The organism is Agrobacterium sp. ES01 (assembly GCF_050320885.1).
GTDB lineage: Bacteria > Pseudomonadota > Alphaproteobacteria > Rhizobiales > Rhizobiaceae > Allorhizobium.
In genome coordinates this window covers 1,346,019-1,401,033 of record NZ_JBNQTH010000001.1, presented here as the reverse complement: position 1 = coordinate 1,401,033, position 55,015 = coordinate 1,346,019, and the positions used below count along the sequence as shown (strand labels likewise).

The 55,015-nt window shown below is 57.6% G+C and carries 56 protein-coding genes, 1 tRNA gene and 1 other RNA gene (2 of these 58 only partly in view); 19 read left to right on the top strand and 39 right to left on the bottom strand.

Annotation, left to right across the window (positions count from 1 at the left end; all coding sequences use genetic code 11):
* Both ACQQ2Q_RS06880 and ACQQ2Q_RS06875 read left to right on the top strand, forming a co-directional pair.
* On the top strand, positions 1-319 hold the final stretch of the coding sequence (locus tag ACQQ2Q_RS06880) for a type II secretion system F family protein (protein WP_428186266.1). It extends 695 nt beyond the left edge of the window; only the last 319 of its 1,014 coding nucleotides appear in the window; its start codon lies off the left edge, out of view; its stop codon occupies positions 317-319.
* Positions 320-331: 12 nt separating this feature from the next.
* Positions 332-1,315, top strand: coding sequence for a type II secretion system F family protein (locus ACQQ2Q_RS06875; protein ID WP_428186265.1), 984 nt, complete (start codon positions 332-334; stop codon positions 1,313-1,315).
* A 258-nt stretch (positions 1,316-1,573) separates the two neighbouring features.
* On the opposite strand, the gene ACQQ2Q_RS06870 is transcribed toward ACQQ2Q_RS06875, so the two are convergent.
* Positions 1,574-2,374: a tetratricopeptide repeat protein gene (locus ACQQ2Q_RS06870; protein ID WP_428186504.1), complete on the bottom strand. Its 801-nt coding sequence runs from the start codon at positions 2,372-2,374 to the stop codon at positions 1,574-1,576.
* 154 nt (positions 2,375-2,528) lie between these two features.
* On the opposite strand from ACQQ2Q_RS06870, the gene ACQQ2Q_RS06865 reads away from it, so the two are divergent.
* From ACQQ2Q_RS06865 to ACQQ2Q_RS06850, 4 genes are all read left to right on the top strand, one after another.
* Positions 2,529-3,914, top strand: a complete 1,386-nt coding sequence (locus ACQQ2Q_RS06865; RefSeq protein WP_428186264.1) for a leucyl aminopeptidase family protein — start codon at positions 2,529-2,531, stop codon at positions 3,912-3,914.
* A 90-nt stretch (positions 3,915-4,004) separates the two neighbouring features.
* Positions 4,005-4,355 (top strand): MarR family transcriptional regulator, encoded by a 351-nt coding sequence (locus ACQQ2Q_RS06860; protein WP_428186263.1) that lies wholly within the window; start codon positions 4,005-4,007, stop codon positions 4,353-4,355.
* 11 nt (positions 4,356-4,366) lie between these two features.
* On the top strand, positions 4,367-5,221 hold the full coding sequence (locus tag ACQQ2Q_RS06855; RefSeq protein ID WP_428186503.1) for an NlpC/P60 family protein: 855 nt from the start codon (positions 4,367-4,369) through the stop codon (positions 5,219-5,221).
* A 133-nt stretch (positions 5,222-5,354) separates the two neighbouring features.
* Entirely contained in the window at positions 5,355-5,627 is a 273-nt protein-coding gene (locus ACQQ2Q_RS06850) for a hypothetical protein (RefSeq protein ID WP_428186262.1), read from the top strand.
* 57 nt (positions 5,628-5,684) lie between these two features.
* Here ACQQ2Q_RS06850 and ACQQ2Q_RS06845 read toward each other — a convergent pair whose 3' ends face one another.
* From ACQQ2Q_RS06845 to ACQQ2Q_RS06795, 11 genes are all read right to left on the bottom strand, one after another.
* Entirely contained in the window at positions 5,685-6,398 is a 714-nt protein-coding gene (locus tag ACQQ2Q_RS06845; protein ID WP_428186261.1) for an ABC transporter ATP-binding protein, read from the bottom strand.
* Positions 6,395-7,138, bottom strand: coding sequence for an ABC transporter ATP-binding protein (locus ACQQ2Q_RS06840; RefSeq protein ID WP_428186260.1), 744 nt, complete (start codon positions 7,136-7,138; stop codon positions 6,395-6,397). Before ACQQ2Q_RS06840 ends, ACQQ2Q_RS06845 begins: the two co-directional genes overlap by 4 nt.
* Positions 7,135-8,169 carry a branched-chain amino acid ABC transporter permease gene (locus ACQQ2Q_RS06835; protein WP_428186502.1) on the bottom strand — a complete coding sequence of 345 codons (1,035 nt, stop codon included), beginning with the start codon at positions 8,167-8,169 and terminating at the stop codon, positions 7,135-7,137. Before ACQQ2Q_RS06835 ends, ACQQ2Q_RS06840 begins: the two co-directional genes overlap by 4 nt.
* 5 nt (positions 8,170-8,174) lie before the next feature.
* Positions 8,175-9,035 carry a branched-chain amino acid ABC transporter permease gene (locus tag ACQQ2Q_RS06830; protein WP_428186259.1) on the bottom strand — a complete coding sequence of 287 codons (861 nt, stop codon included), beginning with the start codon at positions 9,033-9,035 and terminating at the stop codon, positions 8,175-8,177.
* 52 nt (positions 9,036-9,087) lie between these two features.
* Complete coding sequence (locus tag ACQQ2Q_RS06825) at positions 9,088-10,257, bottom strand: ABC transporter substrate-binding protein (RefSeq protein WP_428186258.1); 1,170 nt, start codon at positions 10,255-10,257, stop codon at positions 9,088-9,090.
* Positions 10,258-10,851: 594 nt separating this feature from the next.
* Complete coding sequence (locus tag ACQQ2Q_RS06820; RefSeq protein ID WP_428186257.1) at positions 10,852-12,159, bottom strand: TRAP transporter large permease; 1,308 nt, start codon at positions 12,157-12,159, stop codon at positions 10,852-10,854.
* Positions 12,156-12,671 (bottom strand): TRAP transporter small permease, encoded by a 516-nt coding sequence (locus tag ACQQ2Q_RS06815; RefSeq protein WP_428186256.1) that lies wholly within the window; start codon positions 12,669-12,671, stop codon positions 12,156-12,158. Before ACQQ2Q_RS06815 ends, ACQQ2Q_RS06820 begins: the two co-directional genes overlap by 4 nt.
* 69 nt (positions 12,672-12,740) lie before the next feature.
* Positions 12,741-13,856: a C4-dicarboxylate TRAP transporter substrate-binding protein gene (locus tag ACQQ2Q_RS06810; protein ID WP_428186255.1), complete on the bottom strand. Its 1,116-nt coding sequence runs from the start codon at positions 13,854-13,856 to the stop codon at positions 12,741-12,743.
* A gap of 36 nt (positions 13,857-13,892) precedes the next feature.
* Complete coding sequence (locus ACQQ2Q_RS06805) at positions 13,893-14,768, bottom strand: amidohydrolase family protein (RefSeq protein WP_428186254.1); 876 nt, start codon at positions 14,766-14,768, stop codon at positions 13,893-13,895.
* On the bottom strand, positions 14,765-15,232 hold the full coding sequence (locus ACQQ2Q_RS06800) for a MarR family winged helix-turn-helix transcriptional regulator (RefSeq protein ID WP_428186253.1): 468 nt from the start codon (positions 15,230-15,232) through the stop codon (positions 14,765-14,767). The genes ACQQ2Q_RS06805 and ACQQ2Q_RS06800 overlap by 4 nt, the downstream gene beginning before the upstream one ends.
* 11 nt (positions 15,233-15,243) lie before the next feature.
* Positions 15,244-16,038, bottom strand: coding sequence for a crotonase/enoyl-CoA hydratase family protein (locus ACQQ2Q_RS06795; RefSeq protein WP_428186252.1), 795 nt, complete (start codon positions 16,036-16,038; stop codon positions 15,244-15,246).
* Between the two features lie 148 nt (positions 16,039-16,186).
* Here ACQQ2Q_RS06795 and ACQQ2Q_RS06790 point away from each other — a divergent pair, with 148 nt between their 5' ends.
* The 3 genes from ACQQ2Q_RS06790 to ACQQ2Q_RS06780 are packed head-to-tail and all read left to right on the top strand — an operon-like array spanning position 16,187 to position 20,443.
* Complete coding sequence (locus tag ACQQ2Q_RS06790; RefSeq protein WP_428186251.1) at positions 16,187-18,037, top strand: feruloyl-CoA synthase; 1,851 nt, start codon at positions 16,187-16,189, stop codon at positions 18,035-18,037.
* On the top strand, positions 18,037-18,798 hold the full coding sequence (locus ACQQ2Q_RS06785; protein WP_428186250.1) for an SDR family NAD(P)-dependent oxidoreductase: 762 nt from the start codon (positions 18,037-18,039) through the stop codon (positions 18,796-18,798). Before ACQQ2Q_RS06790 ends, ACQQ2Q_RS06785 begins: the two co-directional genes overlap by 1 nt.
* A 4-nt stretch (positions 18,799-18,802) precedes the next feature.
* Positions 18,803-20,443, top strand: coding sequence for an acyl-CoA dehydrogenase family protein (locus tag ACQQ2Q_RS06780; RefSeq protein ID WP_428186249.1), 1,641 nt, complete (start codon positions 18,803-18,805; stop codon positions 20,441-20,443).
* Here the strand turns inward: ACQQ2Q_RS06780 and ACQQ2Q_RS06775 are convergent.
* Complete coding sequence (locus ACQQ2Q_RS06775) at positions 20,440-21,189, bottom strand: copper homeostasis protein CutC (RefSeq protein ID WP_428186248.1); 750 nt, start codon at positions 21,187-21,189, stop codon at positions 20,440-20,442. The genes ACQQ2Q_RS06780 and ACQQ2Q_RS06775 overlap by 4 nt on opposite strands.
* Positions 21,190-21,211: 22 nt before the next feature.
* The gene (locus ACQQ2Q_RS06770) at positions 21,212-22,489 is read right to left on the bottom strand and encodes an MFS transporter (RefSeq protein WP_428186247.1); all 1,278 of its coding nucleotides are present in this window, start codon (positions 22,487-22,489) and stop codon (positions 21,212-21,214) included.
* 93 nt (positions 22,490-22,582) lie between these two features.
* On the opposite strand from ACQQ2Q_RS06770, the gene ACQQ2Q_RS06765 reads away from it, so the two are divergent.
* On the top strand, positions 22,583-23,500 hold the full coding sequence (locus ACQQ2Q_RS06765) for an ROK family protein (RefSeq protein WP_428186246.1): 918 nt from the start codon (positions 22,583-22,585) through the stop codon (positions 23,498-23,500).
* 101 nt (positions 23,501-23,601) lie between these two features.
* Here ACQQ2Q_RS06765 and ACQQ2Q_RS06760 read toward each other — a convergent pair.
* A tRNA-Leu gene (locus ACQQ2Q_RS06760) sits at positions 23,602-23,688 on the bottom strand.
* Between the two features lie 177 nt (positions 23,689-23,865).
* Positions 23,866-24,144 carry a SelT/SelW/SelH family protein gene (locus ACQQ2Q_RS06755; RefSeq protein WP_428186245.1) on the bottom strand — a complete coding sequence of 93 codons (279 nt, stop codon included), beginning with the start codon at positions 24,142-24,144 and terminating at the stop codon, positions 23,866-23,868.
* Between the two features lie 141 nt (positions 24,145-24,285).
* Between ACQQ2Q_RS06755 and ACQQ2Q_RS06750 the strand changes: the two genes are divergently transcribed.
* Positions 24,286-24,996 carry a type 1 glutamine amidotransferase gene (locus tag ACQQ2Q_RS06750; protein ID WP_428186244.1) on the top strand — a complete coding sequence of 237 codons (711 nt, stop codon included), beginning with the start codon at positions 24,286-24,288 and terminating at the stop codon, positions 24,994-24,996.
* 57 nt (positions 24,997-25,053) lie between these two features.
* Here the strand turns inward: ACQQ2Q_RS06750 and ACQQ2Q_RS06745 are convergent, their stop codons facing one another.
* The 9 genes from ACQQ2Q_RS06745 to rimP all read right to left on the bottom strand — a co-directional run bounded on the left by ACQQ2Q_RS06745 (position 25,054) and on the right by rimP (position 36,182).
* Positions 25,054-26,070, bottom strand: coding sequence for a class I SAM-dependent methyltransferase (locus ACQQ2Q_RS06745; protein ID WP_428186243.1), 1,017 nt, complete (start codon positions 26,068-26,070; stop codon positions 25,054-25,056).
* Positions 26,071-26,146: 76 nt separating this feature from the next.
* Positions 26,147-28,297 carry a polyribonucleotide nucleotidyltransferase gene (gene pnp / locus ACQQ2Q_RS06740; protein WP_428186242.1) on the bottom strand — a complete coding sequence of 717 codons (2,151 nt, stop codon included), beginning with the start codon at positions 28,295-28,297 and terminating at the stop codon, positions 26,147-26,149.
* 356 nt (positions 28,298-28,653) lie between these two features.
* Positions 28,654-28,923, bottom strand: a complete 270-nt coding sequence (rpsO, locus tag ACQQ2Q_RS06735; protein WP_428186241.1) for a 30S ribosomal protein S15 — start codon at positions 28,921-28,923, stop codon at positions 28,654-28,656.
* Positions 28,924-29,079: 156 nt separating this feature from the next.
* A complete protein-coding gene (gene truB / locus ACQQ2Q_RS06730; protein ID WP_428186240.1) occupies positions 29,080-30,012 on the bottom strand; it encodes a tRNA pseudouridine(55) synthase TruB in 933 nt (310 codons plus the stop codon).
* A 6-nt stretch (positions 30,013-30,018) separates the two neighbouring features.
* Positions 30,019-30,429 (bottom strand): 30S ribosome-binding factor RbfA, encoded by a 411-nt coding sequence (gene rbfA, locus ACQQ2Q_RS06725; protein ID WP_428186239.1) that lies wholly within the window; start codon positions 30,427-30,429, stop codon positions 30,019-30,021.
* Positions 30,430-30,500: 71 nt separating this feature from the next.
* Positions 30,501-33,128 carry a translation initiation factor IF-2 gene (gene infB / locus ACQQ2Q_RS06720; protein ID WP_428186238.1) on the bottom strand — a complete coding sequence of 876 codons (2,628 nt, stop codon included), beginning with the start codon at positions 33,126-33,128 and terminating at the stop codon, positions 30,501-30,503.
* A gap of 100 nt (positions 33,129-33,228) precedes the next feature.
* Positions 33,229-33,915 (bottom strand): RNA-binding protein, encoded by a 687-nt coding sequence (locus ACQQ2Q_RS06715; RefSeq protein ID WP_428186237.1) that lies wholly within the window; start codon positions 33,913-33,915, stop codon positions 33,229-33,231.
* Positions 33,915-35,528, bottom strand: coding sequence for a transcription termination factor NusA (gene nusA, locus ACQQ2Q_RS06710; protein ID WP_428186236.1), 1,614 nt, complete (start codon positions 35,526-35,528; stop codon positions 33,915-33,917). Before nusA ends, ACQQ2Q_RS06715 begins: the two co-directional genes overlap by 1 nt.
* Positions 35,529-35,582: 54 nt before the next feature.
* A complete protein-coding gene (gene rimP / locus ACQQ2Q_RS06705) occupies positions 35,583-36,182 on the bottom strand; it encodes a ribosome maturation factor RimP (protein WP_428186235.1) in 600 nt (199 codons plus the stop codon).
* A gap of 288 nt (positions 36,183-36,470) precedes the next feature.
* Here rimP and ACQQ2Q_RS06700 point away from each other — a divergent pair, with 288 nt between their 5' ends.
* Complete coding sequence (locus tag ACQQ2Q_RS06700; RefSeq protein ID WP_428186234.1) at positions 36,471-38,099, top strand: MFS transporter; 1,629 nt, start codon at positions 36,471-36,473, stop codon at positions 38,097-38,099.
* A 9-nt stretch (positions 38,100-38,108) separates the two neighbouring features.
* On the opposite strand, the gene ACQQ2Q_RS06695 is transcribed toward ACQQ2Q_RS06700, so the two are convergent.
* From ACQQ2Q_RS06695 to recR, 3 genes are read right to left on the bottom strand one after another with little or no spacing between them, the layout of a single operon-like run.
* The gene (locus ACQQ2Q_RS06695) at positions 38,109-39,320 is read right to left on the bottom strand and encodes a lytic murein transglycosylase (RefSeq protein ID WP_428186501.1); all 1,212 of its coding nucleotides are present in this window, start codon (positions 39,318-39,320) and stop codon (positions 38,109-38,111) included.
* A 37-nt stretch (positions 39,321-39,357) separates the two neighbouring features.
* Positions 39,358-39,912, bottom strand: coding sequence for a hypothetical protein (locus ACQQ2Q_RS06690; RefSeq protein WP_428186233.1), 555 nt, complete (start codon positions 39,910-39,912; stop codon positions 39,358-39,360).
* Between the two features lie 17 nt (positions 39,913-39,929).
* On the bottom strand, positions 39,930-40,535 hold the full coding sequence (gene recR, locus ACQQ2Q_RS06685; protein WP_428186232.1) for a recombination mediator RecR: 606 nt from the start codon (positions 40,533-40,535) through the stop codon (positions 39,930-39,932).
* Positions 40,536-40,592: 57 nt separating this feature from the next.
* Between recR and ACQQ2Q_RS06680 the strand changes: the two genes are divergently transcribed.
* Positions 40,593-41,201, top strand: a complete 609-nt coding sequence (locus tag ACQQ2Q_RS06680; RefSeq protein WP_428186231.1) for an MOSC domain-containing protein — start codon at positions 40,593-40,595, stop codon at positions 41,199-41,201.
* 18 nt (positions 41,202-41,219) lie between these two features.
* Here ACQQ2Q_RS06680 and ACQQ2Q_RS06675 read toward each other — a convergent pair whose 3' ends face one another.
* The 4 genes from ACQQ2Q_RS06675 to ffs all read right to left on the bottom strand — a co-directional run bounded on the left by ACQQ2Q_RS06675 (position 41,220) and on the right by ffs (position 44,267).
* Positions 41,220-41,834 (bottom strand): LysE family translocator, encoded by a 615-nt coding sequence (locus tag ACQQ2Q_RS06675; RefSeq protein ID WP_428186230.1) that lies wholly within the window; start codon positions 41,832-41,834, stop codon positions 41,220-41,222.
* Between the two features lie 24 nt (positions 41,835-41,858).
* A complete protein-coding gene (locus tag ACQQ2Q_RS06670; protein WP_428186229.1) occupies positions 41,859-42,182 on the bottom strand; it encodes a YbaB/EbfC family nucleoid-associated protein in 324 nt (107 codons plus the stop codon).
* Positions 42,183-42,219: 37 nt separating this feature from the next.
* The gene (locus ACQQ2Q_RS06665; protein WP_428186228.1) at positions 42,220-44,091 is read right to left on the bottom strand and encodes a DNA polymerase III subunit gamma/tau; all 1,872 of its coding nucleotides are present in this window, start codon (positions 44,089-44,091) and stop codon (positions 42,220-42,222) included.
* A 79-nt stretch (positions 44,092-44,170) separates the two neighbouring features.
* Positions 44,171-44,267, bottom strand: an RNA gene (gene ffs / locus ACQQ2Q_RS06660) — signal recognition particle sRNA small type.
* 59 nt (positions 44,268-44,326) lie between these two features.
* On the opposite strand from ffs, the gene ACQQ2Q_RS06655 reads away from it, so the two are divergent.
* Both ACQQ2Q_RS06655 and nudC read left to right on the top strand, forming a co-directional pair.
* Positions 44,327-44,776 (top strand): HIT domain-containing protein, encoded by a 450-nt coding sequence (locus ACQQ2Q_RS06655; protein WP_428186227.1) that lies wholly within the window; start codon positions 44,327-44,329, stop codon positions 44,774-44,776.
* A complete protein-coding gene (nudC, locus tag ACQQ2Q_RS06650) occupies positions 44,773-45,735 on the top strand; it encodes an NAD(+) diphosphatase (RefSeq protein ID WP_428186226.1) in 963 nt (320 codons plus the stop codon). Before ACQQ2Q_RS06655 ends, nudC begins: the two co-directional genes overlap by 4 nt.
* Here nudC and ACQQ2Q_RS06645 read toward each other — a convergent pair.
* Both ACQQ2Q_RS06645 and ACQQ2Q_RS06640 read right to left on the bottom strand, forming a co-directional pair.
* The gene (locus ACQQ2Q_RS06645; RefSeq protein WP_428186225.1) at positions 45,732-46,586 is read right to left on the bottom strand and encodes a prephenate dehydratase; all 855 of its coding nucleotides are present in this window, start codon (positions 46,584-46,586) and stop codon (positions 45,732-45,734) included. The two genes, nudC and ACQQ2Q_RS06645, sit on opposite strands and share 4 nt — an antisense overlap.
* 13 nt (positions 46,587-46,599) lie before the next feature.
* Entirely contained in the window at positions 46,600-47,355 is a 756-nt protein-coding gene (locus ACQQ2Q_RS06640) for a 3-deoxy-manno-octulosonate cytidylyltransferase (protein ID WP_428186224.1), read from the bottom strand.
* Between the two features lie 154 nt (positions 47,356-47,509).
* Between ACQQ2Q_RS06640 and ACQQ2Q_RS06635 the strand changes: the two genes are divergently transcribed.
* On the top strand, positions 47,510-48,070 hold the full coding sequence (locus ACQQ2Q_RS06635; RefSeq protein WP_428186223.1) for a c-type cytochrome: 561 nt from the start codon (positions 47,510-47,512) through the stop codon (positions 48,068-48,070).
* Positions 48,071-48,136: 66 nt separating this feature from the next.
* On the opposite strand, the gene ACQQ2Q_RS06630 is transcribed toward ACQQ2Q_RS06635, so the two are convergent.
* The gene (locus tag ACQQ2Q_RS06630; RefSeq protein WP_428186222.1) at positions 48,137-49,081 is read right to left on the bottom strand and encodes an AEC family transporter; all 945 of its coding nucleotides are present in this window, start codon (positions 49,079-49,081) and stop codon (positions 48,137-48,139) included.
* A gap of 352 nt (positions 49,082-49,433) precedes the next feature.
* On the opposite strand from ACQQ2Q_RS06630, the gene ACQQ2Q_RS06625 reads away from it, so the two are divergent.
* Complete coding sequence (locus tag ACQQ2Q_RS06625; RefSeq protein WP_428186221.1) at positions 49,434-50,426, top strand: adenosine kinase; 993 nt, start codon at positions 49,434-49,436, stop codon at positions 50,424-50,426.
* Here the strand turns inward: ACQQ2Q_RS06625 and ACQQ2Q_RS06620 are convergent.
* Positions 50,419-50,961 carry an SH3 domain-containing protein gene (locus tag ACQQ2Q_RS06620; protein ID WP_428186220.1) on the bottom strand — a complete coding sequence of 181 codons (543 nt, stop codon included), beginning with the start codon at positions 50,959-50,961 and terminating at the stop codon, positions 50,419-50,421. The two genes, ACQQ2Q_RS06625 and ACQQ2Q_RS06620, sit on opposite strands and share 8 nt — an antisense overlap.
* Before the next feature lie 190 nt (positions 50,962-51,151).
* On the opposite strand from ACQQ2Q_RS06620, the gene ACQQ2Q_RS06615 reads away from it, so the two are divergent.
* Positions 51,152-52,156 carry a 2-hydroxyacid dehydrogenase gene (locus ACQQ2Q_RS06615; protein ID WP_428186219.1) on the top strand — a complete coding sequence of 335 codons (1,005 nt, stop codon included), beginning with the start codon at positions 51,152-51,154 and terminating at the stop codon, positions 52,154-52,156.
* A 3-nt stretch (positions 52,157-52,159) separates the two neighbouring features.
* Here ACQQ2Q_RS06615 and ACQQ2Q_RS06610 read toward each other — a convergent pair whose 3' ends face one another.
* The 3 genes from ACQQ2Q_RS06610 to recF are packed head-to-tail and all read right to left on the bottom strand — an operon-like array spanning position 52,160 to position 54,563.
* Positions 52,160-52,633, bottom strand: a complete 474-nt coding sequence (locus ACQQ2Q_RS06610) for a GNAT family N-acetyltransferase (protein ID WP_428186500.1) — start codon at positions 52,631-52,633, stop codon at positions 52,160-52,162.
* On the bottom strand, positions 52,633-53,391 hold the full coding sequence (locus tag ACQQ2Q_RS06605) for a molybdopterin-synthase adenylyltransferase MoeB (RefSeq protein WP_428186499.1): 759 nt from the start codon (positions 53,389-53,391) through the stop codon (positions 52,633-52,635). Before ACQQ2Q_RS06605 ends, ACQQ2Q_RS06610 begins: the two co-directional genes overlap by 1 nt.
* 44 nt (positions 53,392-53,435) lie before the next feature.
* Positions 53,436-54,563, bottom strand: coding sequence for a DNA replication/repair protein RecF (recF, locus tag ACQQ2Q_RS06600; protein WP_428186218.1), 1,128 nt, complete (start codon positions 54,561-54,563; stop codon positions 53,436-53,438).
* Positions 54,564-54,744: 181 nt separating this feature from the next.
* On the opposite strand from recF, the gene ACQQ2Q_RS06595 reads away from it, so the two are divergent.
* A protein-coding gene (locus ACQQ2Q_RS06595) for a hypothetical protein (RefSeq protein ID WP_428186217.1) crosses the window boundary here: on the top strand, positions 54,745-55,015 show its 5' portion. The gene runs 20 nt beyond the window's last position; the window shows 271 of its 291 coding nt (coding positions 1-271); the start codon lies at positions 54,745-54,747; its stop codon lies beyond the right edge, outside the window.

Here is a 55,015-nt window from a genome sequence, read left to right as displayed (position 1 = left end):
TTTCTTCGCCATTGTTATCGCAATACAAAATCAGGCGGGCGGTAACCTTTCCGAGGCACTGGGCAATCTTTCTCGCGTGTTGCGTGATCGAAAGAAGATGAGAGCCAAGGTGTCGGCGATGTCTATGGAAGCAAAGGCGTCGGCCGCGATTATCGGCATACTGCCATTCGTCGTTGCCCTGCTCGTTTACCTGACCTCACCGCAATACATCATGATTCTATTTACCGATCCGCGTGGACATCTGATCCTGGGATGCTCGGCGGTCTGGATGAGTATCGGCATTCTGGTCATGCGGAACATGATCCAATTCGACATCTGAGGAACGACCGTCATGCTGGAGCTTTCGACGAAACTGACCGATCCGGCACTTCTTGTGGCAGTGCTTGTCGCGCTTGGTGTTTTCGGCACCCTTTACTCCGTTGTGATCCCTTACATGGAGCGTGGCGACCTCAATAAGCGCATGCGAGCAGTATCGACCGAACGTGACCAGATACGTGCACGCGAGCGAGCACGTATGAACTCCGAGAGCTCACACGGTAAGGCGAGCTTGAGAGCTGGCAATAACCAGTCGGTGCGCCAGATTGTCGAGAGGTTCAACCTCCGCAAGGCGCTGGTCGATGATGCGACTGTTTCCAAACTTCGCGCCGCTGGATATCGCTCACAGAACGCGCTCAACATGTTTCTGTTTGCGCGATTCGTTTTGCCATTCATCTTTCTGGCGCTTGGTGCATTCTGGATTTTTGTACTTGGAAATTTGGCAGAAAAAGCATTCCTTGTTCGTTTTCTGGCGATGATTGTGGCCGGCTACATCGGATTTTATCTGCCGAATATCTACATCTCCAACAAGGTGAAGAAGCGGCAGCTCTCCATCAGACGCGCTTGGCCGGATGCGCTTGATCTGATGTTGATCTGTGTGGAGTCCGGTATATCGATTGAAGCTGCGATGCGTCGTGTTGCTGAAGAAGTTGCGCCGCAATCTGCTGAATTGGCGGAGGAAATGGTTTTGACCACTGCCGAGCTCTCCTTTTTGCAGGACCGACGCACAGCGCTGGAAAACCTGGGTGAACGTACTCAGCTGGACGGTGTGAAGAATGTCACCCAGGCACTGATACAGGCGGAGCGCTACGGTACGCCGATCGGTCAGGCGTTGCGTGTTCTGGCTCAGGAAGGTCGTGATGAACGCATGAACGAAGCGGAGAAAAAGGCCGCCGCTCTGCCGCCGAAGCTAACAGTGCCGATGATTCTTTTCTTCCTGCCGGTCCTGGTGGCGGTCATTCTTGGCCCCGCAGGAATTCAGGTCGCCGACAAGTTCTAATTGATGGTTCGAGTGCGATTGAAGGCTATCGAACGAACATTCACGTCCGTTGAATGTGTCGCAGCGACCGCTGTCCAATAGCGAACAATGAAATAGTCGATGAGCCGAGAGATAGTGTCAGCCCGTGCTGCCTGAACTGCCCCATTGCATTGTCCGGTGCGGGATTTTTCGGGCTCGCTGTAATTTGGAGGCTAATGCCAAGCAGCGCGGCGACGCCCGATTAATCAGGCTGCGCCTTCGTCACGGGAGAATAGAGAACTAGCTTTTCGTGGACTTGTCCTTGGAAGCCAGTTTCTTCCACGAATCTTGCTGTGCCAGCATCGAGCGTAGGTAGGCCACATTGGCGTCGGCCTGTTGGGTGGAGAGTTCCTGTCGCGCAATGCGCTCAGCCTCGTCGAAACGCCCTTGAAGACCGACGACCAATGCCAGATTCTGCCGCACGCGGCTGTCGGCACCAGGCTGCTGGGACGCATTCTTCATGTAGGTTTCCGCGGTCTTGAGATCGCCGGAAAGAAGATAGGACATACCGAGATTGGAAAGCACTGTGGGTTCGTTTGGCTGCATATCGAGCGCCATACGATAGTTCGTGCGCGCTTCGCCGGAACGTCCCAATTGGTCGAGAACCGCGCCTGCCGCTGAATAGAGTTTCCAGTCAGGGCGATCGGGCGTCTGTGCACGGTTGATGGTGGCCAGCGCCTGTTCCAGCTGACCTGCGGCGGCCTGGGCCTTGCCATAGGCCGCAAGGACGCTGCGGTCACTCGGGTGAGCAATGGCCACCTGCTGCATGACGGCCAGTGCCTGAGGATCCCGACCTGTCATATGGAGGATATTGGCATAGGCGAGACCTGTATCGCGATCTTTCGGATTGGCGTCGTAGGCTTTGCCAATGCGTTCTGAAGCAGTCTGCAGCTCTGTTTCGTTCATCGTTTCCACAGGCTTGGTCAGCTTGGGAATGGAGCCGGTGGTCATTTTACTTGGCGCCGTCGCGCAGCCAGATACGGCGAGGATGGCGAGGCCCGTACAGGCGCCACTCAGCAATCGTGATCTGATTTTCGACATGAATCCCGTGACGAACATGGGTGCGTCCTTGAGCTGTGGTGTCAACTGCCGCTCGACTCAGGGAAGAAACGGCGCAATCTACGCTCAAGCAATAATCTGTTAACCCTAACGTAGTGTTAATAAGACGATTCCCGGACGTTGCAGAAAGCAGAAAATGGCCCCCTTCCAGTACATCGAACGATCGAGCCCCTTCAGCACGAAGAAAGGCAAAACCCTACCCGTATTTGCGGTGACACCGGCTTATATCGAGACAGGGATGATCGACCCGCTCGCGCTCAGCTGGGCCGAGAAAGCGGGGTTCAAGGCAGAGCCTGGCGCGTTCAGTCTCATTCCCAATGATGAGGGACATGTCGGCGGCGCTTTGTTTGGCCTTGGCACTGATCCTTCCGAAAGTCCTTTTTTGACAGGGAAATTGGCCCGGAGTCTGCCAGCCGGTGATTGGCATATCGAAACTGCACCATTGACGGCGAGCCGCCTTCTGCTCGGCTACGGTTTGGGAAGTTACAGTTTCCGCCGATATCTGAAGGAACAACCCGCAGGTCCCAAACTGCTCATTCCGCAGGATGCAGATGGTGCTGAAATCAAGCGCATTCTAGCCGGCGTCTTTCTGGCGCGTGACCTGATCAACACGCCGACGAACGATATGGGACCCGCCGATCTCGAAGACGCCTTCCGAAAGCTTGGCAGTCATTACGACGCTGAAGTGTCTGTCATTGAAGGTGACGCTCTTCTCGAGCAAAATTTCCCACTGGTTCATACGGTTGGCCGGGCCAGCAGCCAGGCACCTCGACTGCTGGAAATGCGGTGGGGCAAGAAGGGACATCGTCGCATCACGTTGGTCGGGAAAGGCGTGTGCTTTGATACCGGTGGGCTGGACATAAAGTCGGCAGCCGGCATGCTGTTGATGAAGAAGGATATGGGGGGTGCTGCCAACGTCATGGGCCTGGCCCTGATGATCATGGATGCCAAACTCAAGGTGGACCTGCGCGTCATCATTCCAGCGGTCGAAAACTCCATTGCCGGAAATGCGTTTCGCCCGGGTGACGTCTATCGGAGCCGAAAGGGCCTCTCGGTACAAATCGACAATACCGATGCCGAAGGGCGGTTGGTTCTCGCCGATGCGCTCGCCTATGCAGACGAAGACGCGCCTGATCTTCTCATCGATATGGCAACCTTGACTGGCGCTGCCCGCGTTGCCCTCGGTCCCGATCTTCCACCATTCTTCACGGATGATGGAGACTTGGCCCAGGATATTTTCGAAGCCGGCATGGCAACAGATGATCCGCTTTGGCGCATGCCACTCCACAAAGGTTATGAGCGGTTGCTCAAGACACAGATCGCGGATCTGACCAATGCGCCAGCGGGGGGAATGGCGGGTGCCATCACGGCAGCGCTGTTCCTCAAGCGCTTCGTCACCAACACGGGCAGTTGGGCCCATTTCGACATTTATGGCTGGAATCCGAGCGAGCGCCCGCATTCTCCAGCAGGCGGCGAGGCACAGGGCATTCGCGCGCTCTACCGCCATATCAAGTCGAGTTGATCCGAAGACGGCAAACGCCTCGCACTCTTGCATTACCGCGCTGATTGCCGGAAAACAGGAGGCGAGGCGACCGATAGTCTGGAGTAGGCGATGAGCGTAGATTTGACTGCCTCGGAGGCACTTGGCCTCTGGCACCATGTGAGTCTGCGCCAGGTGCAGGGCGACAAACGCGACCTGACGCTGCGCCAGATGGCCATCCTGTTGCAGATCTATCTGGTTCCGCCACCGCACACCGTGCGCGGGCTTGCAGCGACGCTGGGTGTTACCAAGCCAGTGATCACGCGCGCGCTCGATACCATGGGTGCCATGGGACTTGTGGATCGTGTGAGAGATGATATCGATCGACGGAACGTGGTCATCAAGCGCACCGTCGCCGGCGCGCTTTATCTGGAAAAACTGGGTGACCTGATCAGGCAGCAGGGACGGGATTTGCGGCTGTGACAGATGAGACTATGACACTCGACAGACGCCTGAATGCGTTCCGCCCAGACCTCGCCGATCAGACCCTTGAAGGGCAGGTCACCTCTCAACGATTCGCGACCGGCGAACCTGCAAGGGTTGTGGTGCCGGTTGCCGCACTTCGGCCAAAGCCGGATCTGGCAAAAGGCATCGATAACGAACTTCTGTTCGGTGAAGACGTTAAGGTCTTTGATCGGGGAGACGGTTGGGCCTGGGTCAAGGCCGTTACCGATGGCTATGTCGGCTATCTGCCGGTGGCCCATATTGGCGATCAGGTTGAGAATCCGACCCATCACGTCATTGCCACGCGAACATTTGTCTATCCCGGGGCTGATCTGCGGTTCCCCCATGTCGCTACCTTGTCGATGGGTAGCCGGGTGACAGTGATTGCTGAGGCGGAAACCCGCGGCACCAGGTATTTTCTTTTGGCCGACGGCAATGCGCTGATAGCGGGCCATTGTTTGCCCTTGGGACAGTATCCGACAGACGATTATGTCTCGGTCGCAGCCCGCTTCATCGAGACGCCTTACCTGTGGGGCGGTCGGTCGGGATTGGGGATCGATTGTTCAGGCCTTGTCCAGCTTTCGCTGCAAATGATCGGTCGCGAGGCGCCGCGCGATTCCGATATGCAGGCAGAGGGCCTTGGTCGCGAGATCACGCGGGAAGAGCTGCGGCGCGGCGACCTCGTCTTCTGGCGAGGCCATGTTGGTATCATGGAGGATAAGCGCGTGATGCTGCATGCCAACGGCCACACCATGAATGTCTCCCGGGAAGATCTGGATATCGCAATCGAGCGGATCGGTTGGCTCTACGAGCAACCGACAGGATACCGCCGCCCCTTCGACTGACGCACTTGTGTAGGTCCAACCCTTTCTTGGCCTTGTTCCCGTGCCTATATTGAGGTCGGATTTGAAGGCCTGGACCGGAATGATGGTAAGTAGAATTTCGCGCATATTGGCGTTCGCTGTAGTGGTGTTCCCATTGAACGCGCTTGCCGCTGAGCAGCTGAAGGTGCCGCAACAAGCCTTCCGGGATTTACCGGGTGTGGATGCCCCAACGATCAATCCCAAGCCTGACTATAACTGTAAGACCGTTACACGCTACGCTGATCATCTGGGCGGGATGGAATTCCTCGGTGATGACATGCCGTTTCTTGTCTATCAGTGCGAGCGCGACGGCGTGGTCTATGAAAGCACCCGTCCACCTGTATCGTCGACTTGGCTTCCAGGTATAAACCCGCAAACCGTTCCGTGAAGTTGAGCGCCGATTCGCGCACCGCGCATATGGATACGGCAACATTCCAAGCGTGATCTAGTGCCGTTCGACCGATAGATGCCTGCCGAGAATGCTCTCATCTTCCAAAAGCGAACGTGCGGGTCCCTGGTAAACGGCGCTGCCGCGATCAAGAATCAATGCGTCATCGCAAAGCGGCAGTATTTTTCGTGCCTTCTGCTCGATGATGATAGCCGACAATCCGTCTCCCTTCACGATGGCGTTCAGCGCTGAAAGCAGTTCGTCGATGATGATGGGTGCCAGCCCCTCCAATGGTTCGTCCAGCAACAGCAGCTTGGGGTTCAGCATCAGAGCGCGCCCGACCGCCAGCATCTGCTGCTCGCCGCCTGAAAGCTGGTTTCCCAGGTTGGTTCGCCGTTCCTTCAGCCTTGGAAACATCCCGTACACCCGATCTATGGTCCAGACCCCGGGCCGGGCAATGGCCGTCAGGTTCTCCTCCACGGTGAGTGACCGAAAGATGTTGCGCTCCTGCGGGACCCAGCCGATGCCCGCACCAGCGCGACGCTCCGGCCGCATTCGGGTAATATCCACACCGTCGAGGTGGACTGTGCCGCTGTGATAAGTCGTAAGTCCTGCAAGGGTGTCGACCAGTGTGGTCTTGCCTGTTCCATTGCGCCCCAGCAGTGCCAGCGTACGGCCTTTTGGCAAAGAGAGGCTCACGCCTGAAAGAACGCTGGCCTCGCCGTAGCCGGACACGAGTTCCCTGGTTTCGAGCAAAGCGGCCCCGGTCATGCATTTTCCCCAAGATAGACGGATTTGACGCGTGGATCGCGCGCAATTTCCTCGACCGTTCCCTCCGCAAAAATGGCACCGGCAACGAGAACCGTGATTCGATCTGCGAAGGAGAAAACGAGATCCATATCGTGTTCGATAAGAACCACGGTAACCTCTGACGGCAGGGCGGAGACGATATCCAGAACCTCATGGCGTTCGTCTTCCGGCACACCGGCAGCTGGCTCATCCAGAAGCAGAACCTTTGGCCGGCTGGCAAAGGCAAGCGCCAGTTCCAATAACCGTTGCTTGCCATAGGGCAGAACGGAAGAACGCACGCCCATCACAGACCCCAGCCCAAAACGGGTTAGAAGTTCTGCCGCTTCGTCAATCACATGGCTGTATTGTGTGAGCGGCTTCCAGGCATTCCCGCCGCCATCACGCTCGCAGATAGCCAGCGAAATGGATTCCAGCGGCGTGAATGGCGTGAACAATTGGTTGATCTGGAAGGTTCTGGCCAAGCCCTTCTGCACCCGGCGATAGGGCAAGGTCTGGGTAACGTTTTCGCCCTCGAGGAATATCTCGCCACCCGAGGGAGGGATCACGCCAGTTAGCAGATTGATTAACGTCGTCTTGCCCGCGCCGTTCGGACCGATCAACGCGTGACGCGCCCCTTGATTGACCTTCAGACTGACGTCGTCGGTGGCAATGAAAGCACCAAACCGTCTTTTCAATCCGCGCGTTTGCAGGGCGAAGCTCATGTCTGGCCCTCCGGGGCATGTGTTTTACGCGTCAGACGTTTCGGTAGGATGCCTGCCCAGCGAGACAGCCTCTCTCGCCCGAACATCACCAGGATCACCAGCAACAGGCCGATCCAGAACATCCAGTATTGTGGTGTGGCGATGGACAGCGCATCCTTGATCAATGTGAAGGCGATGGCGCCGAAGATGCCGCCATACAGATAACCGGTTCCGCCGATGACGAGGACCAGCAACACGTCCGCTGACCGATGGAAAGCCATCACATCGGGCGAGACGAAGCTGGTTGTCTGCGTAAGCAGCGCACCGGCAATCCCGGCGAAGACGGCGGAGATCGTGTAGGCGGAAACGATGCGCCGCCGCGCAGGAATGGCGATCATGCCGGCGCGCACCTGATTGGCCTTTATCGCTTTCAGCGAAAGACCAAAAGGTGAATGAACAATGCGTCGAGCGATCATGGTCACGCAAAACAACACGATCAGGCAGTAGAGATAACCCGTCTTGCCCCACAGATCGAATTCCCAAAGGCCAAGGATCGGTCCGGTGAAAAACCCGGAAAGGCCATTGGCGCCGCCGGTCAGGTCATTGGCCTGATTGGCGGCCTCTGCAAACATCAGGGCTATGCCAAGTGTGGTCATGATGCGGGTGAGGTCTGAACCGCGCAAAAGCAGAAAACTCGACAGGTAGCCGAGAATACCGGCTGCCGCTGCTGCGACAAATAGGCCGGTCACAGGTTCGGCAAAGACATGCAGGGCGAAAAGTCCGGCCGCATAGGCACCAATTCCGAAGAATACGGTATGGCCAAGTGAAACGATCCCGACATAGCCGAGCACCAGATCAAGCGAGAGGGCGAAAAGCGACAGAATGGCGATTTCCGTCAGCAGCAGCATTTTGCTGGGAATCAGGAAATAGGAACCGAATGCTACCACCCAGAGAATGATCTCATAGGCCCGGATACGACTGCGTCGGCGCATCACTCTGTGTGCTTCGGCTTTGGCGGTGTTTATCGGCTTCGATGTCGCGGTGCTCGCCATGTGGTTCATCGTCCGCCCTCCCGCGAAAACAGGCCGTTTGGACGAAGAAACAGCATCACGATCATGATAGCGTAGATGATGAAGGAGCCGAGCTGCGGGACATAGTATTTGCCGGCAACATCGGCGACGCCCAACAAGAGCGCCGCGACAAAGGGTCCCGTGACGGTTGAGGTGCCGCCAACAGCGACCACGATCAGGAAGTAGATCATGAATTTGAGCGGAAAATTCGGGTCGAGACCCAGGATCTCAGCGCCCAGTGCACCGCCAAGTCCGGCTAGACCGGACCCAAAGGCAAAGGTGACAGCAAAGACGATCGGCACGTTGATCCCCAGGCCGAGCGCCGTACGACGATCATCCACGGCGGCACGCAAACGGCTTCCGAACCGGGTCTTGGAAAGAATGAGCTGCAATCCGAGAGCAAGCATCGCGCAAATGACGATGATAAACAGGCGGTAGCGTCCGATGCCCACACCGAAGAGGTCCATGCGACCGGAAAGCGCCGGAGGCAGGTTAATGAGCTGCTGCTGCCCCCCCATAAAATAGTCGACGCCGGCGATGGCCATGAAAACGAGACCGATGGAAAATAGAACCTGGTCGAGGTGGTCCGCGGCGTAGAGGCGCCGGTACAAGGTTACCTCGAGCACGGCACCTATGGCAGCGACGAACAGGAATGCCGCGGGCAGGCACCAGTAGAAGGAAATACCGAAGCGGTTCATCATCACCACAGTTAGGTAGCCCCCCGCCATGGCGAACGCGCCGTGTGCCAGGTTGATGAAGTTCATCAGTCCCAGCGTGACAGTCAGTCCGCAGGCAAGAACGAATAGCAGCATTCCATAGGCGATGCCATCAAACAGGATTGTCAGCATTGGTCCTCGCAGGGATCGGCGGCGGATCTGTATCCGCCGCCCTTATGAGGTATCAGTTGGCGGCGAAGGGATCGTGGATCTTTGGATAGGTCGCAAACTCTACATTGTAGAGCTCGCCATCCACCTCCTTGACCTCGCGCATATAAATGTCCTGAACGATGTCTCGGGTGTTCGGATCAATCGAGATCGGTCCCCGCGGGCTCATCAACTCCATGCCCTTCATGGCATCGATCAGCTTTGTGCCATCTGTGTCGCCGCCCGTCTTCTCAAGCGCCTGATAGGCGACATGCATCGCATCATAGCCCCCGACGCTCATGAAGTTGGGGCGCATATTGTCATTTTCCTTGCGCACTTCGGCCACAAAGGCCTTGTTTTCCGGGCTGTCATGCAGGGCCGAATAGAAGTGGCCGGTAATGACGCCCATCGAGGCGGGGCCGATACTGTTTAACAGATCGTCATCCGTGACGTCGCCCGTCGCAATGAGTTTGATGCCGGCATCCGCCAGGCCGCGTTCCACAAACTGTTTCATGAACAGCGAGCCGACTCCGGACGGAACGAACACAAACACAGCGTCCGGCTTGCTATCGCGCACACGCTGCAAGAACGGTGCAAAATCTGGGTTTTGCAGTGGCACACGCACCGCCTCCACGATCTCCCCGCCTTCCTTGACGAATTGATCGGTGAAGCCCTTCTCGATGTCATGTCCAGGGCCGTAATCGGTAACGAGGGTCACGACCCGCTTGATGCCATTCTCCATCGCCCAGGTTGCCACCGGCACAGCCGACTGAGGGCCGGCCATGCTCACGCGAACGAAGTAGTCCGATTGCTTCATGATCGCAGAAGTCGTTGCCGAGGTGATGATCGCCGGGATCTTCGCCTGATTGAGAACCGGAGCAACTGACATGGCGAGCGGTGTCAGGCCAAAGCCCATCAGCATCTTGACGCCATCATTGACGACAAGCTCCTGCGCAATACGCCGTGTCTGGTCCGCCACGCCACCATCGTCACGCAGCACCACTTCGATCTTCTTGCCCGCAGCCATATCGCCATTGAGGCTCATGAATGCGCGCACACCGGCATCGACCTGCCGTCCGGTGGATGCAAACGGCCCTGTCATAGGCAGAACGAGGCCGATCTTGACGGTGTCTTCCGCCCGCGCGTTCACGGATGTGAGGCAGCCGAGCGCGACGCCTGCTGCAAGCAATGCTCTTCTGGTAATCATGGATCACTCCTCCCTTGGTTTCATCTGCCGTGACCCGCGTCTCCTCACGCGGCCTCCTTGTCACGAACCGCCCGTCTATTGGGCGGTATGGCTCTGCTCCGACATGGACCGCCTTATCCTCATGAGGCGGTTGTCGTCCAAAATCGTCTTAGGGTGCTCTGTCGTAATCGTGCCCCCACTTCACGTCACGCCGTATGACGGGGGAAGCGTTGCCTCTCATATCAAATTGGTAGGTCACATTCCGGACTGACGCAATATTCTGGAACCTGCACCGTCGGCCGGCTGCCAATCGATAAAGGGTTGGATCGATGAATGCGTATATATGTATACATGATCGACAGCGCGGTCGCCTGGCGGCATTCATCGGGAAAGACGGTTTCCCCTGAGCAAGCGGTCGGCCTGCATAAGTTGCATTCCCAATTTTGAGAGATGGAAAAATGAAAGTAGTATGCATAGTGCGCCATCTGCGCGCTCTGGTACTTACATACTGGCGATGGACGAGATCCATAGCCGTTCCTCCGTTCTCCCTAGGCTTATCATACATCATGTGTACATTAGTGTGTCAAGCAAACGAGACTGCGGTGCGGATTTCGCTTAGTGCAACAATTGCGGCAGGATCAGCACGATGCCCGGGAAGGCGATCGTCAATGTGATGACGACGAGGTCGGCCAGGATGAAGGGTATGACACCTTTGAAAACCTGCACGACAGTCACATAGCGTGACGCTACATTCTTGATCACGAACACGTTCAGACCCACCGGCGGAGTTATCATCCCGATTTCCAGTAGTTTCACCACCAGTACGCCAAACCAGACGAGGCTGATCCCCTCCGATTTCAATACGGGCAACATCACGGGAAGGGTGACCAGCATCGCTCCAAAGGGTTCCATGAACATCCCGAGGGCCAGATAGATCAGCACGATGATCGTCATCAGTGATCCGTAGCCAAGATCGGCATTCGAAACGAGCGTACCGATGAAGGACGAGAGCCCCGTGATTCCGAGGAAGCGGGTAAACATCGACGCGCCGATACCGATGATAAAAAGCGAGGCGCATGTCGAAAGCGTTTCCAACAGAGACACCCGCATGACGTTCAAGGTCAGCTGTCCTGTCACCGCCGATAGGAGGATTGCACCGGCGGCCCCGACAGCCCCGGCTTCTGTGGCTGTGAAATATCCGGAAAACAGTCCGCCAAAGACAAGGACGACAAGGGCTCCTATGGGCCAGATGCGCAGGATGGCGGAAAACCCGCCCGCCGCAGCAAAGCCGCCTTCCACACTTCTTGGAACGATGTCAGGCCGAAGCCACCACATTGCCAGCACTACGAGGCAGTAGGAAAATGCCGTCAGTATCCCGACGCCAATGCCGCCGACGAAAACCTGGGTAATCGAGGTTTCAGCAAAGACCCCGAACACGATCATCAGTATGGATGGAGGTATCAACGCGCCTATGGTCCCGCCGGCTGCAAGCGCGCCGCTGGCAAAGCTTGGCTTGTATCCGGCTTCGACCATCTCCGGGATGGCGATACGGCCCATAGCCGCGGCGCAAGCAATGGATGAGCCACTCACGGCGGCAAAGCCTGTGCAGGCGAAAATGGAAGAGATGGCGAGGCCGCCTGGCACCCGCCACAAGATGGCCTTTGCTGCCTGAAACAGGTTCGTGGTCAAACCTGCATGGAAGGCGACAAATCCCATGAGAAGAAACATCGGCACGGCGCTCATCGTCCAGCTGGCAACGAAGCTGTAGGGCGTGGATGTCACGATTCCGATAGCCGGCTTAAAGCCGAGCAGTGAGGCGATGCCGCCGAATGAAACGGCAATCAGGGCCAGGGCGACGGGCAGTCGAAGTGCCAGCAAAACAAGAAGGCAGATGAGCCCGTAGATACCGGTTTCAACACTCATGCTTGCACCTCATCGGTCCGCTCCAGCGGATGTCGGGCAATCTGTAAAAGGCGCACCAGCAATATGAAGGCTGCAAGCGCAAAGCCAGCAGGGGGCAGCAAATAGCCGGGCCATGTCAGGATTTTCGTCTGTAATGCGATGACGAAGGTTCCGGTGTCGTAGTTCTTGAGCGCTGTCTGCCAGGTGGCAAATGCCATGACGGCGTAGATACAGGAGCCGACAATGGCGATTAAGGCATCCGAGATCCGTCGCATTGTGGGTGTCATGACGAATTCCAGCAATTCGACCGAAATCATACCGCCTTTGCGCTCCACCCAGGCAAGCGGCAGGAACGCGACCAGAACCATGTAGTAATAAGATACGACTTCTACTGTTGCCGGTAGCGAGGCGCCTGTCAGGACACGCGAAATGACATCCGCGCAGACATGCACCATCATGGCTATCACGCCAAAAGACGCAATTGTTGCCAGAATGGTCGACAATTTGTCCGCGAGTTTGAAGACCAAGGACATTTGCGGCCCCGTGCTAGGTTTTGAATGAATGAGGGAAACCGGCGAGCACAATGCTCGCCGGCATTGGCGCTACATGCCGTAAGTTGCGAAATCCACCTTGCTCCAGATCTCCTCATCAAGCCGTGCAGTGATCGCATCCGGGTCGCCCTTGGCGTCCTTGACGATACCATTCCACTTTTCAACGAGACTGGAGAAGCGGGCAACGCGTTCGGCGGCGTCAGCAAATCCGAAACGCTCCTGCGAGACTTTCGCAGCCGTTTCCTTGTCGGCCTCGGCAAAGTCTTGCGAGGCTTCAGCAAAGGCAGCATCGGGTTCGATGAACTCGATCCCGGCCTTTTCTGCGGCAGCCTTTGCTTCGGCTGCCATGTCATAACCCCAGCGCTGAGTGAACACGACATTGGCCATGTTGGCAGCCGTCGCGAGTTGCTTGCGTTCGTCCACGGAAAGGCTTTCCCAGGCAGGATTGGCGACGGTGAAGTCGGATGTGGCGTGATAGGTGCCCAAGGGGACTAAGGTAATGCTCTTCACCAATTCCACGAGGCGGAAGGACAGCAAATCGCCAATGGAGGCCATGGAACCGTCGATCACGCCCTGTGACATGGATTCGAATGTATCGCCCACACCGATATTGGCCGGGACGGCACCAAAATTTTCGGCCCAACGCGAAAACGGGGCGCCACCGCTCCGAAGTCGAAGGCCTTTGACATCCTCGGCATTGTGAACCGGCTTTGTCGTCAGCAGAGCATAGACGTCGGAAGAGCCTGAGCCGAGGTAGACCACGCCGAATTTCTTCAACTCCTGCTGGCACGTCTCGCAGGTGACGATATATTCCGTCATCGCCGCCGCCATGGCATGTGGTTCACGACCGGACAGAGCGAGTTCTCCCGCAAGCGACATGTTGGGCAAGTCGGCGGGGAAGTAGAGCGGTAACAGATTGCCAACCTCCACCAATTGGCTCTGCAGTGCGTCCTTCATCTGGCCAAGGGTGACGACTTCAGGTCCAAGGACCTGGGCTGTGAGCTTTCCACCGGACACTTCCGGCAAGAACTCTGCCAGTTTCTGGTACATGTAGGAATTCGATGGATGCGCCGGTGGGGCGCCGGGTGCCACACGAAGTTCACGGGCATCCACAGTTGTTGCAGCCAGAGCCGCAACGCCGACAAGCAAAGATAATATTCGTCTCATGTTCATTTCCTCCCAGTTAGAACACGTTAAAATCATCTATAGTTTGAGCAGTCTCCGCGCGTTTTCCTTCAGAATAAGCGGGCGGACATCATCGCGAATTTCGATGTTCTCGAAATCCGCAAGCCAGCGGTCCGGTGTAATCGCCGGCCAATCTGATCCAAACAACATCTTGTGCTTCAGCAGACTGTTTGCATATTTCACGAGAATGGACGGAAAATATTTCGGCGACCAGCCCGAAAGGTCAATGTAGACGTTTGGCTTGTGGGTCGCGACAGAGAGCGCCTCTTCCTGCCAGGGAAATGAAGGGTGCGCGAGAATGATTGGCATCTCCGGAAAATCAGCCGCCACATCATCCAGATAAATGGGATTGGAATATTTGAGTCGCATGCCCATGCCACCAGGCATGCCGGCACCAACGCCCGTTTGTCCCGTGTGGAACAGGCTGATCGCACCTTCTTCTGCAATGGCTTCGTAAAGCGCGTAGGCGCTGCGGTCATTCGGATAGAAGGCTTGCATGGTCGGGTGAAACTTGAACCCGCGGATACCGAATTCACGCACCAGACGCCGCGCTTCGCGCGCGCCCATCTTGCCTTTTGCGGGATCGATCGAGGCGAAGGGAATAAGGACGTCGTCGTTTTCCGCTGCGATCCGCGCCACCTCCTCGTTTTCATACCGGCGAAATCCGGTTTCCCGTTCGGCATCGACCGGAAAGATGACGCAGCCAATCTTGCGCTCGCGGTAATAGGCGGCTGTCTCCTGCATGGTTGGCAGCATGCCCTTGGCGCCAGCAGGATTCTTGAAGTATTTGGCCATGCCGGCCTGAAACTCGTCATAGCCATCGTCACGCGGTACGCTGCAGGGTTCTTCCGCATGCGTGTGGATGTCGATTGCCAGCAGTTCATCGATTTTCATTTGCTGGCCTCCTCCAAGCCCAGATATTTATGTAACAGGCTGACCAGTTGTTCGCGCTCCCGCTTGGTGAGGGGCGCACCGGTCGTATCTTCATATTGAAAGAACAGTCCTGCTGCCCGCTCCACCTCGACATCGCCCGCCTGCGTCAAAGTCAACTCGATCGCCCGCCGGTCGTCATCGGGTATCCGTCGTGAAACGAGGCCCCTTTCTTCCTGGGCACGTATCAGCTTGGTCATATGGGCCCGCTTGATCATCAGCGTTTCACCCAAAGCGCTCTGCCGGATGCCCGGATTGAGCTTGATAACCCACAGCACCGAAAAGTCGCCCGGTTTTAAATTTTGCGGCCCGCGATCCGAGAAGAACTCTTCGAAGGCGTGGAGCTGTGCCAAACGTAGAAGAAACCCCAGCGAACCGCTAAGCGCTCCGACCTTGACCCGCTCGGAACGGCGGACAGTCATTTCCATCATCCGTCTCCTCAGTCTGAACCAGGCGCTTTGATACGCGCAGCACGTTTCTCAAGGAAGGCCCGCAGCCGCTCTTCCGCCTCGGGGCTGGTCGCCGTGAAGGCGGAAATGAAGGATTCCACGAACAATCCGTCTTCCTTGGCCATGTCCTGAATGCGGGGAAGCGCGTTGATGACGGCGTAGTTGGAAAGCGGCGCGTTGCTGCCAGCGAGCTTTGCCAGTTCGTGCGCCTTCTCGCGAGCTTTGCCCGGTGCCACGACATACTGCACCAGGTTCCAGCGCTCGGCCTGTTCAGCCGATACCACGCGGCCTGTCAGCATCATGTCCGTCATTCGGGCTGCACCGGTCAGGCGGGCCACACGAACAGAGCCGCCCCCGCCGACGAAGATGCCGCGCTGACCTTCAGGAAGTGCGAAGAACGCAGTTTCATCGGCCACACGCACATGGGTCGAGGCTGCCAGTTCCAGCCCACCGCCAACAACCGCGCCGTGAAGCGCGGAGAACCAGGGGATCGTGCCATGCTCGATACCGGAAAAAACGGCATGCCAACGGCGTGAGCCACGCACGCCTTGAATGGGGGATTTCTGCACGTGTTCGGCAAGATCCAGCCCGGCGCAGAAGTGGCTGCCATGGCCATGAAGCACGACGGCTTTCGCTTCATTTTCGGCACGCTCGATCACGCTGGCGATCTTTTCCACGAATCGGTCGCTGATGGCGTTTCGCTTTTCTGGACGGTTGAGCCCGATATGGGCGATCTCGTCCATCATCTCATAGCTCACGAATTCCGCCCCCGGATTGTCGTTCATGGCTATCGTCCTCCCGCCGTGTGCGGCATTTTCAATTTTGTTTTACGCTTGTTTGTTTACATAGAGATTGTTTCTTTGTAAACAAATTTTCAACCCGCTGGGAGAGCGCGTTAATAACGATATGTCCGATTGAATCTGGGAGGAAGTCATGACGATAGCGCAAGCGCGCGACGTGAAGCTGTGGTCGCCCGACTTGGCTTGGGAAGAGCGTGCCGACGGCACAGTCGTCATCTGGCGCAAGGATCCCATCGGGCCTTACCCGGATAAACTCAACGAACGCTTCGCCCATTGGGCAAAGACGGTACCTGATCGACCGTGGATGGCCGAACGGGCCGATGACGGGAACTGGCGCAAAATCAGCTACGCAGACGCACACAAACGCATTCGGTCTCTGGCTCAGTTCTTCCTCGATCTCGACCTGTCGGTCGAAAAGCCTGTCTTGATCTTATCTGATAATTCGATCTCTCATGCGCTCGTCGCTCTTGCCGCGCAATATGTGGGCATTCCATCAGCTGCCATCTCTCCTGCTTATGCGATGGTGGCGGAGGACTTTACCAAGCTGCGTGATATTGTTGCGCAAATCACGCCGGGCCTTGTCTTCGCAGAAGATCTTCAGCCGTTTGCGAGGGCAATCGACGCTGCAATGGGCGCGGACATGCCACTATTGGCAGAGCGGAACCCGCTTGGCGGCCGCAATTGCCGCATGCTGGCCGAATGCTATGAGATAGAAGCCGGTCAGGCAGTGGACGACGCGTTCAAATCCGTCAATCTGGATACCATCGCCAAGTTTCTTTTCACCTCTGGCACGACAGGGTCACCCAAGGCCGTGATCCAGACCCAGCGCATGCTTTGCTCCAATCAGGAGATGGTGGCGGATTGCTATGCGTATCTGCGCGATGATCCGCCTGTTGTCGTTGACTGGGCGCCCTGGAACCACACTGCCAGCGGCAACAAGGTATTCAATCTGGTGATCTACAATGGCGGCACCTTCTACATCGACAAGGGGCGCCCGACGCCAGACGGCATCAGGACCACCATCGCCAACCTTCTGGACATATCGCCCAACTGGTATTTCAATGTGCCCGCTGGATACGAAATGCTCGTCGACGCCATGCGCGCCAATGACGCTCTTCGTACAAACTTCTTCAAAGACCTGAAATTCATGCTCTATGCCGGTGCCGGCATGGCCCAGCATACCTGGGATGAGCTGATTGCTCTTTCGGAACAAACGGTCGGACGGCGCATCTTTCTGGGCACCGGCCTTGGCTCGACGGAGACCGCGCCCTTTTCGCTATTTTGCACCGAGCATCAGGATTTCGCCGGCAATATTGGCATTCCGGCGCAAGGCATTACCGTCAAGCTGGTTCCCAATGATGGGAAATACGAGCTCAGGCTCAAGGGGCCCAATGTGACGCCCGGCTATTGGCGCAATCCCAAACTCACGGCCGAAGCTTTCGATGAAGAAGGCTTCTACAAGATAGGAGACGCTGTTCGATTTGCAGAGGCTGGCAATCCACGCGCGGGCTTTTTCTTCGACGGGCGCACCGCCGAAAACTTCAAATTGAACACGGGCACCTGGGTTGCGGTCGGACAATTGCGGGCCCAACTTGTCGACCAATTCGGCGGGCTGATCCGCGATGCGGTCATTACCGGCGCAGACAGGGAAGAGCTTGGCGCACTAGTCATCCCCTTTCTTCCCGCCTTGAGGCAGATCGTATCGGCAGGGGAGCATCTGAGCGATGCGGACCTCCGTGATCATCCAGAAGTTCAAGCAGCCCTCAGGGCGAAGCTTGTCGAGCATGCCAAGGCGGCTACGGGGTCTGCAAGCCGGGTGATGCGCATTGCGATCCTGAAGGAACCGCCGCGGTTTGAAAGAGGCGAAGTCACCGACAAGGGCTCGCTCAATCAGCGCGCATTGCTTGCCAACCGAAAGGATGATGTCGAGGCGCTCTATTCGGGTGGCGCGGATGTCATCTGCGTGAAAAGGGAGAATGCCTGATGAAGGTCTGTGGTATCAGCGCTCTGGTTACCGGGGGTGGCTCCGGTCTCGGGGAGGCGACAGCGCGCCAACTGGCAGAGCGAGGCGCCAAGGTGCATGTCATGGACCTCAATGCAGATGCCGCCGATCATGTCGCGAGTGAGATCGGCGGTGTTGCGATTGTTGGTGACGTCGCGAGCGAAGCCGATGCGTCGAGAGCGGTTAGCCTTGCAGCTGAGCATGGCGATGGCTTGCGCATCCTCGTCAATTGTGCCGGCATTGGTCCGGCATCTCGCGTTGTTGGCCGCGATGGTGTCATGCCGCTTGCCGATTTCCAGCATGCAATCACCGTCAACCTTGTCGGCACGTTCAACATGATCCGCCTGGCGGCTGACCACATGTCGAGATTGGCCGAAATCGAGGACAAGGCTCGCGGCGTCATCGTTAACACGGCCTCCGTCGCCGCATTCGATGGTCAGATAGGGCAGGCGGCCTATGCCGCATCGAAGGGTGGCATTGTCTCCATGGCGCTGCCCATTGCTCGTGAACTGGCCCGCTTCGGTATTCGCGTGAACACGATTGCGCCCGGTATCTTCCTGACGCCCTTGCTGTACGGCCTGCCTGAAGAGGCGCAACAAAGCCTCGCATCCGCCATTCCGTATCCGCAACGCCTCGGCGATCCAAAAGAATATGCCGACGCCGTCTGTTTCTGCATCGATAACCAGTATCTCAACGCGGAGGTCATCCGCCTCGACGGTGGCATTCGCATGCAGCCCAAGTAATGCCATGGCGGATTTTCAAAACCACGCGGATAGAACCTTAGAGCTTCTGGCAATCACACCCGGTTGGGCAAAACTTCAACAGATCAGGCCGGATTGCGATGATGCAACGGCCGCAGCGATCGTCGAAGAAGCCGCGGCTTTTGCAGAAGGCATCATTGCCCCCCTTAACGTCGTGGCAGATAGAGAGGGGTGCGCGGTCATCAATGGCCGTGTCGTCACCCCCGATGTCTACAAGGCGGCGTTCCGTCAATATACCGATGCCGGTTGGCTTGGCATGGATATCGATGAGGCTTATGGCGGCATGAACCTGCCGCTCACACTGCAGGCAGTCTGTGGCACATTCTTCGAACGCGGATGTGTGGCGCTGATGATGGCCTTGGGGGCGTCCCGTGCTGCGGCTCACCTTCTGGCGGAGGTAGCCCAACCGGTCATTGCGGAAGAATGGGTGTCCAATCTGGTGGCGGGCCATTGGTCGGCCACCATCTGCATCTCCGAGCCGGAGGCAGGGTCAGATGTTGGGCGTCTCAGAACTGTGGCGCGTCGAGGTAAAGATGGCTGGCGCATTACAGGCCAGAAGATCTGGATCTCATTTGGCGACCACGATCTCACCCAGCGCATCGGTCATTGTCTTCTGGCGCGCACAAGCAATCAACCCGGCACACGAGGCTTGAGCCTGTTTCTGGTGCCCGACCGCCATGCGGATGGATCGGGCAATGGCGTGACACTGGAGCGGATCGAGGAAAAGATGGGCCTTCACGGTTCACCAACCTGTGCGCTTCGTTTTGAAGCGGCACAAGCGATCTTGTTGGGCGAGGAGGGGCGAGGTCTGCCGCAGCTTTTCGCCATGATCGAACGGATGCGCCTGCAGACAGGTGGCCAAGGCCTGGGGCTGGCAACTGCGGCTTGCGACATCGCAGAAGCCTATGCCCTGGACCGTCGTCAAGGCGGTGCGCCGGACAAGCCGCCTGTCGCAATCTCCACCCATCCCGATATCCAAAGGCAGCTTGCGCAGATGCGTGGACGAACAGAGATCGTCCGGGCCGCACTTCTGGAAATAGCAACGACCATGGACCTTGCGCGTCATGCGCCCTCTGGCCCTGCCCGCCATGCGCTGGAAAGTGTTAGCGGTTTCCTGTTGCCGCTGTTCAAGAATTTCGGCGCCGAAGCCGGCTTCAGCATTCCCAATGCAGCGATTCAGGTCCTGGGCGGTGTTGGCTATACGAAGGACTGGCCACTCGAACAGTATATGCGCGACGCCCGCGTTATGACGATCTATGAGGGCACCACGGGCATTCAGGCAATCGATCTGCTGACACGCCGCATCTGGCGTGATCAATCGGTGGGATTGGCACTATGCCTTGAGCGGGCCTGGGAAGAGGTATCGACAGCTGCAGATACCCATCGCGAGATCGGGCTTGCAGCGATTGCTCAGGTGAAAGAACTCGCGCACCACATGGACGCGATGAAGGTCGATCCTGAGGCTGGTCTGGCGCGCGCTGACAGCTTCATGCGTGCAATCTGGTCCTTCATATCGATCTGGCTGGCCGTACGGCTCACACGGTCAGCAGCAGCCCGCTCAGCGGCGGAAGCAATGCTGCCAGTGCTGGCCGCCGAATTGACGATGTACGCCACGCTTTGCCGTTAGCAGGCCGCGAGCACCGATTTCAATGCAGCGACAGCATGGGCATCGGTCTGCCGCTCATGCGTCGATACGAAACCCATGTTCACGAGTTTTGAGTGGGCGTGAGCGATCGGGACTGAACACGAGGCATGCACTTCGCTGACGGATAAGCCTTTAAGGAGCGTTGCCGCGTTATCCGCCCTGATACCACTGCCTGGCATGATGGAAATCCTACCCCGCGACATGCCGTTCAATTCCGACAGCAGCTTTTTGCCCTCTATCGCGGTTCGCTCGCAACCGGAGGTCAGAATCCGTTTGAAGCCGAGCGAGATTGCAAGTTCCATGGCCTGAAACGGATCGGGAGTAAGATCAAACGCCCGATGCAGGGTAAGGTCCATGCCCTCGGCTGTTTGAACCAGTGCCGTTAGTGCACCCTCATCAAGGGCACCGTTGCGTGTCGAGGCCCCGATGACGACACCCGCCAGTCCTGCCGTACGGGCGGCGTCTATATCGGTTCTCATGACAGCGAGCTCCGAGATAGAAAATGCGAAGTCTCCGGCGCGTGGGCGGATCAAGGCATGCACCGGGACCGGAGCCTTGGCCGCAAGTGCCATTAGGCCCATGGATGGCGTCAGCCCACCGAGCGCGAGTGCAGAGCACAACTCGATCCGGCCCGCACCGCCCGCTATCGCGGCGTCCAACCCTTCGGCATTATCGACGCAGACTTCCAGAAGCGGTGTTTGAGTGGTGGGGTTCGTCTGACGCGTCATATTTTCTCCGAAGGACTCTGGCTCAGCTTGTTGTCTTCTTGAGGTCGAGGACAGCCATCAGCACGCCTCCGACAAGGGCTGCACATGCCCCCATGATCGCCGTTCCCGAATAGTCGCTGACAGCGGTGCCGATTGCAAAGATTGTGGAGCTGAGGCAGGCGCTCATGAAAACATTGACGGCAATCAGTGAACTGCCCAGTCCCGCACGATCGGCGATCAGGTTCTGCATATAGGAGAGCGGGAGACTGATGATCGCAGCGCCGCCGCAACCTGATAGCAGGGTGAGCGCATAGACGTAATGGACCGTCGGCGCAAAACCCAGCAAGGCGAGATAGACGCTGTACATCGATCCCCCGATCAGGATTGCGACAATGGGCGAGATCAGCCGGGTGAGCCGCCCCCACAGGATCATGAAGCCTATCTCGAGAAAGGCAACGATGCCGACGATCACACCGACATCTGCAGAACGTCCGCCCGCCTGGCCAGTGACAATCAGTGGCAAGACCGCGCCATTGAGGCTGAGCGTCGACATCAGCAAAGCCAGCGCCAGCATTCGAACGAGGAGTGATCTGGATGCCAGCAGCCTGAAAGATCCGGCAAGCGCAAATGCCGGTGGCGGCGTCGCTGCCCTATCGGGCCCGGGCAAGAAAAACTGTATGAGCAGAAAGCTGCTGGTGGAAGCCAGACTTGCCAACAGGAAGATCGGCAGCATGCTTCCGCCATCGGCCAGAAAGTAGCCGACGGTTCCGGGAACAATCACCCAGGCAAGGGAGACGAGTGAGCGGATGAAGGAGGTAAGCGAAATCAGTTCTCGTACCGATAGTCCCGTGGCGGCTGCGCGGGATTGAGCGAAAATCAATGAGTTGAGCGAATTGTGGATCGGTATCGCCGAAAGCATCATGCAGACGAACAGCCCGGCACTGGGCGCAAGATAGATACTGGCAAATCCTGCCATGCCAAAGGCCGCTGCACCGAGCATAGGCCCCCGAAAGTTGCCGAAGCGGTCTGCAACGCTGCCGGCAAGCACACTGGAGGCAACGTTCACAAGCGCCGATAACAGCATCAGGATGGAATAGCTGAAGTCACTGAGACCGAACTCTCGAATTCCAACGACCGCCATATAGGGCGTGGTTGCAGCCCCCGTTGTGCCAAAAGCCAGCATCACGAGCGCACAGGTGCGGATCGCCGGTTTTCTAAGCGTAGTAGTGAGTACGGAGGTCATGAGCAATCGAGAAAATCGAGCCGAGACGGAGGAGTGATCGCGACCGGATGTCGGTTCATCCGTGCGCCAAATCAGCAATGATGGGACGATATAGCAAGCGCGTTGCGTTGAACAGAGATTGTGAAACAGCCGCCCTCCGGTATAGGAGTTGTGCGACTGGAGACTGTTTTGATGATCGTATGCTTTGATATTGGAGGCACTGCCATCAAGGGTGGGTTTGCCTTTTCAGGTGAGGACGTACGCCCCTTGCCGCGTCGTCCGACGCCGTTGCACGACTATGATGCATTTGTCGGTGAACTCCGCGGAGTAATCGAGCAGGCTGACGCAACACCCGACTGTGTCGCAATCTCGATTGCCGGCGTTCTGGACCCGGACACGGGAGTAGCAACGATTGCCAACATTCCCTGCCTGCATGGGCGCCCACTTGTGGCGGATCTCGAGGCAGACCTTGGATTGCCTGTCATTGTTGCCAATGATGCCGATTGCTTTGCAATGGCGGAAGCGCACAACGGTGCCGGGCGTGGCCACGCCATTGTTTTTGGGGCAATCCTTGGCACCGGCGTCGGTGGTGGACTGGTAATCGATGGCAAGCTGATCAATCGAGGTGGTTTTGCCGGAGAATGGGGGCATGGCCCGGTGGCGGCAACGCTTGCCGGGTCGCCTCCCGTCGAACTTCCCCGCTTTCAGTGCGGATGCGGCTTGAAGGGATGTATCGATGCGGTTGGTGGTGCGCGGGGCATGGAGCGCCTCCACACGCATCTAAGCGGTGCTGCACTCACCAGTGAAGAGATCGTCCAGGCTTGGGAAAGCGGCGATGTCGATGCAACACGCACAATCGATGTCCTGATCGACCTGCTCGCATCTCCATTGGCGCTGGTCGTCAACGTAACCGGTGCAACCATCGTCCCCGTAGGCGGTGGATTGTCGAATTCGCTTTCTCTTCTAAGGGAGATTGATGCAGCGGTCAGGGCCAGAATTTTGCGCCGGTTCGACCGTCCGCTGGTGGTTCAGGCGACATGCCGTCCGGAGCCAGGTTTGGTTGGAGCAGCATTGCTGGGCCTTGAATTTTCAGCGTCTCAGCAACACTGAGCCCGCAAAAATAACCGGAAAGAGAATGAGCATCAAAAAAGCCCGGCGAACCGGGCTTTTTTATTATTTCTCAATCGGTTGTCCGATTGGAAACTTGAAATTGGTGCCCAGAAGAGGACTCGAACCTCCACACCCTTGCGAGTACCAGCACCTGAAGCTGGCGCGTCTACCAATTCCGCCATCTGGGCGACGGCCCGCATGTAAGGGGGTGGCTTTGTCCTGTCAACAGGCTTTTTGAAGTTTTCATGTCAAACCCGATATTCCTTTGACGAAACTGCACTCGGGCGGGGCTCAAATCGTCTTGCAGTCACCCTATGAACGGTCGCCTTTCTCCCGGCAGCGAGGGTTTTGAAGGCATGTGTGTCCTATCGGTCGATATGTCCAAGGTCCCGGGCCGGGTCTGTCGCATCGCGGATCAATTGTTTCAGTTCTTTCGGTCCTGGAAAGCCGCCATCGCGCTTTCGTTCCCAAACGAGCGCACCATCCACCCTGATTTCGAATCGCCCACCGGTGGAGGGGACAAGCGCCACTTCGCCCAGGTCCGAGCCGAAGGTCTGCAGAAGCTCCTGTGCCATCCATGCCGAGCGAAGCAGCCAGTTGCACTGCGTACAGTAAAGAATGCTGATGCGGGGTTTGATATCCATGCTGTTCCGATCCTGTTCGAGCCCTAACGATAGCGCTGCTGGCCAAAGTGGTTCAAGCCGAAATACAGCCGGAACGCGCTTGATAGCGCATGCCATCCGTGCTCATCTTCGACGGTATTAACCCTTCGGAATGAACTCTCCATGCGCGTCGCCATTGTTGAAAATACCGGTCACACCGATCACGGTCAGGTGGGCATCGCACTCGCTGAGAAAAATGCCAGCATCGAGGTCTTTCGGCCTTTTGCCGGTGAGGCTCTTCCCACCGATAGCAGCGGGCACGATGCGATTGTTGTCTTTGGTGGCGAGCAGAATGCACTCGCCGACGATAGGCATCCTTATCTGCCAGCACTCGCCGCGCTGATGCGGCAGTTCGGAGATGCAGATAAGGCAGTACTTGGTATCTGCCTTGGAAGTCAGCTTCTGGCACGGGGCTATGGCGGAGAAAATCATGTCGGTACGGCACCGGAGTTCGGCTGGCAGCAGATCACACTAACCGCAGAGGGTGCCGCCGATCCCGTTCTGGCATCAGCAGCGGAAGAGGGCTTACTCAAATCGTTCCAGTGGCATGACGATACCTTCTCGTTGCCCGAGGGGGCCGTGCATCTGGCAGCCAACGAGAATGCGCGCAATCAAGCCTTCAGGATCGGACGCGCTGTCTATGGAACGCAGTTTCACTTCGAGGCGAACCGATCCGTTGTCAATGATTGGAACCGTCTTTTCAGAGACCTTATCAGCGCCAAGCGCCCCGATTGGTTTGATGTCTACCCCGATGAGGCAGAACGGCACGGCGTCGCAGCGGATGCAGCAGGTCTGGAGATTGCACGTGCCTGGGTGCAGCGCATCATGCAGTGAAGACCCGCGACATTGGTCGCGGATCCAGGGTGATTGCCTCGGTGGTTACCGGAAAGGCTACTTCTTGGCCCAGAGGACCTTGAACTTGGCGTTGCGGCAAGTCTCTCCGTATTCGCGGAAGTCTGCGGCCAGTTCCGTTTCATAGGGCAGACCGCGATTGGCGACCAGCATCAGGATGCCGCCGTTGCGAAGCGCATTGCTGGCCGTCTTGATGATGGATTGACCGAGCGCCGGCTCTGCGGCGTGCCCCTGATGAAAGGGCGGGTTCATGATCACCAGGTCGTATTTTTCCTTCGGCGCTTCACTGACCAGGTCCTGCCAGAAGAAGCGAGCCTGAAGATCCGGATGGATTTCCCTTAAGTTGCGCTTGGCGCATTCCAGCGCCTGATAGTCTGCCTCGAACAGATCGATGCGCGCGGTGTTTGGCGCCCGATCGGCCAGCATGGCGGAAAGATAACCCCAGCCCGCTCCGAAGTCGGCAGCATTGCCGTCGAAATCCTGCGGCAGTCGGCCGGCCAGAAGTTCTGAACCCGGATCTACGCGATCATGGGAGAACATGCCGGGCATGGTGTTGAAACGATTGGCAACCTTGACGGCGCTCGACTGTAGCGCGGCAATTGTCTCCGGCGCATTTTCCGGAGCGGCAAACCACAAGACGACCCCATGATATTTGGGCATATGCTCAACCGTAAGGCCAAGCCCCGTCAGACGCTTCCTGAGGGCCTGTATGCCGTCTTCCTTGCTGCCGGCGGCAATCACCAGCCCGCCAACCTTCACGCGCTTCAGCGCCTCTGCCACGCGATCGTCATTTTCGGCGCGGTGTTTGCCACAGAGGATAAGCGCGCCGTCAAAGTCATCGCCTTCAACCACCGGCAGCGGCTCTTGCCGTGCGGCGGTCAACCGCAGGAATTCTGGTCGCAATCCCTGAACGGCAGTGATTGCTGCCTCAAAGCCTGAGGGCTTGGCGTTGCCTGCCTCGGCGCCCAGAAACAGGTAGCGTTCGTCGCTGCTCGGCAAAGCCAATACATCGATTGCGAATGGGTGGAACAAGGTCTTCAGGCTGTCACGGCTCATGGTTCAATTTTCCTGCGTGCGGATATGAAAAAGGCGCGGAACGAGCCGCGCCTTGTCTCTGGAAAGGGTTGGCCGATTACTCGGCTGCTTCGCCCTCATCCTTCTTTTCCTTCTTCTCGCCAGCGATTTCCTGGCCAGTCTCCTGATCGACAACCTTCATCGACAGGCGAACCTTGCCGCGCTCGTCAAAGCCCATCAGCTTGACGAAGACCTTGTCGCCTTCCTTGACCACGTCCTGGGTCTTGGCAACGCGCTCGGAAGCCAGCTGCGAGATGTGCACGAGGCCATCACGCGAACCGAAGAAGTTGACGAAAGCGCCGAAGTCAGCGGTCTTCACAACCGTGCCTTCATAGATCACGCCGACTTCAGGCTCGGCCACGATCGAATGGATCCACTTGCGAGCGGCTTCGATTTCCTTGCCCGACGAAGACGCAATCTTCACGGTGCCATCGTCTTCGATGTTGATCTTGGCGCCGGTCTTTTCGACGATTTCGCGGATAACCTTGCCGCCCGAACCGATGACTTCACGGATCTTGTCGACCGGGATGTTCATCACTTCGATGCGCGGTGCGAATTCGCCGAGTTGGCTGCGGCCCTCGGTGATGGCATTGGCCATTTCGCCGAGGATGTGCTTGCGCCCGCCCTGTGCCTGGCCGAGTGCGACCTTCATGATCTCTTCGGTGATCCCGGCGATCTTGATGTCCATCTGCAGCGAGGTGATGCCATCGGCAGTACCGGCTACCTTGAAGTCCATGTCGCCGAGGTGATCTTCGTCGCCGAGGATGTCGGAGAGAACTGCAAAGCGCTCACCTTCAAGGATCAGGCCCATGGCGATACCGGCAACAGGCTTTGCCAGGGGAACGCCAGCATCCATCAGAGCAAGCGAGGTGCCGCAGACCGTTGCCATCGAGGACGAGCCGTTGGACTCGGTGATCTCGGAGACAACGCGCAGCGTGTAAGGGAACTGTTCAGCTGAAGGAAGCATCGGGCGGATTGCGCGCCATGCCAGCTTGCCGTGACCGATTTCGCGACGACCCGGCGAACCCATGCGGCCTGTTTCACCGACAGAGTAGGGTGGGAAGTTGTAATGCAGCAGGAAGCGTTCCTTGTACATGCCGGTCAGGCTGTCGACATACTGCTCGTCTTCGCCGGTGCCGAGCGTGGCAACGACGATTGCCTGCGTCTCGCCGCGGGTAAACAGCGCCGAACCGTGGGTACGTGGCAAGAGACCAACTTCCGAAACGATTGGGCGAACTGTTTCCAGATCGCGACCGTCGATACGGCTCTTGGTGTCGAGAATGTTCCAGCGAACGATTTTCGCCTGCAGGTGCTTGAAGATCGCACCGATAACTTCGGCTGCATACTTGGCTTCGCCTTCTTCCGGCAGGAAGTGGGCCTTGACCTTTGCCTTGACGGCGTCGACGGCTGTATAACGAGCAGCCTTTTCGGTGATCTTGTAGGCGTCGCGCAGCTCGGCTTCGCACAGCTTCAGCATTTCGGCTTCAAGTTCGGAATAGTCTTCCGGTTCGAATTCGCGGGGTTCCTTGGCAGCCACTTCAGCGAGCTTGATGATCGCATCGATGACCGGCTGGAAGCCCTTGTGGCCGAACATGACGGCGCCGAGCATGACGTCTTCGTTCAGTTCCTTGGCTTCCGACTCAACCATCAGAACGGCGTCCTGGGTACCGGCAACAACCAAGTCGAGAGCGCTTTCGTCCATCTCGTCCAGGTGCGGGTTCAAAACGTATTCGCCGTTGATGTAGCCGACGCGCGCGCCGCCAACCGGGCCCATGAAGGGGACGCCCGAAAGGGTGAGTGCAGCCGAAGCGGCGACCATGGCCAGAACGTCCGGATCGTTTTCCAGGTCGTGCTGGACGACGGTAACGACAACCTGGGTTTCGTTCTTGTAGCCTTCAGGAAAGAGCGGACGGATCGGACGGTCGATCAGGCGGGAAACCAGTGTTTCCTTTTCGCTTGGGCGACCTTCGCGCTTGAAATAGCCACCCGGGATCTTGCCGGCAGCATAGGTTTTTTCCTGGTAGTTGACAGTCAGCGGGAAGAAATCCTGGCCAGGCTTTGCGGACTTCGCCGAAACGATCGTGGCAAGCACGACGGTCTCACCGTAAGTCGCCAGAACAGCGCCGTCAGCCTGACGGGCGATTTTGCCGGTTTCCAGTTTCAGCGGGCGGCCTGCCCACTCGATTTCAACGCTATGGGAATCAAACATATCTTGTCCTTCTTCCACGGAACCGGGGCGCATTCGCCAGTGGCGAAAAATGTACCGTTCGCGGCCGTGAATTTGGTGACACATCACGGGCAAGACAGCGGGAAGCTTTTCGCGTAAGGCCCTGTTGGACTTTCCGCCTTTGCAACGCTTGCGTTGCAGTCGCCAGTTGAACTGGCAAAAGCATCCGGCAATCCTGCCCCATGACAGGTCATCGGTTGGTCTGGCAGATCCGGCCCATCCGGAGCTTGCCCTTGTCTGTGGTTCCGCGAGAGACATGAGCGTCTCTTGGGAACCTTGCCGGTTGCCCGGAAATGAAACCGGCGGGAATGCCGAAGCAATGCCCGCCGGAAGCGATATTAGCGGCGAATGCCCAGACTTGTGATCAGCTTGGTATAGCGAGCTTCGTCCTGCTTCTTGACGTAGTCGAGGAGCGAACGGCGAGTCGAAACCATAGTCAGAAGGCCACGACGCGAGTGGTTGTCCTTCTTGTGACCCTTGAAGTGTTCAGTCAGGTTGGTGATACGCTCGGTCAGGATAGCGACCTGAACTTCCGGAGAACCGGTGTCGCCGTCCTTGATTGCGTATTCCTTGATGAGGGCGGCCTTGCGCTCTGCAGTGATCGACATCGAATATTCCTTTCTATAACAGGAGATAAAAGTCGCCATATGCCGAGATGTCGGTCAGCATTGGCCATGATAGACAAGCGGACACGCCGCATGCTGGCGTGCCTATAGCTTATCCCTTGTCGAAAGGAAAGAACTCTTTCGCAAGGTGTTCGCGCATCAGTTGAACACGCGGCGCGGGTGAAATTCACCACCGGCGATCTCACCGATTGCGACAAGCTTGCCGCCAGCAGTCGCGAACGCTTCCGGTTCAGCCACCGGCGCAGAACGCCCTCGCAGCAGAATTGCGTTGCCCATTCTGAGACGGTGTGCCTGATCATCGGTGATCGCGATATGCGGCAAACTGGAAAGTGCTTCACTGGTGTCGATAAGATGTACGTCCAGTTGAGCAAGGCGTTCTTCGCGGTCTTCTATCTGCTCCAGAGCGACCAGATCAGACAGCTTGACCATCTTTTCTTCTGCGAACGGTGCAACGAATGTGCGCCGAAGTGTCGAAATGTGACCATAGCAACCGAGATCGCGGCCCATGTCGCGTGCAAGTGCCCGCACATACGTGCCTTTGCCGCATTCGACTTCGAAAAGCGCGCTGTTCTCATCGGGGCAGCTAAGCAAAGTCAGCCGATAGATGTCCACATCACGGGCGGGGATGTCGACCTGCTCACCCTCACGGGCGAGATCATAGGCCCGTTCACCGGCTATCTTGATGGCGGAGAACTGCGGTGGGATCTGGCTGATCGTCCCGGTGTAATTCGGCAGCAAGGCGGCGATTGCCTCTTGCGAAGGACGAACATCGGACGACTGGGTGACACTGCCCTCCAGGTCGTCGGTTGATCGTTCTTCGCCCCATGTGACTGTGAATTCGTAGATCTTGCGACCGTCCATCACATAAGGGACCGTCTTCGTTGCATCTCCCAATGCAATCGGCAACATACCGGAGGCCAGCGGATCGAGGGTTCCGGCGTGTCCCGCCTTCTGGGCGTTTAACAGCCATTTGATCTTGCCGACAGCCTCCGTCGAACCGAAGTCAACGGGCTTGTCGAGGATGAGCCAGCCCGAAATCGGACGGCCCTTGGGTTTTCTGGGTTTTGACATCAGGCCTCAGTTTTGGTCTTCGTCATCATCGCGATTGAGATCGCGAGCGACCTCGGGCGAGCGCAGAAGATTGTCGATCTTCTGGTAATTGTCGAAGCTGGTATCGTCGCGGAACCGGATCTCGGGCATGTATTTCATCTGCCGGAGCTGTGGTCCAAGACGTCCACGAATGAATTTCGCATTGTTGTTGAGTGCAGTGATGATCGACTCGTGGTCGCTCATTCCCAGCGGGGTCACATAGGCTGTTCCAATCTTGAGGTCCGGCGACATCCGGACTTCAGAGATGCTGATAACGGTCTTTTCGATCAGCGGATCGCGCACTTCGCCGCGCTGCAGAACCTGTGTCAGGGCTGCGCGGACCTGTTCTCCAACACGCAGCATGCGCTGCGATGGAGCTGATGATGTAGGTTTGGACATAAGTCTAGCCTTAAAGCAAAGCGGGCGCCGAAAGTCCGGCGCCCGTTGTTCTTGCCGGTAAGCGTTCAGTTTTACAGCGTGCGCGTTATATGCTCAACGCGGAAGCACTCGATCGTGTCGCCAGCGCGAATGTCTTCGTAGTTTTCGAAGGCCATACCACATTCCTGACCGACCGGCACTTCCGAGACTTCGTCCTTGAAGCGCTTCAGCGTCTTGAGCTTGCCTTCGTGGATGACGACATTGTCGCGCACCAGGCGAACGCCTGCGCCACGTTCCACCTTGCCTTCGACGACGCGGCAACCTGCGACCTTGCCCACCTTGGTGATGTTGAACACCTCCAGGATTTCGGCATTGCCGAGGAATGTTTCGCGCCGTTCCGGCGAAAGCAGACCGGACATTGCTGCCTTAACGTCATCAACCAGATCGTAGATGATGTTGTAGTAGCGGATCTCGATGCCTTCACGCTCGGCCAGCTGACGTGCCTGCGAATTGGCGCGGACATTGAAGCCGATGATCGCAGCACCTGAAGCTTCCGCAAGCGAGATATCGGACTCTGTGACGCCACCGACGCCGGAGTGAACGATCCGCGCGCGGACTTCGTCTGTGCCGAGTTTCTCAAGTGCGCCGGCAATGGCTTCGATCGAGCCCTGTACGTCGCCCTTGATCAGCAGCGGGAATTCCTTCAGGCCGGAGGACTGAAGCTGGCTCATCATCTGCTCGAGCGATCCCCGCGAACCGGACTGACGGGCAGCCGCCTTGTCGCGGGCCAGACGCTGGCGATATTCAGACACTTCACGTGCACGGGCTTCGTTCTCAACCACGGCAAACTTGTCGCCGGCACGCGGTGTACCCGACAGGCCGAGGACTTCGACCGGCATGGCTGGACCCGCTTCCTTGACGTGGTCGCCCTTGTCGTTGACCAGAGCACGAACGCGGCCCCACTGATCGCCGGCCACAAGAATCTGGCCAGGCTTGAGTGTACCCTTCTGAACGAGCACCGTTGCAACCGAACCACGACCACGGTCGAGCTGGGCTTCGATCACTGTACCTTCGGCAGTGCGGTCCGGGTTTGCCTTGAGGTCAAGGATTTCCGACTGCAGCAGGATCGCTTCGAGCAGCTTGTCGAGGTTGGTGCGGTTCTTGGCAGAAACTTCCACGTCGAGAACTTCACCGCCCATCGATTCAACAAAGACTTCGTGCTGGAGCAGCTGATTGCGAACCTTCTGCGCGTCAGCAGAGGGCTTGTCGATCTTGTTGATCGCCACGATGATCGGAACACCTGCCGCCTTGGCGTGATTGATGGACTCGATCGTCTGCGGCATCACGCTGTCGTCTGCGGCAACCACAAGGATCGCGATATCCGTCGCCTGAGCACCGCGGGCACGCATTGCGGTAAAGGCGGCGTGGCCGGGAGTGTCGATAAACGTGATCTTCTGGCCGTTCTGCTCGACCTGATAAGCGCCAATATGCTGGGTAATGCCGCCGGCTTCACCAGAAACAACATTGGCATGACGGATGGCGTCGAGCAGCGAGGTCTTACCGTGGTCGACGTGACCCATGATGGTGACGACCGGAGGACGCGGAACCAGCTCGCCGTCGTCATCGCTGACATCGAAGATGCCTTCTTCGACGTCGGATTCAGAAACGCGCTTCACTGTGTGACCAAATTCGGTCGCGATGAGTTCGGCAAGGTCGGCGTCAATGACGTCGCCTGGCTTCATCATCTGACCTTCCTTCATCAGGTACTTGATCACATCGACGGCCCGTTCGGACATACGCTGCGACAATTCCTGAATAGTGATGGTTTCCGGCAGAATAACCTCGCGCATAACCTTTTCACGGGTTTCCTGCATTTGGCTGCGACGGAACTTCTCCTGACGACGACGCATGGCCGAAAGCGAGCGGCCGCGCGGGTTGCCCTCTTCGTCAACATTTGCAGTCGTGATTGTCAGCTTGCCACGGCGACGGTCTTCCTCGGCCTTCGGGCGAGCAGGAGCCTTTGCAGGCTCAGGACGCACGACCTTGCCGCGGTTCGGACCTCTGGGCGCAGAGCGGCTTTCGCTCTCGTCTGCTTCGTCCTTGCGTCCACGGATAATCGGTGGAGGCGCTGAACGCGGTGCGGCGGGCGCAGCCGGAGCAGCAGGTTCTGCTGCCTTTTCAGGAGCGGGCGGTGCGGCCGCCTCTGCAGCAGCCTGGATAGCAGCTTCTGCTTCCTGGCGCTTGGCCTCTTCTATGGCTTCCAGCCGTGCTTTTTCTTCCTCTACCTTGCGAATTGCTTCGGCTTCGGCGCGCTGCTTGGCTTCGATGACGTCCCGAGCCTGCGCTTCAACCAGCGCCTTGCGGCGCGCTTCCATTTCGCCAGCAGAAAGATCGTGCAGCACATTGCCGCGTGGACGTTCTTGACGTTCCGGGCGGGGCGGTGTGTTCGGCTTTACCTGCTGATGGACGCGGGTCTGTTGCGTCGGCTGTTGACGCGTCGGTGCTGCGGGCTCGCTTGCGCGAGGGGCAACAGGCGCTGCGGTAGGCTTCTCGTCCTCTGGACGGGCCACGCGCCGCTTTCTCGTCTCGACTACGACCGCTTTCGTCCGACCGCGCCCCATGTCCTGGCGCACGGTACCTTGAGTTACGCCGGATGGTTTGAGGCTAAGAGTCTTCTTGGCCCCTGTGCTGGTCGTATTGTCGTCTTTGCTATCGGTCATTCCGTTCCCGTTCCTTCGGACTGGGACGGATGATACCATCAGGCCCAGTCGTAAATATGCTGTCGCTTGCTGCGGTTGCCGGCCTTCGCCAGTGACCGCGTCATCGGTCTGTAGTGTCGGCGCGCCGCGCGGGCAGCTCGCCAATGCGATAGAGCTCAAGCAGCTTTGCGCGCTTCACTACACCCACACCTGCCTGCCCTGCAAGCACTGCGGCATGGATAAACGCGTTCTGACCCATCAGAGCCTCCATTTGTAATCCCGAAAACGGTTTGAAAACGGGTATTTCCGTTTCGGCTCCGGTTCCGAGAAACCAGGCTTTTCGAGCCTGATCTATCTTGCGGACACCGTCTGCGGCGGCATCCTGAGAATGAAAGACCGCATGTGCGGCCCCGCCGCGTACGGCGTTTTCAACTTTCATCGACCCGATGACGAACTGCCCGGCCTTGCGAGCGAGGTTCATCATGCCGGCCAGATCGGCGGCGAGTAGGCGATCCACGGTCTCACCGAGATCGGCATCTGCCTTGACGTCCGCCTTGAGTGCGCGGGCGAAGAGCTTCTTCGCCACCGCCTTGTCAACCGCTGCCCGGCTGATCGATACCCAGCATCCCCGTCCGGGAAGCTTGCGCTTCAGGTCGGGATAAATGGTGCCGTCAGGCCCGGCCACGAAACGGATCAACGTTTCCGGTGTTCCGCTAACACGTGTGACGATGCAGGTGCGGTCGTTCATCGGTGCCTCTGCCGGCTCATCATTATCTGCCGAGGCATCCGTCTGTCCGACCCCCATCATCAGTTTTGTTCTGCGCTGTCGGCCTCTTCGCCTTCAACTTCCTCTTCTACAGGCTGAGCGAGGTCCTCCTCGGTGATCCAGCCAGCGATCAAACGGGCCTGAACGACCATGTTTTCAGCTTCGGCACGAGAAACGTCGAACTTCGAGAACAGTCCCTCGAACTTCTTGGTCTCGCCATTCTTGCGTTCGCTCCAGCCGACCAGATCGTCCGATGCGCAACCGGCAAAATCTTCGATCGACTTGATGCCGTCCTCGCCGAGCGCAACCATCATCTGCGATGTCATGCCGTCGATCTGGCGCAATTCGTCCAATACGCCGAGTGACTGGCGCTTGGCATCCATTTCCGCTTCGATCTTTTCCAGATATTCGCGCGCACGGGTCTGGATTTCTTCGGCGGTGTCGTCATCGAAGCCTTCGATCGAGGCAATTTCCTCGAGCTCAACATAGGCAAGTTCCTGCACCTGGGCAAAGCCCTCGGATGCCAGAACCTGGCCAACCATTTCGTCGACGTCGAGCGCCTCCATGAAAAGGTTGGTGCGTTCGTTGAATTCCTTCTGACGACGCTCCGACTCTTCTGCTTCGGTCATGATGTCGATGTCCCAGCCAGTCAGCTGAGAAGCAAGGCGAACGTTCTGACCGCGGCGACCGATGGCGAGCGAAAGCTGCTCGTCCGGAACCACGACTTCGATACGTTCTGCATCTTCGTCCAGAACAACCTTTGCCACTTCAGCAGGCTGAAGCGCATTGACGATGAAGGAAGCCGGATCCTGGCTCCACGGAATGATATCGATCTTTTCACCCTGCAGTTCGCCGACAACGGCCTGAACACGGCTACCGCGCATACCAACGCAGGCGCCGACTGGGTCGATCGAGGAATCGTTCGAGATGACGGCGATCTTGGCGCGCGAACCCGGGTCACGGGCAACCGACTTGATCTGGATAATCCCGTCGTAGATTTCCGGCACTTCCATGGTGAACAGCTTCACCATGAACTGCGGATGGGTGCGCGACAGGAAGATCTGCGGGCCGCGCTGTTCGCGACGCACGTCATAAACATAGGCGCGAACACGGTCGCCGTAGCGGAAAGCTTCGCGCGGAATCATTTCATCGCGGCGGATGATGCCTTCGCCACGACCGAGATCCACGATCACGTTGCCATATTCGACGCGCTTGACGGTGCCGTTGACGATCTCGCCGATGCGATCCTTGAACTCGTCGAACTGACGGTCACGCTCGGCTTCGCGAACTTTCTGAACGATGACCTGCTTGGCAGACTGAGCTGCGATACGGCCAAAATCCATCGGCGGCAGAGGATCGGCAATGAAGTCGCCGATCTTCGCTTCGATGTTACGGTCGCGCGCCAGTTCCAAAGCGATCTGCGTGGAATAGTCCTCGACGGTCTCGACCACTTCCAGCAGACGCTGGAGGCGGATCTCGCCGGTTTTGGAATTGATGTCGGCGCGAATGTTGGTTTCGCTGCCATAGCGCGAGCGGGCGGCTTTCTGAATAGCATCGGCCATTGCCGCGAGCACGATTTCGCGGTCGATTACCTTCTCGCGGGCGACCGCATCAGCGATCTGCAAGAGTTCGAGCCGATTAGCACTGACTGCCATTATCTTAAGTCTCCGTCTTCCTGCCGGGGAGCCCCCTCGGTGGTTGCTGTTCCGTTATTCGGTGTCTTCTTCGCCGTTCTGATTGGCGGCCTGCGCACGGGCAAGCTTGTCTGCCTTCAATGCGTCGCGAATGAGATCGTCGGTCAGGATCAGCTTCGCTTCCGCGAGTGCGGAAAATGGGATGCTGACCCGTGGTTCTTCGCCGTAAGCTGCCTGGTCGCGTTCTAGGGTGAAGCCGTCACTGTCGACATCGGCAATCTTGCCGCGAAACCGCTTGCGGTTGTCCACCATGATCGACGTTTCACACTTGACGATGTGACCCTGCCAGCGCCTGAAGTCAGACACACGGACCATGGGCCTGTCGATGCCCGGCGAGGACACTTCCAGATGATATGCCTTGTCGACCGGATCGTCGACATCAAGAACGGGAGAAATTGCCATAGACAATTCTTCGCAGTCCTCGACGGTCATCGTTCCGTCTTCACGTTCCGCCATCACCTGAAGTGTAAGGCCGTTCTGATTCATCAGTCGCGCGCGAACGAGCTTGAAGCCCATTCCAACGACCACAGGCTCGATGATTTCAGCGATGCGCCTGTCAAGTCCGGTTTCGACGATCAGCCGTGGCTCGCCACGTGCAGGGGTTTCGTCAGACAATCGTATTCCTCCTGGGCCAGAAGCCCGCTCAGTCTGTTCGCCAAATAAAAAAGAGCGGGTCCTCGCGGCCCACTCTTCATCTGGCGATCAAGAATTTATCGGGCTTATACGCCACGCTTAAATGAAATGCAAGGTTTTCGGGACCGCCCTGAAATCGAGAGTGGTCGCGGAAGTCGCGCTGGAAAAACGACCGGCAGCTGCCGGTGTTTTTGATCGAAATGCTATAGGCGCAGCCGCTTCGATCGTCGTATATCTGAAACATATTGAATCGCTTCGTCGGGAAAAGCCGTGCCAGATAGACGATCTCCCTTGGCGCCTTTGGGCAATCATGTGTTTCTCACCATATGGCTCGCCAGCATCACCTCGAATTTTGGGGCACTCATACAGGACGTCGGCGCTGCCTGGATGATGACCTCCATCTCCTCGTCAAAGGACATGGTGGCCCTGGTTCAGGCGTCGAACACAGCCCCGATCATGTTCTTTTCGCTGATCGCGGGCGCGGTCGCTGACGGGTTCAACCGGCGGCGGGTTTTGTTGTTGAGCCAGCTTTTCCTTCTGATTGTATCGGCATTGTTGGCGATCTTTGCCTTTCTGGGTCACATGACGCCCTGGCTTCTATTGGCGTTCACATTCCTGATCGGATGTGGAACGGCCATGAACAATCCGTCCTGGCAGGCGTCGGTCGGCGATATTGTCGGCAAGGAGGATGTGCCAGCAGCAGTGTCGCTGAATAGTGTCGGCTATAATATTACCCGCAGCGTCGGTCCGGCAATCGGCGGCTTCATTGTTGCGGTGGCCGGCGTTGCCGCAGCCTTTGCCGTAAACGCTGTCAGCTATATCGCGATGATCTTTGCGATATTCCGCTGGAAGCCGGAATATCCCGTAAGCCAGTTGCCCCGGGAAAGCCTCGGTCAGGCAATCGCGGCCGGACTGCGTTACGTTTCGATGTCGCCCAATCTGATGAAGGTGATGTTCCGGGGCTTTCTGTTCGGCTTTGCCGCCGTATCAATATTGTCGCTCTTGCCCATCGTCGCGAAAGATAACCTGAATGGCGGCCCGCTTGTCTTCGGTGGTCTGCTTGGCGCGTTTGGCGTCGGGGCGATCATCGGCGCCTTGTCCAACGGTCGTCTTCGAGAATATCTCTCGAGCGAGCAGATCGTCCGTTGTTCCTTTGCAGGCTTTGCGGTTGCGGCGGCTGTGTGCGGTGTCAGCACCCATTTCTGGCAGGTGGCGCCAGCCTTGGTATTGGCTGGCGGTTGCTGGGTGCTGTCGCTTTCGCTCTTCAACACCGTAGTCCAGCTCTCCACCCCGCGCTGGGTCGTTGGCCGGGCGCTTTCCCTTTATCAGACAGCCACATTTGGCGGCATGGCACTGGGAAGCTGGATCTGGGGCGTGGTTGCGGAAAATCATGGTGTGACAGAAGCGCTGTCGATATCGGCAATCGTGCTCATGGTTGGTGTAGCCGTCGGCTTCTGGCTCGCCATGCCGGCGTTTGCAACGCTGGATCTCGATCCTCTCAACAGGTTCAACGAACCTGCCCTTCGTCTTGATCTTCGACCGCGCAGCGGACCCGTCGTCGTGCAGATCGACTATGAAATTCGCGATGTGGATCTGCCTGAATTTCTGCGGTTGATGGTGGAACGGCGGCGCATCCGCCTTCGCGACGGTGCACGCAACTGGACCCTGATGCGCGATCTGGAAAATCCGGATATCTGGACCGAGTCCTATCACACGGCTACCTGGGTGGAATATGTGAGGCATAACCAGAGGCGCACCAAGGCCGATGCCGATACGACAGACAGGTTGCTTGCCTTGCACAGCGGGCCTGAAAAACCGCGCGTGCACCGCATGATCGAGCGTCAGGCCATTCCCCGCGCCAATGACGTCTTTCACCAGGTTCATATCGAACCGCGCTGACGTCCAGGTTTATTTCAGCTTGGATTTCAGCGACGCATCGGGAAAGCATGTGGGCTTCAGGCCGGCCTTTGCCTGCCATTCCCCCAGCGATCGCCGTGTCTTGTAACCTGCAAGGCCGTCCACCGTGCCCACATCATAACCCTTGGCCACAAGCGCCTTCTGCATAGCCAACACATCGGATCGCAACATTTTTCCGACATCGCCCCACCGCCCAGAAAACGATCCTGATCCATAGGTGATACGGTCAGCCAGATTGCCGATGAAAAGCGCATAGAGATCGGAATTGTTATATTCCTTGATCACATAGAAATTCGGCGTGACAACGAATTCCGGGCCGTCTGTCCCGGCTGGCACGAGCATCATGCCGGGTGAATTCATCTCATGCGATGGAAATGGCTTTCCTGACACGCGAGAGATTCCCGTTGCCGCCCATCCAGATATCGGCTTGGCCCTGTCAGGTCCTTCCTGCGCGCAGGTGACATGATCGGGTATGCTGACTTCGAAACCCCAGTCCCGGCCCTTTTGCCAACCGCTCTTGGAAAGATAGTTGGCGATGGAGGCAAGACTGTCCGGCACCGAGCGCCAGATATCGCGCTTGCCGTCTCCATCGAAGTCCACGGCATATTTAAGGTAACTCGACGGCATGAATTGCGGCTGTCCCAATGCACCCGCCCACGACCCCATCATGTTTTCTGCCGCCATATCGCCGCCGCCGACAATATGCAGAGCAGAGATCAATTCCTGGCGAAACATGTCCTTGCGCGTCGACATGAAGGCCTTCGTTGCCAGAACTTCAAGCGCTGGATGAGGGAGCTTGGCACGGCCAAATCCGGACTCACGACCCCAGATCGCAACTATGATGCCCGCTGGAACCCCATAGGTCGCTTCGATCTTGCGCAAGGTCGAAGCGTGTTGCGAGGCAAGCGACCGTCCGGCTGCAGCGAGACCTTGCAGGCGCTTTTCGGAAAAATAGGCACCCGGCGAGGAAAACTCCGCCTGACTTTGTTTGCGCGCTTTGGGCGCCGCACTGCCGGGCGGAACGAGATCGGGAAGATCCCAATCCAGCGCCAGGCTCTTGGTGGCCTTGTCGAAGGTTGTGCGGGAGATGCCGGACGCTTGCGCAGACGGCCAAAGGTCCTGCTGAAGCCAGGTGCGAAACTGGCTCTCGACCTCCGCCTTGGAGGCCGCATTAGCGATCGATGGCGTTATCGCCGAAAGCATCGCTATTGCCGCGATGCCGCCGAGCAAAAGCGAGCGGCTAGTCGAGCGGCAGCCACCCATATCGCGCTTCAATCGCGCGCCTGTAGTCCGTATCAGTCTGGCGAGGTGCCCTGCGGATATAGTTTTCTGCAACATCGCGCGTTTCTCCTGTCAGCCCGTCGAGATAGGCGAAGATATCGTCCAGACCGGGTTTCGGTCCGGGTGGTTCAAGTCCGGGCGGCAAACCCGTCCAGATGATGTGGTCAAAGCCGCGCGCCTCAGCCCATTGCGGCAGATGCTCGATATAGAGTGGAGCGGCGTCCCCTTGTGACCAGCGCCCGATATGCTGTTGTCCGAGCGCGGCGGGAATACCTTCCCTTTTGCGCAGGGCGTCACAGGCGGCGTCCAGATCGTTTCCGTTTTCCATCATGGCGAAGAGAGAGCGAACCCGGAAATCCGTTTCCGTCAAAGCCAATGTCAAACGTCCGTCCTTTGCCTTGCGGGCGAACTCCACCTGGATCAGAGGACCATCGGCAAACCATTGCCGACGGATGGGCAGTTCACGCGGGCTCCAGATGAGCGAACCCCAGCCAAGGCATGCAATCGAGGCCATGCGCTCCTCCGGTTCGGTCAGATTGCCGTCCTGGCCCGCAAGGCCGCCGAAAGCGTTCCCTCGTCAAGATAATCGAGCTCGCCGCCAACAGGCACACCATGCGCAAGACGGGTAATTTTCACATCCATTTCGGCCAGATGATCGGTGATATAATGCGCTGTAGTCTGTCCCTCGACCGTGGCATTGACGGCGATGATAACTTCCTTGACCCCGCCTTCGGATACCCGATTGATCAATCCCCGGATATTCAGATCTTCCGGTCCCACGCCATCCAGCGGGGACAGCGTTCCGCCAAGCACATGATAGGCGACATTCATGGCGCTGGCGCGCTCCAGTGCCCAGAGATCGGAGACATCCTCCACGACGATGATAGTCGATTGCTCGCGTCGCTCATCCGTGCAGACTGTGCAGGGATCGGATGTATCGACATTGCCGCAACGCGAGCAGATCTTGACCTTGTCGAAAGCCTCGCCCATTGCCGAGGCGAGTGGCCCCATCAATTGGTCTTTCTTCTTGATAAGGTGCAGGGCAGCCCGTCGCGCCGAGCGTGGGCCGAGCCCCGGCACTTTTGCCAGAAGCTGGATGAGTTTTTCAATTTCGGGACCGGTGACTCGCTTTGCCATTGCCTGCTTCTAGCCGATATCATCGACAAACGGAATCGTCGAAAGAAAGAGATCCTTATGAAAATCACCGCCGTCTGTATGGGGCATGCCCAGCGCCTGTCAGGCCTCAACTACAAGACGGGAATAGACAAGTCTCCCATCGGTGGTCCTGTGATGGTGGATTCCGAAGGACTCGTCGGAGACGCCATCTGCAATCGCAAGCACCATGGCGGTGTCGATCAGGCTATCTATCTTGAAGGCGGCGAGACGATGGCCTGGTGGGCAACGGAATTGGGGCGAGAAATGCCGCCCGGCATCTTCGGCGAGAACCTGGTGATTGACGGTGTCGACAATCGCGATCTGGCCGCCGGTGACCGGTTCCAGATCGGCGATATCATTCTTGAGGTCACGTCCGCACGCATACCCTGCAATACATTTGCGGCGCGCATGGGCGACAAGACATTTGCCAGACTCTACAGCAAGGCAGCGCGCCCCGGAGCCTATTGTCGGGTCATTGCAGGCGGCTTTGTGGAAAGCGGAATGGAAGTGTCGCTCCAGCCCTACAGCGGAGACCGGATCGGCTTGCCAGAACTCATGGTCAATTTCGGCCGTAAGTTAGAAGGCGAGGCGAGGGCGCGCTATCTGGCGGCCCCGGTTCATTACAAGATCAAGGCTCTGATTGCCTGAGGCTGACAGATAGCTCGATCAGTTTCGCGCGGCAATGGCCGCTGCCGCTCCGGCCATCAGTCCAGCACTCGTTCGATTGGCGATCCGCATTGCCGGCGTGCTTTTCAGCAACAACCGCGCCTTGGCGGCGAGGAACACCCAACTGAGGTCAACCACGGCAAGAACGATCACCATCGTCAGCGTCAGTTCTATCCAGCCGACAAAGCTGACATGGGCAAGGTCCACGAGTGTCGGCAGCAGGGCCACGTAAAACAGCATGATCTTCGGGTTGCCGAGTGTAACCGACATCCCGGCGAGAAACAGTCGCCGCGGCGAATGGGTATCCGGCAAGATTTCTTCTGCGGAGTGGACGGGCGCATTCCACATCTTCCATGCCAGAAACAGAAGATAGGCAACGCCTGCCCATTTGATGCCGACAAAAAGCAGATGGAAGCGCTCGGCAACGGACGAAAGACCGGCAACCGCAAACGAAAGCCAGATTGCCTCCCCGATCCACATGGCAATTATAAACGGCAGGACATCACGGTAGCCATGGGAAAGCACGCGCGCCACCAGGGCTGCAATGCTGGGGCCCGGTGAGCCCGCAGCAACAACAAGAGCACCTGCGAAGATCAGCAGCGATGCCAGTGTCATGTCTTACCCCCACGATGCGGGCGATCAGAACGGCAGCTTCATGCCTGGAGGAATGGGTAGGCCGGCTGTCACTTCCTTGGTCTTTTCTGCCGTTACGGCTTCGGCCTTGTCCTTGGCATCCTTGTGGGCAGCCACGATCAGGTCTTCGAGAATTTCGACGTCATCTTCCTTGAAGAGCGATGGATCGATCTTCAGGCCCTTCAACTCTCCCTTGCCGGTCATCGTGACGGTGACGAGGCCACCACCGGATTTGCCTACGACTTCGAGCTCGGCGATTTCCGCCTGCATCTTCTCCATCTTCGCTTGCATTTCCTTGACCTTGCCCATCATGCCCATGATGTCGCGCATGGCTCAATCTCCCTTGTCCTGTTATCGGATACTGATGCTAGAATTCGATGTCGTCGCCCGGCAGGATATCGCCCTCGTCGGATTCCACCACAGCGGGCGCAACGATAGTTTCCTCTTCCAACTCGGCAGCCCGGATGCGAACATCGGTGACCTTTGCACCAGGAAAGCGCGAAAGAATGGCAATGACGTCGGGATCCTGTCGTGCGTCCTGGAACTGCGCTTCGCGCCGCGAGGCCTCAACCTGTGAAAGCGTTGGCTGGCCTTCGGATTTGCTCAGCATGACCATCCAGCGAATGGAGGTCCATTCTTCCAGACGGCGCTGCAGATCATTGGCCAGAGATGCAGGAGCTTCCGGCGGCAGATTGATCTCCAGCTTGCCTGGTTCCAGTCGAACCAGCCGGACATAGCCGCGAACCAGCGCACGCAATTTGGGGTCGCGATTTTTCGAGCAAAGCTCGGATATGTCCTCAAGCGAATTGATAGGCACGCTCATGACGGGTTCTGCGGCCGGACGGGTGTCGGGACGTATCGCCTCTAATGGACGCGTCTCGGGACTTGATGGAACCGCCTGAAGTCTCGCGACTGTCGCGCCACCGGAAGGTTGCCCAGCATAGCCGCCCGACGATTGGCCGACGGCTTGCGTCCGCATCATCTGCTGTCCGCCGCCATTGCCGTTTCCGCTCGGACGTTGCGGTGCGCTGGCACCGCTATCGGACGAAATTTCGGCAAGTCGACGTGCAGCATCTTCGGGCGACGGCAGGTTTGCCGCATGCGCCAGACGAATGATCACCATCTCGGCCGCGCCGGCCGGCCGCGCGGAATTTTCAGCCTCGGTAATGCCCTTCAGCAGCATCTGCCACATACGCGACAGCGTCGTGATGGCAACGCCTTCGGCAAACTCGATGCCGCGTACACGCTCCACTTCGCTCAGCGAAGGATCCTGTGCGGCAGTCGGGATATATTTGAGGCGCGTCACCAGATGGGTGAAATCGGCAAGATCTGTCAGCACCACGGTTGGGTTGGCACCGGCTTCATATTGACCCGCAAATTCTTCCAGCGCTGCCGCCGCGTCGCCGGTAATGATGTGATGAAAAAGATCGACAATGCGCGCACGGTCGGCAAGGCCCAGCATGCCGCGCACTGCATCGGCCTGAACCGATCCGCCGCCATGGGCAATGGCCTGATCGAGCAGGGACAGACCGTCGCGGGCCGAACCCTCTGCTGCACGGGCAATCATGGCCAGTGCTTCGTCCTCGACGTCGATCCCCTCCTTGGAGGAGATCGTCGAGAACAGGCCAACCAGATCGGCTGCGGATATTCGGCGAAGGTCGAACCGCTGGCAACGTGAGAGGACCGTAATCGGCACTTTGCGAATTTCGGTCGTCGCGAAAATGAACTTCACATGCTCCGGTGGTTCTTCAAGCGTCTTCAGCAGGCCGTTGAAAGCCTGTGTCGACAGCATGTGAACCTCGTCGATGATGTAGACTTTGTAGCGCGCCGATACAGGGCGATAGCGCACCTGCTCGATGATCTCACGAATATCGTCGATACCGGTATGCGAGGCAGCATCCATCTCGATGACGTCGACATGGCGGCCTTCCATGATCGCCTGGCAATGTTCGCCGGGGATTCTCAGATCGATCGTCGGCTTGTCGATTTCATCGGTTTTATAATTGAGCGCCCGCGCCAGAATTCTGGCCGTTGTCGTCTTGCCCACACCGCGAACGCCGGTCAGCATATAGGCTTGCGCAATACGTCCTGTCTCGAACGCATTGGTCAGTGTTCTGACCATCGGCTCCTGGCCGACCATCAGATCTGAGAAATCCTTTGGGCGATATTTGCGGGCAAGGACGCGGTAACCGCTGGATACGGAACTCTTGTTCGGCGCTGTCGGCTCGATTTCGCTCATGAAGCTGCCGGCATCCTCGTCCGCCCTGTGGTTCCGGGCATAATCGCCGGCGCAATACACCGGCATTCCGAAAGAAAAGGTGGGAGGCTGGCACGATGACCCGTGCCGGGCTCGTTAGGGCTGCTTCCTTCCGGACCTGACCCGGTTGGCGAGTGGCTCGTCCACCACCAACCTCCCGACAGCACATATCGTCAATAACGTTCTCAAATGCAAGCCAAGGCGTCAAAAAACTGCTATGAGAAAAAAATGCTTTAAGGGAATGCCGCCGATGCCATCAAGGTCGTTTGAAATGGATGAAAGGTTGCTGCGTGACAGCAAGCCGCTTGTGACGCTTGAGCTATGCCAGGCTAGACTGATGGATGATTGCCGCTGGCCCTGGGTAATTCTGGTGCCGCAGAGGAAGGGCATCACCGAGTTGTTCGAGCTCACGCCACTGGATCAAGCCGTCCTCACATTCGAGCAGATGACCGTGGCTGCCGCCATGAAAGAGACCACTTCGGCCACGAAGATTAATGTCGCGGCGATTGGAAATATCGTTCGTCAGCTACATATACACGTGATCGCCCGCACTGAAGGCGACGCTAACTGGCCCGGGCCGGTCTGGGGATTTGGAACTGCGGAACCCTATGCGTCAGATCAGGAAGACGAATTCAAAAACAGGTTCCTAAAAGCGCTTCACCGATGATGAAATCCATATTCGATACCGACGCACCTCACCCAGAGGCCAGCAGCCTGACGGCCTTTGCCCAGAACGCCCTGGAAACAAGGTCCGAACTTCGCGACGAGAATTCCCTTGAAGAGGCCTTCAAATTTGATGGGGTGCACGCACTGGCCTTTGCCGGCGACAAACTGATCCTCAAGCATGACCGACAGATACTTGATCCGCTTTTCGCACCTTACGAACTAACGTCACTCGATCCGGATCCCGATAACGCGGTTCTTCTTGGTTACCTGGCAAGCGGTGAGCCGAGGCTTGCGGTTCCGGTCGGCATCGATCCCGAGACACTGCCCGAACTCTACAAAGCCATCGGCGCACGCTCCCTTTATCGTGATGCATTACTGGATGACGGACTGGTGAGCGAAGCAGCCCAGGGCTTTTCCCTGCTCCACTGGAATGCAACCAACCGGTTTTGCGGCAAATGCGGTTCGCCAACGGTTTCGCAATTGGCGGGCTATCGGCGCAGTTGTAGCGCTTGCGGTCACCTGATGTTTCCGCGCACGGATCCCGTGGCGATCATGTTGGTCATTGATGAAGACGCTGATCGATGCCTGCTGGGCCGCAGCCCGCATTTCGCCGAAGGCATGTATTCCTGCCTTGCCGGTTTCGTAGAGCCCGGCGAGACAATCGAAAATGCAGTACGCCGCGAGACACTGGAGGAAGCTGGTATCCCGGTCGGAACCGTGCGCTACCATGCGTCGCAACCCTGGCCCATGCCTCATTCCCTGATGATCGGCTGCTATGGCCGAGCGGAAAGCACGGACATCAACTTCGACGGCAATGAACTGGAAGATTGTCGCTGGTTTACCCGAAGCGAAACGGAGGCAATGCTTGCGCGCGCTATCGGAGAAGGAAAGTCTGCTCCACCAAAGGGGGCAATCGCGCACCGGTTGATGCGCGACTGGCTGGAATGGAGCGCTTCTTAGAGGCTCTTGCGCATGGGGTGGCCCGGATAGACGCCAAGGATGTGCACCTTCTCGGAAAAGAAGCGCAACTCCTCGAGCGCACGCTTGACCGGAAGGTCGTCCGGATGGCCCTGGATGTCGGCATAGAACTGTGTCGCAATGAACTTTCCGCCAATCTGGTAGCTTTCAAGCTTCGTCATGTTGATGCCGTTGGTAGCAAAGCCCCCCATGGCTTTATAGAGCGCCGCAGGAATGTTGCGCACGTTGAATACAAATGTCGTCACGAACAATTCGTCTGCATGGGTTCTCGTGCGAGCCTGTTCTTTCGGTGAAAGAACAACAAAGCGCGTCACGTTGTTCTCTGTATCCTCGACATTCTCGGCGATGATGTCGAGGCCATAGAGGTCAGCGGCAAGGCGCGGCGCAAGCGCCCCCATCGAGCGGTCACCGATCTCTGCCACCAGTTTGGCGGCCCCCGCAGTATCGCCGGCGACGACCGGTTTCCAGCCATTCGAACGAATGATTTTGCGGCACTGGCCGAGCGCATGAATATGGCTGTGAACGGTCTCGATCTCGTCACGGCCAACGCCCGGCAAAACCATCAACTGAAAGCGGATCGGCATGAAATATTCGCCGACGATATGCAGCTTGGACTCCGGCAACAGATAGTGGATATCAGCAACGCGGCCTGCGATGGTGTTTTCGATCGGGATCATGGCCAGATCGGCATCCCCGTTCTCAACGGCGACGAAGGCGTCCTCGAAAGTGGGGCAGGGCAGGGGCTCCATATCGGGAAACATGTCTCTGCAAGCCATGTCTGAGTTTGCACCATATTCGCCTTGAAAGGCAATTCTGTTCGTCTTGCTGGTCATGTGGGGTTTTCCGTTATTGGGCTTGTGTGCCTAGAACGCGCCGTGCCTTTTCCAGGTCTTCAGCAGTATCGACGCCGAGCGGAATGGAGCGAATGATTTCTGCATCGATCCGCATGCCGGCTTCCAGAGCTCGCAACTGCTCGAGTGATTCGCGTCGTTCAAGCACAGATGGCGAAAGAGACACGAATTTCTCCAGCGCGGAACGGCGATAGGCATAAAGTCCAATATGGTGAAAGAGGGGACCTTTACCATGGGGCGCAGTGGCGCGTGTAAAGTAGAGTGCCTTGAGACGCGTGTCCGAAATGGGGGAACCCACCACCTTCACCACATTGGGGTTGGTCTTTTCACTCTCTTCGGTAATCTCCACCGTCAATGTGGCGATATCTGTTTCCGCATTGTCGAGTGGACGTACGGCAGCGCGAATGGCATCGGCTTCAATTGTGGGTAGATCGCCCTGCACATTGATAACCGTTTCGGCGTGACGATCAGGGTCAATTGCCTGCAAAGCCTCGAAAATGCGGTCCGAACCGGATTGGTGGTCATTGCGTGTCATTACGGCTTCGAAGCCTGCCTGCCGAACAGCGTCACAGATGCGCTGGTCGTCGGCCGCCACAACGATTCGCCCAACATCTGCTTCCGCAGCGCGATGCGCGACCTGAACGATCATCGGCATGCCGCAAATATCCGCAAGCGGCTTGCCTGGCAGTCGCGTGGATGCCATGCGGGCCGGGATAAGCACCAATGTTTTGGCCGAATTCAATTTATGCATCGCCGGTCCTTCAAATGTTGGTAGAAAAGTGGCAAAAGGTCTCAGTGTCGGGACCACAATCGTGTTGCAACTGTCAAGCAAAAGACATAGGTTCCGCCCGATTTCAAGATCGTCCGGCTAGATCTTCGCCGGCTGCAATGGGGAGCGTTTCCATATGAATTCATACGTGAACATGGGCGTTGGGGCGCTGCTGGGCACTGTCTTCGTTCTGATGTCTGTATCTATCCTGTCAGAGGGGATCTTTCATTCGGAAGCTCCGGAAACGGCAGGTTTTGCCATCGCCGCTGCGGAACCGAGCGATGGTGCCGGTGCACCGGCTGCTGTCGAAGAGACGCCGATCGCCGTTCTTCTGGCAAGCGCCGATGCCGGTCGTGGTGAAAGCGTATTTAAGAAGTGTGCGAGCTGTCATGACGCCACCAAGGGTGGCCCAAACAAGGTCGGTCCGAACCTTTGGGGTGTCGTCGAGCGCCCGATCGCCTCGCATGAGGGCTTCAGCTATTCGTCTGCAATGCAGGACTTCTCACAGGGCGGTTCGGTCACCTGGACCTTCGAAAACCTGAACCACTTTCTGATTGCGCCGAAGAAACTCATCTCCGGTACTGCCATGGGCTTTGGCGGATTGAAGAAAGACAGCGAACGCGCCGACCTGATTGCCTACCTTCGCAGCCTGTCTGATTCGCCGGTTGCGCTTCCTGAGCCGCCAGCAACGAACTGATCGCCTTCTTAAAAGCGTGTTCTTTTAAATATGCCCGGCATCGCGTCGGGCATTTTTCATTTTCCGTCAGAGTATCAGCCAGGTCCAGAAGGACACTGTGGCAACACCGACAACGGTGGTGATGGTAATCGTTGAAGCGGTGAGGCCATGACCGACGCCAAACCGGTTGGCTATAAGCCAGGCATTGATGCCGGTTGGCACCGCAGACGTCAGCACCATGGCCGCAGTCTGATCAGGGCTGAGCCCAAGCAAATGCGATGCGCCCCATACGCAGGCTGGCAGCAGGAAAAGTTTCAGCCCTGAAATGACGCTGGCCAGGCCAATATTTCCGGAAATCCCGTATTTGTTGAGCGCCATGCCAAGAGAGATAAGGGCTGCCGGCGCTGCAATGCCGGCAATCTGTTCGAGAACCGTGTCGATGACATGGGGCAGCGGCAAACCGACAAAGTGAACTGCAAGGCCTGCAGCAAGGCCGATGACCAACGGGTTGCGAAGGAGATTGAATGCGATCTGTTGTAGAAGAAGGGGAAAGCTTCGGGAGGCATGTCCGCTCACCGTGCGGTCGGCATTTTCCATCAGAACGGTGCCCGTGACCATCATCAGCGGCAGGTGAATGGCAAGCAGGATGGACAGAGCAACGACCCCGTCGGGGCCGACAATTCGGCTGACGAGCGGCAAGCCGATGAAAACATTGTTAGCAAACGCACTGGAAACACCCGCCAGCACGCCAGCACGCGCATCTCGTCCGAAAAAGCGCGTGGCGATAATATGTCCGGTTGACCAGGTGATGGCGACGCCGGCGAAATAGACCGCCCACAGACGGAACGGTGAGACGCCGTGGAAATCGGCGCTCGATATCGTCTTGAACAGCAATATCGGGACCGCAACCTTGAAAACGAATTCGCCGAGCGCGTCTCCGATATGGTCTTTCAGGAAATTTGTTCGGACGAGTCCCCATCCGAGAAGGATGAGCAGGAAGATGGGCGTGACATTGATTGCAATTGTGTACATGAAGTCCGGCCTTGGCGGCGGAGAGGAAAAACCAAGGTCTTACCGCTCAGTGAGCGTTCTTGCAATCTCGCCGATGTTGACGCCGTTCGAACGGCCTCGGCTTCGCAGATCGTCCGGTCGCCAGTACATCCGTGGTCGACCGTGGATCTCGAAGCCGTAGCCGCATCATGCGACTGGTGCGCGAAGGCTTCAGAATTGGTGAAGCCATATTCGCGTGGTTTTCGAATAGCGCGCCAAGGTTACAACTGCATGACATCAGGGCATTCGTCTCAAAAAACGCCGCAACGCTTTAAATGCACGGAAAAAACGTTATGAGAGGTCAGACAATCGCAAACGCGGAGATCAAGGTTTCATGAGCAAATACGACGTCCTCACCATCGGCAATGCGATCGTCGATATTATTTCCCGTTGCGATGACAATTTTCTGAGTGACAACGGGATCGTCAAGGCTGCAATGAACCTGATCGATGCCGAGCGCGCCGAGGCACTGTATGCCAAGATGGGGCCAGCCGTGGAAGCATCCGGCGGAAGCGCTGGCAACACGGCAGCCGGCATTGCCAATCTGGGCGGCAAGGCTGCCTATTTCGGCAAGGTCGCCGAAGACCAGCTTGGCGAGATCTTCGCGCATGATATCCGAGCGCAGGGCGTCTATTACAAGACAAAGGCAAACGGCACATTTCCGCCGACGGCGCGCAGCATGATCTTTGTGACGCCGGACGGTGAGCGATCCATGAACACCTATCTCGGCGCCTGCGTTGAGTTTGGACCGGAAGACGTTGAAGCAGATGTGGTCGCGGAAGCGAAGGTCACCTATTTCGAAGGCTATCTCTGGGATCCACCGCTTGCAAAGCAGGCCATCATCGATTGCGCGCGTATCGCTCACGAACACGGTCGCGAAATGTCCATGACATTGTCCGACAGCTTTTGTGTGCAGCGGTATCGCGATGAATTTCTCGAGTTGATGCGCTCAGGAACCATCGACATCGTCTTTGCCAATACCCAGGAGGTTCTGGCGCTCTACGAGACCGAGGATTTCGAGGCGGCACTCGACAAGATTGCCGACGACTGCAAGATCGCAGCCGTCACCATGAGTGAAAAGGGTGCCGTCATCGTGAAAGGTGACGAACGCATCTATGTCAAAGCGACGAAAATCGTGGAGTTGGTGGATACCACCGGCGCCGGAGACCTGTTCGCCTCTGGCTTCCTCTATGCCTATACGCAAGGACGATCACTCGAGGATTGCGGCAAGTTTGGCTGTCTCGCAGCTGGCGTTGTGATCCAGCAAATCGGCCCTCGGCCTTCGACATCGTTGCCGCAGGCCGCCAAGGACGCAGGTCTTATCTGAACGCTTCTCCGGGATAGGCGCCCCAGATTTCTCTTTGCGCCACCCATCCCTCGATTTCACCGGTTTCGGCGCGGCACCAGTTGCCGGTGCACTCGTCGAGCTTCATGATCACGCCTGGCTGCAGCTTGGCGATGATTGCCGCTGTATCCAGCGAATCGCGCCGCATATTGACGAACACATCGTCTGTATTGCCCCGCATCCAGGGGGCGGCCACCGCTGTTCGCTCGCCTGAAAGCAGGCTCTGGCTGACCCAGCCTTCGGTTCCATCGGCATCGCGTACGCGACGCCAATTTTCATATTCCTGGATAATTTCGACGGGCAGGCCGGATTTTAGGTAGAGCCATGACACGGCATAGTCGGTACCCGGGCCGACACGCAAATTGACGCGCGCCGCTTTAAGGCTGACAAAGCGGGGCAAAGGAAGCCCGCTTGGGCCTTTCGAGGTCGATTGCGCTGCTGTTGGCAGCGATGCGGCGAGCAAAAGAAGGGCCGCTATGGTGAGGCTGGAAACGAATTCGATGAAGTGTTTACGCATGACGAACCCGCTTGATTCAAGAAGGGAAAGGCTACTTCCACGATCGGCGAATGCTGCAGCGCGGTAGGGAAATCCTGTCGCCGCATGCGAGTTTTGTTTGTCTTCGCCGACGGGTTTGGTAGAAAATGGCTCGATAGGCGAATTATCGCCTGCTTTGGTTAACGACTTCTGAACAAGGCCTTAAATCCGTATGACGACCAGGAAAAAGCCGAAGGTTTACATCACCCGGAAGTTGCCGGATGCGGTGGAAACGCGCATGCGCGAGTTGTTCGATGCTGAACTCAACATTGAGGATAAGCCGCGCACGCAGCCGGAACTGGTCGCGGCGATGAAGACGGCTGATGTTCTGGTGCCGACGGTGACAGACCGCATCGACGCCGCGTTGATCGAGCAGGCAGGCCCGGATCTGAAACTGATCGCAAGTTTCTCCAACGGATATGACCATATCGACGTCGATGCCGCTGCCCGCAAAGGTATCACGGTCACCAACACACCCAATGTCTTGACCGAAGACACCGCCGACATGACCATGGCGCTGATTCTCTCTGTCCCCCGGCGACTGGCCGAGGGGTCACAGATACTGACCGACGACGCCGGAAAATGGGCTGGCTGGACACCAACCTGGATGCTGGGACACAGGATTTGGGGAAAGCGCATTGGTATCGTCGGCATGGGACGGATCGGCACGGCGGTTGCCAAGAGGGCCAAGGCATTCGGCCTTTCCATTCACTACCACAACCGAAACAAGGTAAGCCCAGCGACCGAGGATGAGTTGGAGGCAACTTATTGGGATAGTCTCGACCAGATGCTGGCGCGGGTCGACATCGTATCGGTCAATTGCCCATCCACGCCTGCCACCTATCATCTGTTGTCTGCACGGCGTCTCGCGCTGATGCAGCCCAACAGCTATATCGTCAACACGGCCCGCGGCGGAATCATCGATGAGAATGCCCTGATCCAGTGCCTGAAAGAAAACAAGATCGCCGGTGCCGGTCTCGATGTGTTTGAAAATGAGCCGGCCATCAATCCGAAGCTGTTGAAGCTGGCAGAACAGGGCAAGGTCGTGCTGCTGCCGCATATGGGCTCAGCGACGATCGAAGGCCGTATCGACATGGGTGACAAGGTGATCATCAATATTCGTACGTATTTCGACGGTCATCGGCCGCCCAACAGGGTGCTTCCTGGTCGCAGCTGATCGTCAGGCCAGCGTCTTCCGCATCTCGATATAAGTCACGCGATCGAACCCATGGTGGCTTCGCTCGGCTGTCTTCTCAAAACCCCAGGCCCCAAAAGCCGCGTGGTTGTTGATCAGTTCGATACGTGTGTGCAGCCGTAGCTGCTTGCAGCCCATACGTTTGGCACGGCTCTCCGCCTTTGCCAACAAAGCTCTGCCTATGCCCTTGCCTTGCACATCGGGCGAAACGGCGAGCTTGCCGACATAGATCGTGTCAGGCCGCTCCTCCCGGCAGAATATGCAACCGACAATGCTTTCGCCGTCCAATGCGACAAAACCGATCTCGTCCTTGGCCATCTGCTGAAGGCTCTGCACGGTAAGCGTCAACGCAGACGAGGGTGGCTCGATCTTCCCGTTCATATAGGCAAATGACGAGAGAATGAGATTGAGCAATTCCTGCCAGCGATCGAATTCCGGGTCGATCGCAACAATGGTGATCATATCGTCTTCCGCCGTTTGTATCGAATTGTGTCGAAGCGCGCTGATAGCGCGTCGTAAAGCAGAAGCTTGCCAACCAGCGGCGCGCCTGTGCCTGTCAGAAGCTTGATGACCTCCATGGCCATCAGCGTGCCGATAACGCCAGTCAGCGCACCGATAACGCCGGCCTCCGCGCAGGACGGCACAAGTCCTTCCGGCGGCGGTTCTGGGAAGAGATCGCTGTAGCGCGGATTATGGTTCCCCTCGCAGTCCTGCTCGTACGGCTTGAGCACCGTCAGCGAACCATCGAACCGCCCGACAGCGCCGCTCACCAACGGAATATGTGCAGCCTCGGCAACGTCGGCAGCCACGTAACGCGTCTCGAAATTGTCAGAGCCGTCCACCAGCAGGTCGTAGCCGCCGATGATCGATGGGGCCAACTGCAAGGTGAAACGATCATCGTAGGTAACAACACGGATCTCGGGATTGAGCCGCATAAGGGCTGCCCTTGCACTCGCAGTCTTGGCATCCCCGATGGTGCCAGTGTCGTGAATGACCTGCCGCTGCAAGTTGGATAGCGATACACCGTCGTCATCAACAATGCCGATAGTGCCGATGCCAGCCGCCGCCATATACTGAAGCGCCGGAGATCCAAGCCCGCCAGCTCCGACCATCAGAACGCGGGCAGCTTTCAGCTTCTGTTGTCCTGTTCCGCCGATCTCTGGCAGCAGGATGTGACGCTTGTAGCGCTCGATTTCGTCTGGGCTTAAAGGATCCATACCGCTCATTCTGACATTCTTTGAGGCTGTGCGTGAAGGCTTTATCAGACAGATAATGTCCCATCGCTGACTGTCACGAAGTGAGCGCGGTCGCCAAGTGCAGAAAACATGCTTTGATCCGTACCCGTCATGATGGCCTGCCCACCGATCGCATCTATGCGGTCGAACAACATTGCGCGCCGCGCCTCGTCCAGATGGGCGGCGATCTCGTCCAGAAGCAATATCGGCGCATGCCCGGTCAGGTTCGCGACAAGCCGTGCATGGGCGAGGATTAGCCCGACCAGCAGCGCCTTTTGTTCGCCCGTCGAACAACGCGCAGCCTCCATGTTCTTTTCGCAGTGGCGGATTAACAAGTCGGCGCGATGTGGCCCATCGAGTGTCCGCCCTGCGGCCGCATCGCGAAAACGTCCATCGGCCAGCATGTCGAAATAGCGGTCTTCAAGATCGATGGCCGGTTGATCCAGCTCGCCATCCAGAAATCCGCTTACGGTGAGTTCGGCTGAGGGAAAATCATCTGCGTCATCATCATGCTGGGTAATCAGGCCCGTTAGCAGCCCGAGCATCTCTTGTCGGGCAACGGCCATGGCAATTCCGAGCGATGCCATCTGTCGTTCGATTCCAGATATCCAGGTGGGATCGTATCGGCCTTCGGTCAAAAGCCTGTTTCGGCTGCGCATGGCGCGCTCGAAGTCACTCGCCCGGCGCCCATGGGCCGGGTCCAAGGATAAAACCAGCCGGTCGAGAAATCGTCGCCGGTCCGACGAAGGCCCCGTGAAAAGGCCGTCCATCGCAGGTGTTAGCCATAACACACGCAGGTGATCCGTTAGTTCGTCATTGGACTTGGTCGGGGTTCCATTGATCCGCAATCGGCGAACCTGACCTTCTTCACCACTCTCTGTGCCTGTCCCGAGTTCGACCGAGCCGTCCATGCCTTCAATTTCCGCAAAGACAGAAAATCCGCCCGGCGCCCCCACACGGGCGACATCAGCAAGAACCGCGCGTCTCAGCCCGCGTCCCGGTGACAGAAAGGACACCGCTTCCATCAGGTTCGTCTTTCCCGATCCGTTGGAGCCGGTCAGCACAACATGACGCGCATCGAGCGCCAGAGAGGCGTGCACGTAGTTACGAAAGTCAGTGAGTTTCAGACGGCGAATATGGACCTTGTGCGTCATGAGGCTCTGCAATTGGTAATGTCCATGAGCTAGGCCGATTGGCAGGTAAAAGCAAGTTTACCCCTGATCCAATTCATGGATTGCCGGGCGACTTGTGTGCGCCCGGTAGGCTTGATTTGAGATTGTGCCACATGCGTTCCCCGATATAGAATGTGAGTCATCACCCGCTGGGAATTGGCTTATGGGCAGTATGCACGAGGATGAGCTGACGCCCGAAGAGGCAAGACTTGATCACTGGCAGATGTTGCGGTTTCTCGCTCTTAATGCAGCATTCGGCGCGGTGCTGGGTCTGGGTGTCGCTGTCGCGCTGATCCTTCTCGATCTGGGCGGTCTGCAAACCCATCTGCGACGGGTGTCCAATCCGGCTCTGCCGGTCATCATGATTGCTGGACCATTAGCACTCACCTTTGCAGCAGCCGTGACCGGTTCGGCGATCATGTTGATGCCCTACA

Coding starts and splice junctions, on each gene's coding strand:
- ACQQ2Q_RS06875 (WP_428186265.1), top strand. CDS start 332: ATGCTGGAGCTTTCGACGAAACTGACCGATCCGGCACTTCTTGTGGCA.
- ACQQ2Q_RS06870 (WP_428186504.1), bottom strand. CDS start 2,374: ATGTCGAAAATCAGATCACGATTGCTGAGTGGCGCCTGTACGGGCCTC.
- ACQQ2Q_RS06865 (WP_428186264.1), top strand. CDS start 2,529: ATGGCCCCCTTCCAGTACATCGAACGATCGAGCCCCTTCAGCACGAAG.
- ACQQ2Q_RS06860 (WP_428186263.1), top strand. CDS start 4,005: ATGAGCGTAGATTTGACTGCCTCGGAGGCACTTGGCCTCTGGCACCAT.
- ACQQ2Q_RS06855 (WP_428186503.1), top strand. CDS start 4,367: ATGACACTCGACAGACGCCTGAATGCGTTCCGCCCAGACCTCGCCGAT.
- ACQQ2Q_RS06845 (WP_428186261.1), bottom strand. CDS start 6,398: ATGACCGGGGCCGCTTTGCTCGAAACCAGGGAACTCGTGTCCGGCTAC.
- ACQQ2Q_RS06840 (WP_428186260.1), bottom strand. CDS start 7,138: ATGAGCTTCGCCCTGCAAACGCGCGGATTGAAAAGACGGTTTGGTGCT.
- ACQQ2Q_RS06835 (WP_428186502.1), bottom strand. CDS start 8,169: ATGGCGAGCACCGCGACATCGAAGCCGATAAACACCGCCAAAGCCGAA.
- ACQQ2Q_RS06830 (WP_428186259.1), bottom strand. CDS start 9,035: ATGCTGACAATCCTGTTTGATGGCATCGCCTATGGAATGCTGCTATTC.
- ACQQ2Q_RS06825 (WP_428186258.1), bottom strand. CDS start 10,257: ATGATTACCAGAAGAGCATTGCTTGCAGCAGGCGTCGCGCTCGGCTGC.
- ACQQ2Q_RS06820 (WP_428186257.1), bottom strand. CDS start 12,159: ATGAGTGTTGAAACCGGTATCTACGGGCTCATCTGCCTTCTTGTTTTG.
- ACQQ2Q_RS06815 (WP_428186256.1), bottom strand. CDS start 12,671: ATGTCCTTGGTCTTCAAACTCGCGGACAAATTGTCGACCATTCTGGCA.
- ACQQ2Q_RS06810 (WP_428186255.1), bottom strand. CDS start 13,856: ATGAGACGAATATTATCTTTGCTTGTCGGCGTTGCGGCTCTGGCTGCA.
- ACQQ2Q_RS06805 (WP_428186254.1), bottom strand. CDS start 14,768: ATGAAAATCGATGAACTGCTGGCAATCGACATCCACACGCATGCGGAA.
- ACQQ2Q_RS06800 (WP_428186253.1), bottom strand. CDS start 15,232: ATGGAAATGACTGTCCGCCGTTCCGAGCGGGTCAAGGTCGGAGCGCTT.
- ACQQ2Q_RS06795 (WP_428186252.1), bottom strand. CDS start 16,038: ATGAACGACAATCCGGGGGCGGAATTCGTGAGCTATGAGATGATGGAC.
- ACQQ2Q_RS06790 (WP_428186251.1), top strand. CDS start 16,187: ATGACGATAGCGCAAGCGCGCGACGTGAAGCTGTGGTCGCCCGACTTG.
- ACQQ2Q_RS06785 (WP_428186250.1), top strand. CDS start 18,037: ATGAAGGTCTGTGGTATCAGCGCTCTGGTTACCGGGGGTGGCTCCGGT.
- ACQQ2Q_RS06780 (WP_428186249.1), top strand. CDS start 18,803: ATGGCGGATTTTCAAAACCACGCGGATAGAACCTTAGAGCTTCTGGCA.
- ACQQ2Q_RS06775 (WP_428186248.1), bottom strand. CDS start 21,189: ATGACGCGTCAGACGAACCCCACCACTCAAACACCGCTTCTGGAAGTC.
- ACQQ2Q_RS06765 (WP_428186246.1), top strand. CDS start 22,583: ATGATCGTATGCTTTGATATTGGAGGCACTGCCATCAAGGGTGGGTTT.
- ACQQ2Q_RS06755 (WP_428186245.1), bottom strand. CDS start 24,144: ATGGATATCAAACCCCGCATCAGCATTCTTTACTGTACGCAGTGCAAC.
- ACQQ2Q_RS06750 (WP_428186244.1), top strand. CDS start 24,286: ATGCGCGTCGCCATTGTTGAAAATACCGGTCACACCGATCACGGTCAG.
- ACQQ2Q_RS06745 (WP_428186243.1), bottom strand. CDS start 26,070: ATGAGCCGTGACAGCCTGAAGACCTTGTTCCACCCATTCGCAATCGAT.
- pnp (WP_428186242.1), bottom strand. CDS start 28,297: ATGTTTGATTCCCATAGCGTTGAAATCGAGTGGGCAGGCCGCCCGCTG.
- rpsO (WP_428186241.1), bottom strand. CDS start 28,923: ATGTCGATCACTGCAGAGCGCAAGGCCGCCCTCATCAAGGAATACGCA.
- truB (WP_428186240.1), bottom strand. CDS start 30,012: ATGTCAAAACCCAGAAAACCCAAGGGCCGTCCGATTTCGGGCTGGCTC.
- rbfA (WP_428186239.1), bottom strand. CDS start 30,429: ATGTCCAAACCTACATCATCAGCTCCATCGCAGCGCATGCTGCGTGTT.
- infB (WP_428186238.1), bottom strand. CDS start 33,128: ATGACCGATAGCAAAGACGACAATACGACCAGCACAGGGGCCAAGAAG.
- ACQQ2Q_RS06715 (WP_428186237.1), bottom strand. CDS start 33,915: ATGATGGGGGTCGGACAGACGGATGCCTCGGCAGATAATGATGAGCCG.
- nusA (WP_428186236.1), bottom strand. CDS start 35,528: ATGGCAGTCAGTGCTAATCGGCTCGAACTCTTGCAGATCGCTGATGCG.
- ACQQ2Q_RS06695 (WP_428186501.1), bottom strand. CDS start 39,320: ATGCTTTCGGCGATAACGCCATCGATCGCTAATGCGGCCTCCAAGGCG.
- ACQQ2Q_RS06690 (WP_428186233.1), bottom strand. CDS start 39,912: ATGGCCTCGATTGCATGCCTTGGCTGGGGTTCGCTCATCTGGAGCCCG.
- recR (WP_428186232.1), bottom strand. CDS start 40,535: ATGGCAAAGCGAGTCACCGGTCCCGAAATTGAAAAACTCATCCAGCTT.
- ACQQ2Q_RS06680 (WP_428186231.1), top strand. CDS start 40,593: ATGAAAATCACCGCCGTCTGTATGGGGCATGCCCAGCGCCTGTCAGGC.
- ACQQ2Q_RS06675 (WP_428186230.1), bottom strand. CDS start 41,834: ATGACACTGGCATCGCTGCTGATCTTCGCAGGTGCTCTTGTTGTTGCT.
- ACQQ2Q_RS06670 (WP_428186229.1), bottom strand. CDS start 42,182: ATGCGCGACATCATGGGCATGATGGGCAAGGTCAAGGAAATGCAAGCG.
- ACQQ2Q_RS06665 (WP_428186228.1), bottom strand. CDS start 44,091: ATGAGCGAAATCGAGCCGACAGCGCCGAACAAGAGTTCCGTATCCAGC.
- ACQQ2Q_RS06655 (WP_428186227.1), top strand. CDS start 44,327: ATGAGAAAAAAATGCTTTAAGGGAATGCCGCCGATGCCATCAAGGTCG.
- nudC (WP_428186226.1), top strand. CDS start 44,773: ATGATGAAATCCATATTCGATACCGACGCACCTCACCCAGAGGCCAGC.
- ACQQ2Q_RS06645 (WP_428186225.1), bottom strand. CDS start 46,586: ATGACCAGCAAGACGAACAGAATTGCCTTTCAAGGCGAATATGGTGCA.
- ACQQ2Q_RS06640 (WP_428186224.1), bottom strand. CDS start 47,355: ATGCATAAATTGAATTCGGCCAAAACATTGGTGCTTATCCCGGCCCGC.
- ACQQ2Q_RS06635 (WP_428186223.1), top strand. CDS start 47,510: ATGAATTCATACGTGAACATGGGCGTTGGGGCGCTGCTGGGCACTGTC.
- ACQQ2Q_RS06630 (WP_428186222.1), bottom strand. CDS start 49,081: ATGTACACAATTGCAATCAATGTCACGCCCATCTTCCTGCTCATCCTT.
- ACQQ2Q_RS06625 (WP_428186221.1), top strand. CDS start 49,434: ATGAGCAAATACGACGTCCTCACCATCGGCAATGCGATCGTCGATATT.
- ACQQ2Q_RS06620 (WP_428186220.1), bottom strand. CDS start 50,961: ATGCGTAAACACTTCATCGAATTCGTTTCCAGCCTCACCATAGCGGCC.
- ACQQ2Q_RS06615 (WP_428186219.1), top strand. CDS start 51,152: ATGACGACCAGGAAAAAGCCGAAGGTTTACATCACCCGGAAGTTGCCG.
- ACQQ2Q_RS06605 (WP_428186499.1), bottom strand. CDS start 53,391: ATGGATCCTTTAAGCCCAGACGAAATCGAGCGCTACAAGCGTCACATC.
- recF (WP_428186218.1), bottom strand. CDS start 54,563: ATGACGCACAAGGTCCATATTCGCCGTCTGAAACTCACTGACTTTCGT.